Here is a 57,671-nt window from a genome sequence, read left to right as displayed (position 1 = left end):
GCGGGCGAGCGCGAGGCCCCGCCGAATGCCCGCCGCCGCGCACACCGCATTCCACGTGCGCGTCACGTTCAGCATCGGCGAGATGTTGCGAATCCCGTCCCCGAGCCCCTTTACCGGCACGGCGAGCGCGCCCGCCAGCGTCAGCTCGGCCGTCGGCACCTTCCGGGTCCCGAGCTTGTCCTTCAGCCGATTGACCTGGATCCCATTCATGCGCCCGTCCGGCCCGAACACCTCCACGTAAAACAGCGCGAGCCCGCGGCCGCCGGGCGGGTTTCCCTCCGGGCGGCCGAGCGTCAGCGCCATCTGCGACGTCGTCGCCGAGGTGAACCATTTCGTCCCATACAGCCGGAAATTCCCCTCCGCGTCCTTCCGCGCCTCCGTCTCGGAGAGCCCCACGTCGCTGCCGCCGGTCCGCTCGGTCATCCATTGCCCGCTCGTCCAGGCCTGCGCCGGATCACGGCTCGTCAGGCGCGCGAACGCTTTCGCCGCGAAATCGTTCGCGTCACGCACGTCGCGGTGCGTGAGCAGCGTCTTGGCGGCGCCGTCGGTCATCGCGAGCGGACAGGTGTACACGTCGGTCGAGGAATCGAAGAGGTACACCAGGGCAAACTGGTGCACGCGCGAAACCTCCCCGCTCCGCTTTTCGTACGCCGTCGCGACCACGCCTTTTTCGGCGGCGATCCGCGCGGCGCGTTTCCAGAGCTGCGTCACCTCGATCTGATCGACCCGATGGCCCCACGCGTCCCACTGCGTCAGCTTGGGCTCGTTCAGGCGGTCTTCGAGCTGGAGCCGGTAGAGCTCGCCGCCGGCGAGCTCGCCCATCTCGCGGAGGCTCGGCTCGGCCTCGCGGAGGACGTCGGACGGGAACACGCGCTTCAAGTACGAGCGGAGAACACGGTCGTCGTCGTACTGGTTGCCGATCTCGGGGGGAGCTTGGTAGAAGGCCATCGCGCGGGGAGTATACGCAAAATCAGCTTCCTGCGTGGCGCGGAATCGACTAGGGACGCCGGCCATGCACCAAGGCCGGTTCTCCCTCGCACTCGTCTTCTCGATCGCAGCGCTCGCCGCGGGTTGCGGCGCTTCCACGCCCCCGCCCGACGCTCCCGACACCACGAAGGCGACCCCGAAATCCGAAACGCCCGCGCCCGAGGGCGAAGCAGCGGCCGAGGCGCCTCCCTCCGAGGAGGGCGAAGGCGACGCCAAGCCCCCGGAGCCGAGCTTCGCGGAGCTGCGCAAGGCCGTGATGGCCTGCACCCCCGACGACAACGGCGTGATCGACGACTGCGAAGCCTTCCGGCAATGGCTCGACGCGGAGCAAGCGTTCGAGAATGGCAAGGCGAACCCCGAGCTCCTGAAGATGCTCGGAAGCCAGGATCCCAAGGAGCGACGCATCGCGGCCGAGAAGCTCGGCCAGACGCTGCACGAAGAGACCGCCAGCGCCGCGAACGTGGACGCCGTGCTCGACCTGGCCGAGAAGGAACGCGAGGAGACCCTCGGCGATCTGTTCGGGAGGTTCGTCGCCGGCCTCCCCCTCGTCAAGGTGGGCAAAATCGATCGGGCGATCGCGATCGCCAAGGCGCACCCGGTCACGGAATACACGGACGCGTTCCTGCGCACGGTGGGCTTTGGCTCCACGAATCGTGACGCCAAGGTCGTGGCCTACGCGATCGAGTCCAGCAAAGCGGCGTCCTCCTCGCGGCGCAGCCTCGCGCTGCATGCCCTCGGCGACCTCGCCCCGTACTTTCCCGACGACGCCTGCAAGGTCATCAACGCCCTTCGCGCCGACAAGGACGATTTCGTCAAGAGCCGCGCGGCGGAGAGGCTCGCCTCGATCGACAAGTGCGCGTCCTTCACGGACAAGCTCCTCGACGACCTCTCCAAGATCGACGTGAAGAAAACCATCAACTTCGAGATGGGAATCGCGCTGCAAAAGGTCTGCAAGCGGACGGACCTCACGCCCGCCCAGCGCAGCAAGGGGAGCAAGGCCGCCCGTCGCATCACGGACGCGCCCGCCGTCAACGCGAACACGCGGACGTACACGATGCAGGCCATCATTGGCTGCGATCCCAAGGACGGCCCGGCCTACGTCGCGAAGTACAAGAACGACAAGGACAAGACCATCGCCGGTCAGGCGGCCGCGCTCACCACGCCCAAATGAGCAATCGCCTCTAGCAGGCTGTCGAGAAGCGCCGCGAGCGCGTAGCGAGCTTATCGACAGCCTGCTAACGTCGGGGCGCCCACGCGGCGCCCTCGTACGTGAGCACCGAGAGCGGGTAAGAGGGCGCGCCGGCGGCGACCGCATTCAAGATCTCCCGGGCCTCCTCGCCGCGCAGGGGCAAACCGGCAAGCTCGTCGAGCTTCACCCACCGCGCGCCGAGCGAGTGCTCGTCGGGCTCGCTCTTCGGGGTCGGGTCACCCTCGGGCCTCGCCAGGAAAAACACACGGCAGCGCGCCGTCCCGCTCGGGTGTGGCGAGTGCTCGACGCGCAGGACGCCCTGAATCGCCGCGCGCACGCCGGCCTCCTCGAGCGTCTCGCGCACCGCAGCGTCGACGATCCGCTCGCCCGGCTCGACGCGCCCGCCGGGCAGGTACCACGTTTGCCCATGCCCGCGCTCGTGCACGAGCAGGTACTCGTCACCACGCCGCACGACGACCATCGCGAAGAACCAGGTAGGGATGGGCCTGCGGGACACCCGTACAGGATAGCCGGCGCTCGCCGGGAGGGGAAGGCTTCGATTTGGAAGGCCAAACACCCGGCCTGATGGTTGGGACGACAACCGAACGTCGCTCGCGATCCGGGGACCGGCCGTCCCGAACACGCGCGCGCCGTGTCGACACGAATTGTGATTTAAGGACAAACATCCCGAACCATTGCCCCAATTCGCGCGAGCCGCCGCAATACGAGCGGTCGCCGAACGCCCATCCCCGCGCTCGCCGAGCTCGACCCACCGCCGCCCCGTCCCCGGGGTGCGCCTCCCGCCGGTGGCCTCGGGTGTTCTTGACTTTTCCGATGCAACAACCTACACCCGTTGCTCGTGAAGCTGTCCAACAAGGGCCGCTACGGGGTGCGGGCGTTGTTCGACATCGCCTTCCACAACGATGGCCGCCCCACGCAGATCCGCGAGATCGCCGGCCGCGAGATGATCCCCGCGCGCTTCCTGGAGCAGATCTTTCAGGACCTGAAGAAGGCCGGCATCCTCGGCGCCAAGCGTGGGCCCCGCGGCGGCTACCACCTCGCGAGGCCCGCCTCCGAGATCACGATCGGCGACGTCTTCCGCGCCCTCGAAGGCCCGATCGTCGTCTGCCCCGCCGAGGACGAAGGCCCGCGCGGCGCCGAGCCGTGCGGCCCGGACGCGACCGCCGCCGCCTTCAAGGACCTCGCATCCGCCATCGAAAAGGCCTTCGACGACATCTCCATCGCCGACGTCGTCGAGCGCGGCGAGGCCCTCGGGCTCCGCCGCGGCGGCACCGACCGGGTGGACTACGTCATCTAGGAGCGTGATGCACGAGCCCGGACAAAAGCCTGCATTGCCCTCGCATCCGCGCGTGGTCGGCTCGGTGCTCGACCTCGTCGGCGACACGCCGCTCTTCGAGATCCGGCGGCTCGATCCGGAAGAACCGCGGGGTCGCGTCTTCGCGAAAGCCGAGCAGCAGAACCCGGGCGGCTCGGTGAAGGACCGCATCTGCCTCGCGATGATCGAGGCCGCCGAGGCGAGCGGCGCGCTCGGTCCGGGCGGCGTCGTCGTGGAGCCGACGAGCGGAAACACGGGGATCGGGCTCGCGCTCGTCTGCGCGGCGAAGGGCTACCGCTGCGTGCTCACGATGCCCGCGAGCATGAGCCTCGAGCGCAGGCAGCTCCTCGAAGCGTACGGCGCCGAGGTGATCCTGACCGAGGCCGAAGCGCAGATGGAAGGCGCCATCGTGAAGGCGCGCGAGATCGTCCAGACGACACCGGGCGCGTTCATGCCGGGACAGTTCGACAACCCCGAGAACCCGCGCGTCCACGGCGAGATGACGGCCCGCGAGATCCTGCAGGCGATGGCGAACGAGCCGATCCACGCGTTCGTCGCCGGCGTCGGCACCGGCGGTACCGTGAGCGGCGTCGGCGAGGTGCTGCGCCGGAGGAGCCCGCGCCCCCGCATCATCGCCGTCGAGCCCGAGGCCTGCGCCACGATCTCGCGCGGCGAGCGTGGACCGACGAAAATTCAGGGCCTCGCCCCGGGGTTCGTCCCGAAGAACTACCTCCCCGAGCACGTCGACGAGGTTCGCACGGTGAGTGATCGGGCGGCGTACGAGACGAAGGTCGCGCTCGCCCGCAAGGAGGGGCTGCTCGTGGGGATCAGCGCGGGCGCGGCCGTTCGGGTCGCGCTCGACGTCGCGCGCGAGCTCGGCCCCGGCGCCAACGTGGTCACGGTGCTCTGTGACACGGGCGAGCGGTATTTCAGCCTCGACGAGTACTTCAAATAGCAGCGAGACCCCAAGCACCCACGGAGAGATCCACATGCCTGTCGTTCGAATCCCCACTCCCCTGCGCACGCTGACCGGAAGCAAAGACGAGGTCGAGGCGACGGGCGCGACCGTCGGCGAGCTCATCGAGGACCTCGAGAAGCGCCACCCCGGCATCCGCGATCGTCTGCTCGACGAGAAGGGCGTCCGCCGCTTCGTGAACATCTTCGTCGGCGACGAGGACATCCGCTTCCTCGACGGCCTCTCGACCGAGCTCAAGGCGACGGATCATATCTCGATCGTGCCCGCCATCGCGGGCGGCAGCGGCGCCTAGGATGCGCTCCACGCTCGTGCGGTCGCGCCGCCTCGGCTCGGTGACCGAGGCCGTCGGGAACACGCCGCTCGTCCGCCTCGATCGCGTGGCCCGCGACGCGCCGAGCGTCGAGGTGTACGCGAAGCTCGAGTTCGCGAACCCCGGCGGCTCGGTGAAAGACCGGGCCGCGCTGCGGATGATGACGAAGGCGATCGAGGAGGGGAAGCTCGGCTCGGGCAAGATCCTCATCGACTCGACGAGCGGCAACACGGGCGTCGCGTACTCGATCTTCGGCGCCGCGCTCGGCGTGCCCGTGCGCCTCGTCATGCCCTCGAACGTGAGCAAGGCGCGCAAGGACATCGCGCGCGCCTTCGGCACGGAGATCATCTTCAGCGATCCGATGGAGGGCTCCGACGGCGCGATCCGATACGTGCGCGAGCTCGTGGCGAAGGATCCGGAAGCCTACTTCTACCCGGACCAGTACTCGAACCCGAACAACCCGCTCGCGCACTACCACGGCACGGCTGTCGAGATCCTCGACGCCCTCGGCGATCGCCTCACGCACTTCGTCGCGGGCATCGGCACGAGCGGGACGATCGTGGGCACGTCGCGCCGCTTGAAAGAGCACACGCGCCCGATCCGCTGCGTCGCCGTCGAGCCCACCGAGCCCTTGCACGGTCTCGAAGGGCTCAAGCACCTGCCGAGCTCGCTCGTGCCGGCGATCCACGACGGAAGCGCCTACGACGAGACGCTCCGCGTCACCACGGAAGACGGCTGGGACATGGCCGACCGGCTCGCGCGCGAGGAGGCTTTGCACGTCGGGCATTCGAGCGGGGCGAACGTGTTCGCGGCCGTGGAGATCGCCAAGAAGCTGCACGCGACGGTAGGCGGCGGGTGCGTGGTCGCGATCGTGTGTGACCGCGGTGATCGGTACTTCGCGCCGATGAAATGGGAGAAGCGTTATCTATGGTGACGGATCATCCGTGGACGCGCGGCCACCTCACGATCACGCGCGCCGCGCTCGCCGTCGTGGAGAAGGACGCTCTTCGGGGCTACGCGGCCGACGAGGAGGCGTGCGGGTATCTGCGGGGTCCCGCTTCGATCGCGCTCTTTTGCGACGAGGCCGTGCCCATGCAGAACGTCGCGAACAAGCTGCATGCGATCGATCCGGAGCGGTATTTCCGCACGGCGCGCACGTACTTCTCGTTCAACGAGAAGAAGTTCGACGACGCGGTCCGCGCCGCGGCCCAGGAAGGCCGGCCCGTGAAGATCCTCTATCACTCGCACCTCGACGCGGGCGCGTACTTCAGCCCCACGGACGCGGCCGTGATGAGCATGGGCGAGCCGCCCGCGCACGAGGGCGGCGAGATCACGATGGGCCCGGGCCCGGCCTGGCCGCTCGCGTTCCTCGTGACGAGCGTGCGCGGCGGCGCCATCGACGAGCACCGGCTCTTCGTGTGGGACGCGGAGGCGCGGGTCTTCGTGGCCCAAGCAATCACGATCGTCGATGGGTAACGCCTCGTGAGCGGCTTCGTCGTCTGGTTCACGGGCCTCTCCGGCGCCGGCAAGAGCACGCTCGGCGCGATGCTCGCGGCGGAGCTCCGCACGCGCGGCGTGCACGTCGAGGTCCTCGACGGCGACGAGGTGCGCACGCACCTCTCGAAGGGGCTCGGGTTTTCCCGGGAGGATCGCGACACCAACGTGCGCCGCATCGGCTTCGTGGCGAAGCTCGTCGCGCGGAGCGGGGCGTGCGCGATCACCGGCGCGATCAGCCCGTTCCGAGCGATCCGCGACGAGCAACGCGCGGCCATCGGGAGGTTCGTCGAGGTGTACTGCTGCGCCTCGATCGACGCGCTCGCCGATCGTGATCCGAAGGGCCTCTACCGCAAGGCGCTGGCGGGCGAGATCAAGGGTTTTACGGGCATCGACGACCCGTACGAGCCTCCCGCGTCGCCCGAGGTCACCGTGTACACGGATCGCGAGAGCAAGGAAGAGAGCCTCGCAAAGATCGTCGGCAAGCTCGAGGAGCTCGGGTACGTGCCCGCGGCGAAAGGCAACACTACGGCCGTTCGCGCGAAGCAAACCTCGACGCTGCTCGCGCGGCCGCACGGCGGCGAGCTCGTGCTCCGCGCCGCGGCCCCGGGCCTGCGGGAGATGCTCGCCGAGCGCGCGCGCTCGCGGACGGTGATCGACCTCGACGCCGAGGCCGAGGTCGACATCGATCTCCTCGCGACGGGCGCGCTCTCGCCGCTGAAGGGTTTCCTCGGCGAGAAAGATTTCCTCCGTGTCGCAAGGGAAATGCGCCTCGAAAACGGCCTGCCCTGGCCCGTGCCGATCACGCTCGCCGTGAGCGAGGAGGCGGCGCTTTTGCTGCAGATCGGCGCCGAGGCGGCGCTGCGGGCGCGCGACGGGCGCATCGTGGCGGTGATCGAGGTGAACGACCTCTACCGCCCGAAGGTCGCGCTCGCCGGGCGCACGCTCGCAGGTCCGCTCGGCGACGTGGATCCGGATCTCGCGCGGCACGAGGCGCGCGGGCCCGTGCTCGTGGGCGGCGAGGTGCACGTGATCGAGCCCGTACGACGCGCCGAGCCTTCGGTCCACGACCCGGCCACGACGCGGGCCATGCTGGCGACGCGTGGCTTCGTGACCGTCGCGGGCATACGCACACGGACGCTGCCGCGGCGGGCCGAGGAGCACCTCGCCAAGGTCGCGCTGGAGGTCACGGGTGGGCTGTGGATCCAGGCGATCGAGGCGCTCGAAGGCGAACGTGGCCCGGAGGCGGCGAGCCTGTCCACGCGCCTGCGTTGCCACGAGGTCCTCGTCGAGCGGTATTTCCCGGTGGAGCGGGTGGTCCTGTCAGCGGGCCTGCCGGCACGTTTCGGCGGGGGACGGCAGGCGGTGCTCGACGCGATCGTGTGCCAGAACCACGGCTGTTCCCACGCCATCCTGGTCGGATCGACATACGCAGGCGGCGTGAGCGGTGCAGAGCGGGCGTTCCGCGTCTATGCTCCCGGAGAGCTCGGGGTCGTGCCACTTTGCTTCGAGGACGCGTTTCACTCCACCCGGACGAACTCGATGGCGACCTCGCGGAGCGCCCCCGGGGACGCGTCCACGTGGATCACGGCCACGGAGGCGGAGATCCTCGCGATGATCACGCGCGGACAAGCGCCGCCGCCCGAGGTCCTGCGGCGCGAAGTCGCAGAGGTGCTCGCCGCGGAGCCGCGCTCGCGGCCCTGATCACGGGCGTCGTCTTCGCCGCACCCGACGCCAAGGCCGACCTCGCCGAAGACGCCGATCGCCTCGCGCAGACCTGGAAATCACGCGGCACCGAGCTCACGCGCCTTCCCCCGATCTTCCTCGAACACGGCCGGGACAAACGCGTCGCGATCTCGCAAGAGCGCCCCGAGGACGAGGTCCCCGGCTGCACGACGGTCGTCCTCCTCGGCGCGCCGAGTGCGGACTTCGCCGTTCTCACGGCCTCCGAGGCCGACGGCCCCACGTTCCCGCCGGGCCTGCTCCCGCAGGGCCATCCCACGATCGACGCCGAGGATCGCGGCACGAAGAGCTCGCTCGGCGCCGTGTCGCTCGTTCGATGTGGTCCGCGCCGCGCCGATCTCGATCGGCTCGTCGTCTCGATGCGCTCGCCCCGCGGCGCGATCGAGATCCTCGTGGCGCGCTCGCCCGCGCCGCTCGGGGATCATCGCGAGGCCCTGCCGGAGCGCGCCTTCGGCCTCGTCGCGCCGCGCGGCAACCCAGGAAGACCCATCGAGCCGGGGCCGCTCGCCGAGCGCACGGTCCGCGCCGAGGAGCGAGCGCACGCCGAGGGCGCGGAGCGGTTCACGCGTGTGCCCATGGTCGCCTCGACCGAGGGCGCGGGCGAGTACCAGCTCCGCCTCGGCGAAGGCTGCCACCGCGTCCAGATCATGGCCGCCGTGCCTCCGACGTTCCCGCACCGCGCGACCGACGTCGACGCCGAAGCGCGCGACGACGCGGGCCGCGTCCTCGCCCGCGATCGCAGCGAGACCGCGGACGCCCGGCTCGACTTCTGCCTCGGCGAAGCGACACGCGTCACCGTCCCGTACGCAGGCGCGGCGGGCATGGTGCCGATGATGGCGACCGACGCGGTCTGGCCCATCCCACGCGCCGTCCCGAACCACTGGGGCGCGCGCACGCGCGCCGGCTTCGCGTACGCGCTCCGCAGGCGGAACGCGCCCGAGCCCACGACGGCGCCCGTCTTCGAATCGCTCGGCGTCGCCGGACCGACCCTCGTGCCGATCACGCTGGAGCCGGGGCGGTGTTACCTCGCGGCCCTCGCCGTCGCGCGGGGCGAATCGCGGGGCCTAAGGCTCGCGGCGACCGTCGGCGACAGGTACGTGCGCGACGAGGTGGTCGATCGTCCCGAGGGCGCCGTGCTCGCGTTCTGCGCCGAGAGCGAGGAGTCGGCGCGGATCGACATCGAGGCGCGTGGATCGGGCGTCTGGTGGACGTTCGCGCTCTTCGCGCTCGGAGGGGGCGAACCTTGACGCGCCTGGCTGTTCGTATCGCCTCGCTCGCGCTCACCGCGCTCGCCGCGGGATGCGGCAGCGCGCCCGTGAAACCGGAAAAACCCGCGGCGACGCGCCCTGCGCCTCCGCGCGTGCTCCCGGGGAAGGCGGATGGATACGCGCTCCTCGCCGCGGACGCCGCGCGTGTGAAGGACGCGGGCGCGGGCGCGCTCGAGGTCGTCTCCTCCGAGTATCTGTCCGAGGGCGACAAAGTCGGCGCCTTCGTCGAGATCCCGCTCGACGCGTGCGCGCTCGTCATGGCGCGCGGATCCCCCTCGGTCGTCGACGTCGACCTCTTCGCGTACGAGGACGACGGCGCGAGCTTCGCCGTCGACGAGTCGACCGACGCGCGCCCGGCGATCCTCGTCTGCCCGCCGCACCCGAAGCGGCTCTGGCTTGCGGCGCGCGTCGTCTCGGGCTCGGGCCTCGTGGGCCTCGGCGTGCAGAGCGTGCCGACGTCCGCCGTCGCCGCGGTCGAACAAGCTGCCGGCGCGCGTGGCCGATCCGGCGGCGAGACCGGCCGGCTCGAAGCGTGGCCCGGGCTCGAAGCGAAGCTCATCGCGCATCGCGCCTGGCTCGGCGGCCGCTGGGAGGACGTGCGCCGCGCCGCCGTGCCCGTCGCGCCTCGCGCCGCCACGCGCCTCACGGTCGCCGTCGAGGCGGGCCGTTGCCTCGACGTCTTCGTCTCCCCGAGCGACGAGATCGGCTCGCTCGAAGCCGTCGCGGAGGACCCCTCGGGCCGCATCCTCGCGCGTGGCAAGGAACGCGGACGCGACCGCGCGATCGTCCTCTGCTCCGCCACCACGAACGAGGTCACGGTCGCGATCCGCCCGCGCGCCTCCACCGGCCTCGTCGCCGTCGTCGCGAGCCGCTCCGCGCCGGGCGCGGGCGCGGCCCTCGACGTGTCTGCCCGCGCGGAGCACGTCACCGAGACCCGCGAGCTCGACGCCGCCCGCGCGGCCCTCGCGAAGGACCTCACCGGCAAGGGCCTCGGCGCCCCGAAGACCGTGCTCGTCGGCTCGGCCAAGCTCGGCAGCCGCGCCGCCGCCTCGCTCGATTTGCCTGCCGGCTGCGCGCGTATCGACGTCATCGCTGGCAAGCCCCTCGCCGACGCTGCGGCCTCGCTCTGGAACGATCGTGGCGCCCTCCTCGCCGAGGGCCGCGGCGGCGCGGGCGTCACGCTCTTCGCTTGTGGCCCGAGCGGCCCGGCGCGCCTCGACGTCGAGGCCCTCGCGCGGCCCGGCCCCTTCGCCGTCGAGCTCCGCAAGGACGACGCCGCGCCCGCTGCGCTCGTCGCGCATCCCCTCGCCGCCGCGCGCCTGCTCGCCGTCCTCGACGCCGGCGGCGCGCGCATCTCGGCCGCGTCCGCCTCCTCGGCCCAGGTCGTCGCCCTCGACGCCGGCGCGCGCACCAGCTTGCCCTTCGACGTCCCTGCGCGCGGCTGCGTCGAGGTCACAGCGGCGCTCGATCGCGGCGGCACCGGCGTCGATCTCCGCCTCGCCGACGCCTCCACCGGCGAGAACACCGTCACCCGCGGCCGGTTCGTCCTGACCGACCGCCTCTGCGCGGGCGACGCCGGCGCCAAGGGCAACGCCGAGCTCCGCCTCCTCGCGGGCAAGGCCGACGCCCTCGTGCTCGTGCGCCCGCTCCCCCCTTAGAGACCCCCGAAAACGCCCGACCCCTCCTCCAGGGCCGTCCTGCGGCGGTATGCTGGGGCCGATGTCCCCCTCGTTCCGCTCCGGTCTCCTCGCATTCTCCCTCCTCGGGCTCGCCGCCTGCGCGGAGATCGAGGCTGCGCCTCCGCCCCTGCATCCTCGCGGGAGCGCCTCGCCCGACGCCACCGTCGCGGCTGCCGAGTCCACCCCGGCGAAGCCCGCGGCCCCTGCGGAGGGCGCCCGACAAGAAGCGCTCGCGCCGCGCGCCTCCGTCGAGGGCGTGACCGAGGGCCACCAGCCGCTCGCCGACGCCATCGTCTCGGCCTCGAAATCATCGATGGCCGAATGCCGCGCGAACAGCGGCGGCGGCACCGTCCGCATCCGCGTCACGGGCAACCACACCTCCGCCTCCTTCGCCGTCGATCCAGGCTCCACGGCCGACGACAAGATGCGCCATTGCGTGCTCGAAGCCCTCTCCACGATCGACGTCCCCGACACCCTCTCGCAATCGAGCCCCTCCTCGCGCCCCTCTGCGGGCTTCTCGTCGATCATCACCGTTCAGTGGTAAAGACCACGCGACATGCATTCGAGCGACCCCTCCGGAAAAACCCCGCTCCACGCCCCGCAGCGGGACGCCTCCTCCGGCCTCCTCACGGTCCGTGACTTCGAGAAGGCCGCGCGCGCCGCGCTCTCGGCCATGGCGTACGATTATTATCGCTCCGGCGCCGACGCCGAGCGCACGCTCCGGGAGAACCTGCGCGCTTATCGCCGCTGGCAGATCCATTCCCGCGTCCTCGTCGACGTCTCGCGCCTCACCCTCGAAACCGAGATCCTCGGCGCGCCCGTCTCGATGCCGATCCTCATCGCGCCGACGGCCTATCACAAGCTCGCGCACCCCGAGGGCGAGCTCGCGACCGCCCGCGCCGCCGCTGCCGCCGGCACGATCTACACCGTCTCCACCCTCGCCACGACCTCCCTCGAGGACATCGCGCGCGCCTCGAACGGCCCGCTCTGGTTCCAGCTCTACGTGCACAAGGACCGCGAGCTCACCCGCTCGCTCGTCGAGCGCGCCGAGGCCGCCGGGTATCGCGCCATCGTCCTCACCGTCGACACCCCCGTCCTCGGCCGCCGCCTCCGCGACGTGCGCAACGGGTTCGGCCTGCCGAACGGCCTCGTCATGGCGAACCTCGTCGACGCGAAGGTCGGCGCCGGCGCCTCCGGCTCGGCTCTCCAGCGGTACATCGCGTCACGGCACGACGCCTCGCTCTCCTGGCGCGACGTCGAGTGGCTGCGCGGCGTCACCCGTTTGCCCTTGATCCTCAAAGGAATCGTTCGTCCGGACGATACATTGCACGCGATCGACGCCGGGGCCGCCGGCATCATCGTCTCGAACCACGGCGGGCGCCAGCTCGACTCCGCACCGGCCACGCTCGAGGTCTTGCCGCGCGTCGTCGATGCCGCGGCTGGCCGCGTCCCCGTGCTCGTCGACGGCGGCGTGCGCTGGGGGACGGACGTGCTCAAGGCCCTCGCGCTCGGGGCGAACGCGGTCATGCTCGGCCGGCCGGTCCTCTGGGGCCTCGCGACGGCGGGCGAGGCGGGCGTCCAGAGGGTGCTCGACATCCTGCGCGACGAGCTCGCGACGGCCATGGCGCTCGCCGGTTGCCCCTCGCTCACGTCGCTCGACCGCTCCCTCCTCGAACGACGCCCGCGTTAGCGCGCCTTACTTGCACACCGAAATGCCCGCCACGGCGCCCGCCGACGAGCAGACCTCCGACAGCGCGCAATCCTGATTCACGTGACAAACCACCCGCGGCGCCACCGTCGTCCCGAGCCGCGGGTGCGTGAACGTCCCTGCACACTCGCCTTTCGGCACGCATACCGCCGCGATCGTCCGGTCGCCCGGGATCAGACAACACGCCTCCGCGCCGCAGTCCTCGGGCCCGTCGCACTCGAAGATCACGCCCTCCCCGTTCGCCGTCCGCGGGCACGATCTCCCGTCCTGCGTGCACGACGGCGGCTCGAACGTCGCGCAACACGCCGTATCACAAAGGTTTGTCCCGCAACGAATCTGCTTCTTCGCGAGCACCGGCCGCGGCCGCGGCGGCTCCCCTCCTCGCGTGGCCGTCTGCGCGGCGGCGGGCGCGACGCAGTCGCACGGCAGATACCGCGCCCCCTCGTCGTCGCAGACCTGCGTCCCTTGCGCGCCCGCTGGGCATGCGCACGCGACCTGCTGACCCGGCACGCACTCCTTCGACCGACAGCCGCCTGACACCGCGGTCCAGACGAGCAGCGCCCCGAGCGCGAGAACGCGAGGAACTCCGGCGGTACGACGATGTGCGGCGCGCATCACGCCGAAGCTTGCCATGGAGCCCTGCGGAAAGATCGTGATATGCTCGCAGGTGGCTTCATTTTGCCCGATCACGGTCGGGCTCACGAGAGGGGTGTCGGGGCGTGTCCATCGCAGAAGGCGCCATCATCGGCGGCAAGCTTCGGCTCGAACGACCTCTCGCCAAAGGCGGCATGGGCGCGGTGTGGGTCGCTCGCCATCAGCTCCTCGACACCGACGTCGCCGTGAAGTTCATGGAGGGCAGCATCGCCTCGAACGAGTCGCTCCGGCAGCGATTCGAGCGTGAGGCCAAGGCCGCGGCCCTCATCAAGAGCCCGCACGTCGTGCAGGTCCTCGACTACGGCGTCGAGGACGGCACGCCGTACATCGTGATGGAGCTGCTCGAAGGCGAGGACCTCGGCGCGCGCCTCGAACGCGGCGGCCGCCTCGAACTCACCGAGGCCTACCGCATCCTCGAACCTCTCGGAAAGGCGCTCCGCCGCGCCCACGACCTCGGCATCGTCCACCGCGACCTCAAGCCCGGAAACATCTTCCTCGCGCGGAGCGGCGACGACGAGATCGTCAAGGTCCTCGATTTCGGCATCGCCAAGGACGTCACGATCACGGGCCCTGCGACCTCCACGAGCTCCGGCATGATGCTCGGCTCCCCCTCGTACATGAGCCCCGAGCAGATCCGCGAAACCAAGCAGGTCGATCATCGCAGCGATCTCTGGTCGATCGGCGTCATCCTCTACGAGGCGATCACGGGCCGCCTCCCCTTCGACGAGGCCGAGAACATCGGCAAGCTCCTCGTCACCATCTGCACCGACAATGCCCCGCCGCCCTCATCGCTCGTCCCTTCGCTCGACCCGGCCGTCGATCGATTCTTCGAGCGAGCGCTCGCGCGCGACAAGGCCGCGCGTTTCCAGAGCATGGCCGAGCTCGTCGAGGCCTTCGGCCTGCTCGCCGGCATCCGCGCGCCCCTGCGATCGCGGCCGAGCATCGAGATCGTCCCGTCGAGCGGCAGGCCCGTCGACGCGCGCACGAACAAGCTCGGCACGGATGTCACCGTCGCCGCCCCGCTGACGCTCGACGGCGCCGATCGCCCCTCGTTGCCCCGCGCCTCCACGCCCGACCCGCGGAGCACGCTCTCGCCTGCGGAGAGCGGCGCGCGCGCCTCCTCGTCGCGCAGGTTCGTCCCCGTCGTGCTCGGCGCGGCCGTCGCGCTCGCCGTCGGCGCGGGCCTCATTCTCACGCGCGCCGGCTCGAAGACCGACGCAAACCTCTCCCCCGAGGCGCGCGGCGCCTCCGCGCCTCCCGCGGGAAACGCCTCGCAGACAGGCCCCGCCGTCGCTCCCGTCGAGGCCCTCCGCTCGGCGCGCCTCCTCGTGAACCCGCCCGACGCCCAGGTCGAGGTCAATGGCCGCGGCGCCCCCGTGGATCGCGACGGATACGTCACCATCTCCGGCGCGCTCGGCAGCACCCACGCCTTGCGGATCCACAAGGACGGCCGCGAGACCCGCGTCGAGGTCGCGATCACCGCAAACGGCGCTTTACCGGACAAACTCACGCTCGAAGGCGACGATTCGAAGCTCGCGCAGACGAGCGCCAAACCCAAGGCCGGGGCTCCGCCCGCGTCCGCCGCCCCCGCGGCGGGCCCTGCGACCACGACCGCGCCGGTCACGACGGCGGCCCACCCGATCCCGAAGCCCACGTCGACGACGCCCTCCAAGGATCCCCAGCCCGTGCGAACCTTCGAATGAAACGCTCTGCGGCCCTCCCCTCCCCGCTGTGCAAGGCCCTCGCCGCCCTGCTCGCCTCGACCTTCGTCACGGCCGCGATCGCTCAGAATGCGCCGGGCGGACAAACCACTTCCAAGCCGGCCGCCGGCGCGCAGCCCTCGTGGATGAAAAAAGGCGGCCCGCTCCCCCCGCCGCCTCCGCCGCCGCCCCCGCCTCCCGATCCCGCCGCCGAGGCCGAGGCCAAGGCCAAGGCCGACGCGCGCAAGCATTTCGAGCAGGGCCTCGCGCTCTTCGACGCCGGCTCCATGGAGGCCGCGCTTCCCGAGTTCCTCACCTCGCTCTCCATTTACCCGACCCGCGCCGCCAAGAAAAACGCCGCCCTCTGCCTTCGCCGGTTGAACCGCTTCGACGAAGCGTTCGACATGAACGAAGAGCTCCTCGCGTTCCCCGGCGTGACCGAGGAGGAAAAACAGGTCGCGCTCCGCGAGATCGCCGAACTCCGGCCCCTCGTCGGCGACCTCGTCATCGAAGGCGTCCCCGACGGTGCGACCATTTCGATCGACGGAAAACCCCGCGGAACGGCGCCGCTCGCGGGCGCCATTCACGTCCCCGTCGGCGAGCGCACGGTCCGCATCTTCAAGGCCGGCTTCGAGACGCTCGAAGCGCGATTGCAGGTCGTCGGAGGCAAAACGGCCAAGCTCCCGGCCGTCCTCGCGCGACTCGAGCTCGCCGGCTGGCTCCAGGTCGACGAGGCCTCCGGGTATTCGATGGAGGTCCTCATCGACGGCGCGGCCGTGGGCAAAACGCCCTGGCGTGGCCTCGTCGCGTCCGGCGACCACCTCGTCAGCTTGCGCGGCGAAAAACGCCTCGGCACGCAGCCGGCGCGCGTCGAGGTCCGCCCGAGCCTCATCACCCCGATCCTGCTCATCGCCGAGGAGCTGCCCTCGGTCCTGCGCGTCGAGGCCAAAACGAAGGACGCCGACATCTCCGTCGACGGCGTCCGCGTCGGCCGCGGCGCGTGGGAAGGCCCCGTAAGGGCCGGCTCCCATCGCATCGAAATCACCGCGAATGGGTTTGTCCGGGAAGAGCGACGTGTCGAGCTCGAAGCCGGCAAACGCGAGGCCGTCGCCGTCGCCCTCGAGCCCGTCCCTCCGCCCTCGGGGTTCTGGGCGGACAAACGCCTCTTCGGCGAGCTCGGCGCCACGTTCGCCATCGCGCCCACGTTCGGCGGCAGCCTCGACGCGAGCTGCACGGGCTCGTGTGCGGCCTCGCTCGGGCTCGGCGGCGGCGGCATGCTCCGCTTCGGCCTCGAAATCCAGCGCAAATGGGCCGTGGGCGTCGAGCTCGGCGGCACCTTCGCGCGCCGCACCTTCACGGATCGCCCCGACGAGGACGTGCACGTCTTCGGCAACATCGCGCCCAACAAAGGCCTCACCGACGACGTCATCTCCCTCCGCGGCGCGCAGGTCGGCGCCTCGGTCGCGCGCACCGTGGGCGAACGATTCCCGATCACGTTCCGCCTCGGCGTCGGCGGCTTTTTCGGCTCGGCCCAGGACGATCGCTCCGGCAATTACAATACGACCGCGCGCGACGTCCCCGACCCGACCAGCGCCACCGGCCTACGTCGCAAGGAGAGCGTGCCGTACGCTGTCGATCGGGTCACCGAAACCCAGGCTGCGCTGGGTGTCTACCTCGCGCCCGAAATCCGCGCCGGCATGCGCGTCTCGGAGAAGCTCGACGTCGCCCTCTCGGTCTCGGGCCTCGTGCTTTTCGTCCCGGAGCCTCCTGCCTGGGTGCCCGAGCAAGGGTATGTCCAGGCGAGCACGGACGGTCAGGGCAAATATGACTCCGACACGCTGACCGGCACCTCGATTTTCGCGGTATCGCCCGGTCTCGTGGCGACGTACCGATTCTGACTTCCATACCTTACGAGGGAGGCCCACCATGGGGACGAGATGGCGCACGGCGTGGACATTCGGTCTCGCAGCGGGTTTGTGTGGAGCTTGCTCGGCGGGCGATGATGCCCCGGGCGCGGGAGAATCACTCGCCGCGAAAGCGGCCACCTCGCCCTCGGACGCGCGAGTCGCGGTGGAGACCGCGGAGGCGATCCGTCTCCACCTCGGCCACGACCTCGCACCCATCGATGAAATGGCCTCGCCTCGGAGAGAGGCCCCGCGCGCGGACGTGCGTTTGCCCCTGCGCGCGAGCGGCGCTTTTCGGGTCGCGGACACGAGAAGCGCGCTCGCGGTGGAGGTCGCGCTTACGGGAGCGCGTGAGGTCGCGGGCGAGGCGGGGGCGGGGATCGTCGCGTATCCCGCAGGGTATCGCGGCGTCGCCGACATCGTGCACCACCCGACCGAGAGCGGCGCCGAGGATTACGTGTTTTTCCGGAACGCCCTCCCGGACGTCCCGGAGCTGAGGTACACGATCACGCTCGGCGAAAACGTGGCCGGGCTCCGCCTCGTGGGCCAAACGCTGGAGCTGCTCGACGCGGACGGCGTGCCGCGCCTCCGCATGGCGCCGCCCTGGGCCAAGGACGGCGACGGCAAAACCGTCTGGATGAACGTCGCCGTCGAGGGCTGCAAGATCAGCACGGATGCACGCTTGCCGATGGGCCGCCCGGTCGTCGATCCGGGCGCGCGGCAATGCGAGGTAAAACTCTCCTGGGAGGGCACGTCCGTGCGCGCGCCGCTGCTCGTGGATCCCGCGTGGACCACGACGGACGCCATGGCCCTCAAGCGCTTCCGCCACACGGCGAGCCTCTTGCCCGACGGCCGCGTCCTCGTCGCGGGCGGCGACAAGGGCGGCGAGGTCCCGCTGGAGTTCGCCGAGGTGTACGACCCGGCCCTCAAAATGTGGATTCAAGCGCCGTCGATGATGCAAAACCGGCTCGGGCACACGGCCACGACGCTCGAGGACGGCCGCGTGCTCGTCCTCGGCGGCAAGGCCGTTTTGCAGGGGACCCTCAGCGTGACGAACTCCGCCGAGATCTTCACGCCCGGAAACGACCAGCCCAACGCGCCGGGAACGTGGTCGCCCGCGAAACCCATGACCTTCCCGCGCGCGCTGCACACCGCGACGCTCTTGAGTGATGGGCGTGTCCTCGTCACGGGCGGAAAAACCGCCGTGCTGGTCAACACCACCGAGATTTACGATCCCGAGACCAATACGTGGGAGCCCGGCGGAGACCTGAAGCTGGGGCGTTACAATCACACGGCGACGTTGCTCGACGCGGATCGTATCCTCGTCGCGGGCGGCGAGATCGCCGGCCCCTCGCAATCCGCGGAGCTCTGGGATCCCGCGACCAAGACCTGGACGCAGACGAACGCCATGAGCCGCGTGCGCTCGGGCCACACGGCCACGCGACTCCCCTCGGGGCGCGTGCTCGTCGCCGGCGGCAGCACGATCGCGGCGCAATCCATCGAGCTCTTCGATCCCGCGTCGGAGGAATGGCAGCCGGGGCTCAACATGACGCGCCCGCGCAAGGACCACGCGGCGAGCGTGATGGCCGGCGGTCGAATCCTCGTCACGGGCGGCGGATTCGAGGAGATTCCGTACACCACCGAGATCTTCGACCCGGCCACGCAGAGCTGGACCGAGGCCGGATCCATGGGAAAACCCCGCTCGCTCCACACCTCCACGACGCTCCACAATGGCCGCGTCCTCGTCGCGGGTGGGACGGGACCGGCGGGGGTCCTCGTCGACGCGGAGATCTACACGCCGCTCGGCGCGCCGTGCGACCTCAAGACCCCGTGTGACGATTCGTTCTGCGTCGACGGCGTCTGCTGCAATACGCCCTGCGACGGCCAGTGCGAGGCCTGCGACGGCGCGCGCGTCGGCATCTGCGAGCCGGTCGCGGGCAAACCGCACGGGGCGCGCCCGGCGTGCAATGGCACGAGCGAGGCGTGCGCCACGTGTGATGGCGTGAACCCCTTCGAATGTTCCTACCCCTCGGGAAATAGCTGCGGCAAGGAATGCAAGGCGTCCACCCTCACGGTGTTCGCCTGCGACGGGAGCGGCAATTGCGCGGAGTCGACGAGCAACAACTGCGCGCCCTACAATTGCAATGCCGTCAATCTCTCCTGCGAGACGGAGTGCACGAGCAACACCTCGTGTGCCGTCGGCTCGACCTGCAACACCGAGGCGAAGACCTGCGTCACGTTGCCGACGAAGTGCCTCGACAGCGAGATCCTGCAGCTCCCGGACGGCAACACGCAGAGCTGCGCCCCGTACGCGTGCCGCAACGGCGCCTGCCTCGCGACGTGCGCGTCCGTGGACGATTGCTCCGGCGCCGAGGTCATCTGCGACGAGAAGACCTCGAACTGCATGAAATGGACGGCCTTCGAGGACGCGCAATCCGCCTCGACGTCCGGGACCTGCACCATGGCGGCCCCCGGCGCGCCCGCGCCTTCCCGCGCGGCCTGGCTCTTCGCCCTCGCCGCCGCCTCCCTCCTCGCGGCGCGCCGCCCTCGCCCGCGGCCGTGATTCAGGGCGCGAGGCTTCCTGCCGCCCGAAGAATCCCGGACATATCCCGTCCATCGGACGTATTCTGTCCGATCGCCCCCTTTTCCTGACCCTTTCCGTCTGCCATGCTCTCCCTCGCGCCTGTCGCCGCGCCCGCAGCGTGTCCCCTCCACACGTCGCGGGCGCGGCGCGGCGCTCGACGATGCGGGCGCGGCGCGGCCTCCGTCATGCGTGCCACTTGAACGTCAACACGCTGATCGTGAACGTCGCCGCCGCCCACATCGCCAGCATCCCGAGCCCTCCCGCGAGGCTCGAGAGGTCCGTGACGCCGTAGAGCAGCACCGCGCGCGAGAGCCGCACCATCTCCGTCGACGGCAGCCACGCGCCGACCGTGGACAGGAACCGCGGCAGCGATTCCAGCGGGAAAAACATCTCCGACAGGAAGACGATCGGCATGTTGATCGCGCTGATCACGTCGACGAGTAGCTCCGCGTTGTCGATCGCCGCCGCGAGCGCGAAGCCCGCGCCGAGGAACGCGATCACGCCGAGCATCGAGATCACGAGCAGCCAGCCGAACGAGACGAGCGTCAGGGGCAAGTCGAAGAAGAGCCGCGCCGCCCCGACCAGCAAGACGACCTGCACGAGCACGATCGACGACCGCGCCGCCACGTTCGCCGCGATGAACGTGCCCTTCGGCAAGGGCGTCGTGGCGAGCTTCTTCAAGAACAGGTTCTGCCGGAACAGGGCCATCGGATACCCCATCCCGAACAGGCCCGACGCGAGCACCGAGAACGCGAGGATGCCCGGGAAGAGGTAATGCACGTACCCCCACGCCGGCCCCTCGACGACGTCGAGGCGCGCCTGCGCCGGCAGCGCCGCCACGAGCCCGCCGCCGAAGATCCGATCACGCGTCCCCACGCGCAGAATCACGCCTTCGCCGTCCGGCGCGGCCGAGAGCACGGCGCTCGCCATGCGCGCGCGCAGCTTGCCGAGCGCCTCGGCCTCGGTCCGCTCGCGCCCCACGCGCACCTCCTCGAACGCCCCGAGCTCCGCCACGCACCGCTCGATCGCCGCGTTCGCGTCCGCAGAAACGACGGCCACGTAACGCCGCTCGAACGGGTGCCCGTTCATGAACACGAGCCCGAGCACCGCGAGCAGCACGACCGGGAAGATCAAGGTGAACCCGACCGAGCTCCGGTTCCGGAGCGTGTCGAGGAGCCGCATTCGTAGGAGCACCAAGAATGCGCTCACGTCGCCTCCCGCTGCATCGCGCGGCCCTCGCGGATCTCGATCGCGCAGAAATGGAAGAACGCGTCCTCGACCCCGAGCCCGCGCCGCGCGGCCTCGGGCACCGCTTGCACGAGCTCGTCCTTCGTCCCGCTCGCGCGCACGCGCCCGCCCACGAGGAACAGCAGCCGATCCGCGAGCGCGTCCGCTTCCCGCAGATCGTGCGTCGTCATCAGGAGCGTCCGCTCACGGGCGAGCTCGCGCAGCATCTCCCCCACGATCCGTTTGTTCTCGGGATCGAGGTGCGCCGTGGGTTCGTCCAGGAACACGAGCATCGGATCGTGCACCACGGCCGTCGCGATGAAGAGCCGCGCCGCCTCGCCGCCCGAGAGCCGCGTCACGGCCGTCCCCGCGCGGTGGTCGAGCCGCGCGCGCGCGAGGATCTGCGAAGACCCGCCGCGCACGCCGTAGATCGACGAGAACAGCTCCGCGTACTCGCGCGCCGTCACCCGCTCGATCTGCGCCTCCTTCTGCATCACCACGCCCACGCGCTTTCGCGGATACGGCCGCGGCTCCTTGCCGAAGAGCCGGTACGCGCCTCGTGTCGGCTCCGCGAGCCCCTCCAGGATGTCGAGCAGCGTCGTCTTGCCCGCGCCGTTCGGGCCGAGCACGGCGCAGAGCCCCGGCCCTTCCACCACGAAGCTCACGTCGTCGAGCGCCACGGTGTCGCCGAAGCGCTTCGTGAGCCCCGCGGCTCGGACGATCTCCTCGTTCATGCCGCCGCGAAGCCTATCCGATTCGCCCGGCACTTCGAGTATCCTCGAACCATCATGCAGGCCGAAGGGCGACTTCTCCACGAAACCACGAGCCTCTGCAAGGTGTGCAAGGACGCCCTCCCAGCCCGCGTCGTGGCCACGACGAACGGCGAGGCGTGGATGCAGAAGCGCTGTCCGACGCACGGCGAGCAGGAGGTGCGGCTCTCGACGAGCGCAGCCTGGTACGAGCGCACGCGCGCGATCGTGCCGAAAGAAGCGCGCCCCGCGAAGATCCGGCGCCCGATCGAGCATGGCTGTCCCTTCGACTGCGGCCCGTGCGAGAGCCACACGCAGAAGGTCCGCTTGCCCGTCGTCACGATCACGAGCGCGTGCGACCTCGACTGCCCGATCTGCTACGTCCACAACAAGAACGACGACGCATTCCACATGAGCCGGGAGGAGTTCGCCCGGGTCCTCGACCACCTCGTCGAGGATCACGGAGGCGACCTCGACATCGTCAACCTCACCGGCGGCGAGCCGCTCCTGCACCCGCACCTGCTCGAATTCGTCTCGATGGCCCGCGCGCGCGGCATCCACCGCGTCAGCGTGTGCTCGAACGGCGTGCGCCTCGCGCGCGACGAGGATTTCGTCAAGCGCCTCGCCGATCACGGGGCGCGTATCGCGCTCTCGTTCGACACCTTCGACAAACACGTCGATCGCGCCTTGCAAGGCGCGACGCTCGTCGATCTCAAAGCCCGCGTCCTTGAGCTCCTCGACAAACACCAGGTCGACACCACGCTCATCCCCGTGATGACGCGTGGCTACAACGACAAGGAGGTCGGCCGGATCATCCGCATGGGCCTCGAGCTCTCGTGCGTGCGCCACCTCGAAATCCACACGATCACGTACACCGGCCAGGGCGGCGTCTCCTTCGATCGCTCGGGCCGCATTTCGATGCTGGAGGTCCTCGAATCCATCGAGGAGACGACCGACGGCCTGCTCCGTGTCTCCGATTTCGTGCCCTCGCCGAGCGCGCACCCGCTCTGCTACCAGATCGCCTATCTCCTGCTCGACGACGAGGGCGGCCCCGCGCTCCCCTTCCTGCGTTTCCTCGATCGCGACACGATGTACGATTGCCTCGCCGATCACCTCTACCTCGAGCCGGGCACGCGCCTCGAACGCGCGCTGCAAGACGCGATCGACATGCTCTGGGCGCGCGGCGACGAGGGTGACGAACGGGGTTTGAAGCTCCTCGACCAGCTCGTCCGCAAGCTCTTCCCGAAGGACAAACGCCTCTCGCCGGCCGAGGCGCTGCGCATCTCGGAGCGCGCGGCCAAGGCCGTCTACGTGCACTCGCACATGGACGAGGAGACGTTCGACGTGGAGCGCACGTATCAATGCTGCGATTCGAACTGTTATGCGGACGGCTCGACGATCCCCGTCTGCAATTACAACATCCTCTACCGCGAGAAGGAGGCGCGCTTCATGGAGAAGCCGCGCGTCTGGGGCGAGCGCGCGGGGAGGCGCTCGCTCCCGCTCGTGCAAGGGGGAAGGTGACATGACGCGCCTCCTCGAAGGAAAACGTTGCATCGTCACGGGCGGCACACGCGGCCTCGGGCTCGCGATGTGCGTCGCGTTTGCGCGCCACGGCGCCCGCGTGGCGCTCACCTATCACAAGGACGACGCGAGCGCGGAGGACGCCAAACGCGCCATCGCCGCCGCCGCGGGGGACGAGCCGCTCGTCTTCAAGGGATCGGTCGCGGACGGCGCGCACGTCAAATCCACGGTCGCGGCCGTCGTCTCGGCGTTCGGCGGCGTCGACGTGCTCGTGAACAATGCGGCGATCACGCAGGTCCTGCCCATCTCGCTCCTCGAAGAGTCGGACTGGGACGAATTGATGGACGTCAACGTGAAGGGCGTCTACCTCTACAGCCGCGCGGTCCTGCGCCACATGATCCGCGCGAAGCGGGGCAGCATCCTCAACATCGGCAATTTCTCCTCCGAGCGCATCATCGAGTCGCCGATCCATTACGCCGCCTCGAAATCGGCGCTGCGCGGGCTCACGGAGGCGCTCGCGCGCGAGGTCGGCCGGTATTCGATCCGGGTGAACCTGCTCGCGCCCGGGCTCGCCGAGGTCGGCATGGCGCAGGGTTTGCCGCAGCACCGGCAAAAAGAGTACCTCGACAAATGTCCCCTCGGCCGCCTCGCGCGGCCGGACGAGATCGCCGAAATGGCCGCGTTCCTCGTCTCCGATTCGAACTCCTTCATGACGGGCGCCAAGGTGGTGCTCGACGGAGGGCTCTAGTGGATTCGTACGACGACATCCTGCGGCGCGGATTCGACGAGTACCGCGAATTCGTGAATCCCCTCATCGCGCAGCGCGCCGCGCTCGCCGGCGAGCCCATCAAGCTCGTCCGCGCCGAGGGCGGCATCCTGTACGACGAAGAGGGCCACGCCGTCGAGGATTTCCACGGCACGCAGGCCTTCGGCCATCGCAATCCGTACATCGCCGACGCGATCCGCCGGTATCTCGACTCCGACGCGCCCTCCTGGTACCCGGCCCGCGTCAATCCGTTCGCCGGCCGCCTCGCGAAAAGGCTCTGCGAGCGCGCCGGCCATTACGACAATGCCTTCTTCGCCTGCACCGGCAGCGACGCGGTCGAGGCCGCCTTGAAGCTCGCCCGCGCGCTCACGAAGCGCCCGCGCCTCCTCGGCCTCGAAGGCGCTTATCACGGCTGCACCTTCGGCAGCGTCTCGCTCATGACGAAGGGGTACCTCCGCGACCCGTTCGCCCCGTTCGTCGAGGGCGCCGAGCACGTGCCCTTCGGCGACGTGGACGCGCTCGCCAAGGCCCTCGCGCCCGGCGACGTCGCGGCCATCGTCGTCGAGCCCATCCAGGGCGAAGGCGGCGTGCGCGAATTGCCGGCCCCGTTCGTAGAGGCGCTCTGCGAGCTCACGGAAAAACACGGCACCCTGCTCGTCGCCGACGAGGTCCAGACCGCGCTCGGCCGCACGGGCCGGGGTTTTCTCGCCACCGCGAGCTGGCCACGCCGCCCGGACGTGGTTCTCCTCGCCAAACACCTCGGCGGCGGCATCACGCCGATCTCGGCGATGCTCACGAGACGGGAAACCTTCCTCCGCGCGTACGGCGACCATTTCGCCTCGGGCGAGAGCCACAACACGACGATGGGCTTCAACGCCCTCTCCTGCGTCGCCGCCCTCGCCGCGCTGGACCTGCTCACCGACGAGCGCATCGAGCGCGTCGGACGGCTCGGCGCGAAACTCAAGAAAGGTTTGTCCGATACGCTCGCGCGTTCGCCGCTCTTCCGCGAGGCGCGGGGCGCGGGGTTCATGCAGGGCGTCGCATTGAACAGCCCCGATCACCCCTGGCTCTCGTTCGAGCATTTCGGCTTCGAGGACCTCGGCCAGAGATCGATCATCTCCCCGCTCGTCTGCCACAGGCTCTACCGCCGCGGTTTTTTCTGCTTCACTTGCGGCCACGACTGGAGCCTCTTCCGGCTCCAGCCGCGCTTCGACATCCCCGAGGAAAAACTCGACGCGTTCGTCGTGGCCGTGGGCGAGGAGCTCGAATACATCGAGGGGCTCGGATGAACGAATCGAAACGAAGAGCGCTCGTGCTCGGCGGCACGGGCGCGGTCGGGAGCGCGGTCCTCGCGGAGCTCGCGCGCGCCGGCGTCCCGTCCGCATTCACGTACCATCACGCGGAGGCCCGCGCTCGCGCGCTCGAAGGTGAGCTCTCCGCGCGCGCTCTTCGGCTCGACCTCGCCGATCCCGCGGCGATCGGCCGCCTCGCGGCCTCGCTCGAAGCGGAGGGCGCGCTCCCCGACGTCGTGATTCATTGCGCCGCCGTCGTCCGCGCAGCGCGGGTCTTCGAGGCGACGGACGACGACTGGGAGGCCACGATGGCCATCAATGCCCGCTCGGTCTTTCAGGTTTGTCGCGAATTCGGTCGGCGGCTCGAAGGCCGCGGCGGCGACCTCGTCTTCGTCTCTGCGCTCGACCGCACGCAATCCTTGCCCGTGCCCGCGCTCTTCGCCGCGTCGCAGGGGACGACGTCCGCGCTCGTGATGGCGGCCGCGAAGGATCTCGGGCCGCGCGGGGTGCGCGCGAACGTCGTGGCCCTCGGCCTGCTCGACGCCGGAATCGGAAAAGAGCTCGATCCGAAGCTCGCCGAGGAATACCGGAGCTTCAGCGCGCTCCGGCGTCTCGGGACCCCCGAGGAGGCGGCGAAAACGATCACCTGGTTCGCGCTCCACAACACCTACGCGAACGGCAAAGTCATCAGCGCGAACGGCGGGATCTGATTCGCCGTCAAGCGGAGACACGAGCCAGCTCGTGGCGCAGCAAAGGGAGGTGCACGCGGAACGTCGTGCCCTCGCCGCGCCGGCTCTCCACATCGACGCGGCCGCCGTGGGCCTCGACGATCTTTCGCGCGACCGAGAGCCCGAGCCCGACCCCGTGCGCCACCTTTCGCGTGGAGGCCGCGCGATGAAAAGGCTCGAAGATCCGCTCGATCTCCTCCGGCTCGATCCCGACCCCCTGGTCGGAGACGGCCACGATCGCCTCCTCGCCGTCGCGAATCGCCACGATCCGGATCTCGCCGCCCGTGGGTGAATACTTGATCGCATTGCCGATCAGGTTGTCGAGGACCTGCTCGACCCGCGCCTCGTCGATCTCGCATACCAGCGTTCCCTCGGGGATCGCGAGCGAGATGCGGTGGTTCGGCGACGTCGAGGCATAAAGCTCGACGGAGTCGTTCAGAATGCGGCAAAGATCCAAGGGCCTCTTCGAGAGCTCGAGCTGACCGGCCTGGATGCGCGCGGCTTGCAGGAGGTCGTCCGTCATCCGGGCGAGGCGATCGATTTGCCGATCCACGATCGTCAGCGTCCGGAGCACGCGCGGCTCCGTGGGAAGAGCGCCGCGCGCGAGGACGGTGGTGGACAACTTGATCGCCGCGAGCGGATTGCGGATGTCGTGCGCGACGGCCGCGAGCACGGCGATCTGCTCCTCGCGTTTTCGCGCGATCGACGCGGCCATCTCGTTGAACACCGCCGCGAGCTCCCGGATCTCGATGGGCCCGACATCGGGCGCGCGTGTATGGTCGTCCCCGCGCGCGAAACGCTCGATGGCGCCCCGGAGCGACGATAGCGGGACGTAGATCTGGGAGCGCGCGCCTTGCACGAGCGCGAGGACGAGCAGGAGCAGCCCGCTGATCACGACCACGCTGAGCGTATCCAGCGCGTCGTCCCAGAAGGCCGCGCTCTTCCGCGCTTGCGCCGCGTCCGCCAGGTTGATCGTCACGAGCTCGCCTGCCTTCGCCAGCGCGTCGTCGAAATCGATCTGCGTCTGCTGCAGCGCCTGGCCGAGCGGCACGCCGGCCTTTTCCATTCGATCCCGCGCCGTGAAATAGGTCTCCGTTCGCTTCGAAAGCTCGCCGAGGACCTGCCTTTCCATGTCGCTGCCGACGTGCGCCTCGGTCTCGACCAGCCGGGCCCGGACGACTTGGTGGACGGCCCTTCGCTGGTCGTCCGCCTCCACCCCGTCTCGCGCGACGGCGTGCTCGACGAGACGCCCGTAATGCAGGAGCTCGAGCTCCACGTCCCGCGCGAGGCCGGCCCCCGTCATGGCCATGTCGAGCCGCTCGGTATTGCGATGGAGGACCGCGGTCGCGAGAAACAGCGACATCGCCGAGAGGATGACCAGGAACGAAAGCGCGGCGATCGCCAGAGAGAGGAGCCGGCTCAGCCGCAGCGGGCGTCCCCAATGCCATCGTGTATTAGGCGCTCGATCCATACGCCAAACATGACCCGAGAATGGCGAAGCTGAAAGGCAATCCCGCAGCCGGCCCGGCTCCGCCGCGCCGGCCTTCGTCGTTGCCCTCGATCACGTCGAGCAGCGCGCCGAGCTCGTCCGGCGAGCCCGCCATTGGAAGCGCATGGACAGCGCTCCGCCTCCCAGGATAGTCTCGCGGGACGTCTTGGGATTACGACGGAGGTCTCCCGTGTCGAAGCTGAGCAGGCGTTCCTTTCTTCACATGAGCGGCATTGCCGCGGGTGGTTGGGTTTTTCCGGGCTGCATCGAGAAGGCGGTCGAGATTCCGGCCCACACGGCGACACGTTCGATCATGGACGTCGAGCACGTGGTCATCCTCATCCAGGAGAACCGCTCGTTCGACCATTATTTCGGCACGATGCGCGGCGTGCGTGGCTTCGGCGACCGGTTCACGGTTCCCCTCGCGGAGGAGACCAGCGTCTTTCGGCAGCGCAGCGGCGCCGAGGTGATCCTGCCCTATCACCTCGATTCGACGGCCGGCAACGCCCAGCGCGTCGCCGGGACGCCGCACAGCTTCGTCGACGCACACGAGGCCTGGGATCACGGCCGGTATGGCAGGTGGCCCGAATGGAAAGAGCCGCAGTCGATGGGGTATTACAAGCGCGCCGAGCTCGAGTTCCAGTTCGCGCTCGCCGAGGCCTTCACGCTCTGTGACGCGTACTTCTGCAGCGGCCACACGAGCACGAACCCGAACCGCCTCTACGCGTTCACCGGCACCATCGACAGCCTCGGTCAGAACGGCGGCCCTGCCATCGACAATTCGCACGACTTCCTCGGCGCCATCGAGTCGGGGTACACCTGGAAGACGTACGCCGAGCGGCTCGAAGAAGCGGGGATCTCGTGGCTCGTGTACCAGGATTATACCGACAACTTCTCCGACAACCCGCTCATCGGTTTCCGATCGTTCCGGAAGGCGTTCTTCGAGGACCAGGAGTCGCCGCTCTTCAAGAAGGGCATCGAGTCGAGGCTCTCGAACAAAACCCTCGACGGATTTCGGGAGGACGTGCTCGCGGGACGGCTGCCCCAGGTCTCCTGGATCATCGGGCCGGCCGATTACTCCGAGCACCCGGGCCCGTCGAGCCCGGTGCAGGGCGCCTGGTACGTGCAGCAGGTGCTGGAGGCGCTCACCGAGAATCCCGAGGTCTTCGCGAGGACCGTCCTTTTCGTGACGTTCGACGAAAACGACGGATTCTTCGACCACGTACCGCCGCCCTGCGCTCCCTCGCGGCGGGACGACGGCGTCCTCATGGGCGCGAGCACGGTGGACGATACGGGAGAACGTTATGACGAGACGCTCACCGAGCCGCTCGGAGGCCACCCGCACGGCCCCGGCGTGCGGGTCCCCATGTGGGTCGTCTCGCCGTGGAGCCGCGGGGGATTCGTCTGCTCCGAGAGCTTCGATCACACGTCGATCCTGCGCTTTCTCGAAGCGCGATTCGGCGTGAAGGAGACGAACATCAGCCCCTATCGGCGTGCCATGTGCGGTGATCTCCTCTCGGCGTTCGATTTCGTGACACCGAACGACGAAGACCTGCCCACGCTCCCGAGCCTCTCGCAGGACGAGGCCGACGCCATTCGCGCGGAGCAGGAGCAGCTCGCGCAGGTGACGGTGCCGACGGGGGAGAATGGCGCTCTGCCGCAGCAGGAGACGGGAACCCGGCCGTCACGCGCATTGCCGTACGAGCTCGAGGTCCGGTGCGTGGTCGAGGGGGACGAGGCCGTGCTTTCGTTCGTGAACACCGGCAAAGCAGGCGCGGTCTTCCACGTGTACGACCGGCTCGCGCTCACGGAGATCCCGCGACGTTACGCCGTGGAGGCAGGCAAATCCCTCGAAGGGCGGTGGTCGGCGGCGGGAAACCAGTATTCGCTCTTCGTGCTCGGGCCGAATGGCTTCCATCGCGATTTCGTGGATGCCGGATCGCAAGGCGGGATCGAAATCGAGACGATGTACGACGTGGAAGGGTCACGGCTCGGGATTCGCTGCAAGAATGCGGGCGGATCCGTGCAGCGTTTCCTCGTGACGCCACGCGCGTACACGGAGAAGGGCGCGACGCTCGACGTCGACCCCGGGAAAACAGCGGACGCGTGGTTCGACGTATCGGAGAGCGGGCGCTGGTACGACTTCGCCGTGACCGTGGAGGGAGAGACGGGCTTCAGCCGTCGTGTCGCGGGGCGCATTGAAAACGGAGAGCCGTCGATCACCGATCCGGCGATGGGCATGCCCGCATAAAGACATCGAGGGAAACGCGCTACCCTCGCCCCTGCGGCGGATGAAGGAAAGGGGCGAGGTACGTGCGCGCCTGGGCCTCCGTCTGAAAAAAAGCGAGCTCGAATGGGAAGGCGGCGGGGGCGAGCGTGCGTCCCGCCTTGACCACCATCATCGCCATGATCGCGAACGTGAAGCTCGCGCCATGAAGGGCGACTGCGCGATATGGATACGGGCGATCGACCCGGGAGAGCCTCGACCGCGCCTGGGGCGCAATGCCTCGAAGGTCGCGCATGTCTGCGAGGAGCGAGAACGTGCCGTGACGATCAGCGAGATCGAAGACGAGGCGCAGGTACGCCTCGACCGCCGCGACATCGAAGGTGCCGTGTAGCTCCATGCACAGGAGGTCCGACGCCTCCATCCACAATCGTTGCTGCCCGCACATCCACTCGCGAGGAGGGCTCATCCTGCCCTTCTACGTCAAACGAAGCGCCCGGCCTACGGCATTTTCGTTCTCATTGGCCGCGCCGGCCCGGTCGGCATTGCTGCCCGCTCTACTCGTCAGCCCCCCCCACGCGGCGGCAAGCCCAATCGTCCTCACATGGACCTCGACATTCTCGAGAAAGCTCCGCCGCAGCTCGGGCTCCGCGATTCGCTCCGCGCTCCGCAAGATCTCCGCCCGGGCCTTTTCAATCGCCGCCCGCGCTTCCTCTTTCGCCCCCGCCGCCCACAGGACCTCGGCGTGGACCAATCGCACGAGCTTGTCGAGCGTCTCGCGCTTGCCGCTCTCCACGATCGCATTCGCGCGCCGCGCCTCCACGAGCGCCTCCTCCACGCGCCCGAGCGCCACGAGCGCGCGCGCCCGCGAGGCCATCGCCCCCGCGCAGAGCGGCGGCACGTTCGAGAGCGTCGCCTCCGCCTTGCGCGCGAGCACCTCGGCCTCCACGTAATCGCCCCTGCGATACGCTATGCCCGATCGATGCACCTCCGCCGCGCCCGCAATACGATGCCCGCCGTGCGCGCGTCCCTGCTCCTCCGCGCGCGCGGCCGCGAGCGAAGCCTCCGCGAGCCGCCCCCGCTCCGAGAGCACGCGCGCCAGATTCAAATGGCACGCAGCCTGCACGGTCCCGAGCCGCATCCGTTGCGCCGCCGAGAGGCACGTCGAAAGCACCTCCTCGGCTCGGTCGAGATCCCCGAGCTCGGCGCAGACGTGCCCCAGGTTGATCCGCTCGACGCACGCTTGCCGCACGTGCCCGGCGCTCTCGAACAGCGCCATCGAGCGCACGTAGCCGCGCCGCGCCCCCGAGAGGTCTCCCTCGTGCAGCGCGCGGAACGCGCGGAGCTGCCCGATACGCCCCACGGCATAAGGTTCGAGGTCCCGGACCCCGCTCGCGAGCGCCTGCGCCCGCTCGGCCACCCGCGCCGCCCGCTCGGTCCGGCCTGCCTGCAAGAGCAATGTCGCGCCTGGACAAACGCACGCGATCTGCGCGCTCCGCGCCTCGCGTGAGGCTTCCATGGCGAGCGCCTCGTCGAGCCAGCGCTCCACCTCGTCCCACGCCCCGCGCCGGCCCGCCGAGGACACGATCTCCCCGATCGCGCGGAAATACGCGGACGAACCACGCGGCAAGAGCGAGACCGCCTCCCTTGCCCACGACGAACCCCGCTGCGCGTCCCCGCTCCACCGGCTCGCCTCGGCCTGCACGAGCCGCAAGGCCCCGAGCACCTCGCCCTCCGCGCGCCGCGCCCCGAGCTCCGCCCGTTCGATCGCCGCGTCGAAATCGTTGCCCACGAGCGCCTGCTCGGCCGCGCGCACCCACCAGCGGATCGCGAGCTCCGGCTCGTTGCCTCGCTCGAAATGCGTCGCCACGAGCGCCGCGTCCGTCTCTCCCGACGTGCCCAGATACTCGGCCGCGAGCTTGTGCCCGCGCGTGAGATCCTCCGGCGACAGCATCGCATATGCCGCCTCGCGTACGAGCGCGTGCCTGAACGCGAGGTCGTCGCGTGACGCCCGCACCGGATCCGGCCGGCGAATCAGCACCTCCCGCTCGACGAGCTCGTCGAGCGCATCCGAGACGAGCGCCTCGTCGCCCCCGCAAAGCGCGCACACGCCCGCCGGGGAGAACCGCTCGCCGAAGATACTTGCAGCTCGAAGGACCCGCTTCGACGCGCCCCCGAGCGCGTCGAGGCGCGCCTGCACGAGCCCCAGCACCGAATCGGGCAGCCCCTCTTTGCCCTCGGCTGCGGCCCGGATCATCTCCTCCAGGTAAAACGCGTTGCCGCCCGCGCGCGCCGAAACGAGCCGCACCACGGCCGGATCCGCGCCCGCGCCGAGCACCGCGCGCGCGAGCCTTTCGCAGGCCTCCGGCCGCAGCGCTTCGAGACGCATCACCGTCGCGCGCTCCTCCTTCGCGAGCGACGGGAAAAGCACGTGCACCTCGGGCCGCGCGAGCGCGAGCACGCAAAGCGGCATGTCACGCGCGACCGCGACGACGGAGGTCACGAGCTTGACCGTCGGCAGATCCCCCCAGTGCAGATCTTCGAGCAGAATGATCACCGGCGCGCGCGCGCATTCGGCCGTGATCCAGTCCTCGAAGGCCATTCGTGTCGCGTCGCCCATCAGCGCCGGATCCGAGCGCGCGGCCCGCAGCGCGGCGCTCGCGGCGCCCGGCGCGGCCGGCACTTGCGCGAGCTCGCCCAGGAAATCGACCAGCCGACCCACGTCGACCGGGCTCACGAGCGGCGTGATCCGCGCCTCGATCTTGCGACGTTGCGCCTCTGGCGGCTCGCCTTCGACGATCCCCGCGGCGCGGCGCACGAGGTCGGCCATCATCGCGTGCGGCGAACCCGCGCGCAGCGACTCGCCCCGACCGAGCAGGATCGTCGGCGCCTCGGCGCGCCTCGCGAGCCGCGTCGACATCTCCCATCGCAATCGCGATTTCCCCACGCCCGCGGGCCCCGTCACGAGCGCGAGCCGCGCGGCCCGCTCCGCGACGCACGACGTGTACATCGCTTCGAGCAGGGCGAGCTCCCGATCGCGCCCCACCGTCGGCGTCGTGCGACCGAGCAAGCGCGGATGAGCGGGCACGTCCGCGCCGATCTCGCCACGCAAAAGGAATCCGCTGTCTATTTCGTCGACGGCGAGCTGCGCGCCCACGAGCCGCGCCGTCGGCGCATCGAGCACGATCGCCTCCCCGGCCCCGGACGGCCGCAGCCCCGATCCGCGCTCGATCACGTCCGCCGAAAGCCCCATCTCGCCCACGCGCGCGCGCGACGTCGCCACGACGATCCGCACGCCCGGCACGCGCGCCCGCACCGAGAGCGCGAGCCGCGCGCCCCGCAGCGCCTCGTCCCCGGCCGACGCGGCGCTGCCGAAGACGACGATCACCTGATGGCCGAGCGTACCGTGACAAACCCCGCCGAGCTCCGACGCGGACAGCTCCAGAGCGAGCCGCCCCGCGGTCCTGTCCGCGGCGGCCGAGAGATCCGCGAAGACCGCGGTGATCACGCGTTGCTCGCCGCGCCCCGAGAGAAGCTCGCTCGCCGGCCTCGCAGGAAGGCTCGCCAGGGGCACGGGCTCGATTCCGGAGGCGGGCCGCGACGGATCGGCCCGCACCGTGGCCCACGACGGCGGCGGCACCGATCCACGCGCGCGCCGGGCCATCTCGATCGATACACGTTCGAGCGCGCGGGCCATTTCCAGCGCCGAGCCGAACCGCTCGGCGGGGTGTTTCGCGAGCGCCCGCGCCACGAGGGCCGAGAGCTCCGCAGGTACGTCGGGACGCACCACGTCGAGCGGCGGCGGCTCGTGGAGCACGATCTTCGCCAGCACGATGAGCGTCCGGTCCCCGGGAAACGGCCGTTTTCCCGTGGCGAGCTCGTACAGCACGATCCCCAGCGAAAACAGATCCGAGGCCGCGGTCACGTCCTCCTCGCCGCGCGCCTGCTCGGGCGACATGTAGACCGGCGTCCCGAGCCGGCTCCCCCGCTCCGTCAGGGCCCGTTCGCCCGAGGCGCGCGCGATGCCGAGATCGATGAGCTTCACCGGCGGCGACGCGACCTCCGCGAGCCGCCCGGCATCACAAGCGATGAAAAAATTCGCCGGTTTGACGTCACGATGCACGATGCCCTGCTCGTGCAACGCGTAAAGGCCGAGCGCTGCGCGCCGCGCGACCTCGACGGCGACCTCGACCGGAAGTGGCCCGCGCCTCTGCACGTGCGCGAGGTCCGTGCCCTCCAGCCATTCGAGGGCAATGCACGGTTTGCCCTGCCTGTCCATCCCCTCGGCCACGAAACGGACGACGTGCGGGCTCTGGATGCACGACAGATAACGCGCCTCGCGGTGAAAACGCTCGCGCAGATCGGCGCTCGCGTCCTCGTCGAACAGCCGCTTGATGGCCACGAGGCCGCCGGTCGCGTGATCACGGGCGCGGAGCACCTCCCCGAACGAGCCTTTGCCGACGCGCTCGAGGATCTCGAACCGTCCGCCGATCACGCGCTCGGGCGCCCCCATGAAAATCGCGTCTCCCCTCCAACGAAAAATACCGGAGGATCGATCGGCGGTAAAGCGCGGCCTTGCTACGATGGCAGTAGGTCTCCCGCCCCATGAACGAAATCTCCCGTTTCCGCGCCGATCCCGCGCTCGCGAGCGCGCCTTCGCTCGGCCTATGGTTCGCCTACCGCGGCGACGATCTCCTCGTTCGCCTCGTCGACGGCGACCCGACCGCGCCGTTCCCCCACGACATCCCGCTCCTCGAAAGCCTCGGCGCGCTCGGCCTCGAGCCCGTCCGCGTCCAGCCGCTCGGCTGGCTCGACGCCGTCCCGTGTCGATCGGCCGAGCTTTCGCCCGATGCGCCCGTCCCGCCCGGATTCGCTTATGTCTCGCTCCGCCGCTTGCACGGCCGCATCGATCCGGACCTCGAAGTCGCCGCGGGAACGGCGTACCAGGTGCAGCACTGGGACCGGACGCACCAGTTCTGCGGGATATGCGGCGCGCGGCTCGACCTCGAAATCGGGCACCGCTCGAAGCGCTGCACCGGATGCGCGCACCAGCATTTTCCGCACGTCACCCCGGCGATCATCGTGCTCATCGAGGACGGACCGCGCATCTTGATGACGCGGCAGCCGCGTTTTCCTCCGGGCATGTATGGCCTCGTCGCGGGGTTCGTCGAGCCGGGCGAGTCGCTCGAGGCCTGCGTCCGGCGCGAGACGCGCGAGGAGACCGGCATCGAGATCGACGACATCCGCTATTTCGACAGCCAGCCCTGGCCTTTCCCGCACCAGATCATGATCGGTTTTTTCGCGCGCCGCTCGGGCGGCGAGCTCGTCGTCGATCACAACGAGCTCGAAGACGCCGCGTGGTTCGACCGGGGCTCCTTGCCCAAGCTCCCGTCGCCGATGAGCATTGCGCGCAAGCTCATCGACGAATGGCTCGCACGGCGGGCATGACGCACGAGCATACCGATGTGCATCGGCATGCTCGCCCGGTTCTCCATAATGCACTGCATTCGTACGATTGCTTTCTGGTCGCTGTCCTGACCACCGAAACATGCCACGTCCTTTCGGTTTTTCCGCCCGTCGCGAGGGTTGATGGGCGAGCGGCGTGGTTGTAGAAATGTTCGTGTGGCCGCGCGCGGCCGATCGTCCGGCCCGCGCATTCCAAGGTTCGCGATTCGCGGAGGCACCATGCGATCCAGTCATCTCTTCGGACTCTTGCTTTCGAGCTTGTCGCTCGTGGCCGTCGGCTCGATGGGAACGGGGTGCAGCGACGACCCCGGGGGCACGGCGGGCAGCGGCGCGGGCGGAAACGGCGGCACCGGCGCGCAGGGCGGCGCCGGCGGCACCGGCGCGCAGGGCGGCGGCGGGCCGGACACCGACGGAAATAGCGGCTGCGACACCGCGGAGATCATCGACCTGTCGGGGATGGACGTCCCGTCGAAGCTCGACCCGGTCGCGTCCGACAGGGATTATTACAAGGTCGATCTCAAGAAAGGCCAGGCGATCTATCTCGGCGCGACGAGCAAGCCCGACAACGATCCGTACGGTGATTCGTATCCGGACACGGTCGTCACGCTCTGGTCCGCCGACGGCAAGACACAGATCGCGCAAAACGACGATATGTCGGGCAGCAACAACAGCGAGCTTCTCTACCTCGTGCCCGAGGACGGCACGTATTGCCTGGAGGTCTCCGAGTGCGGCGTCGTCTTCGGCCCCGATTTCTGCGCGCCGGCCGAGGGCATCACGAACGTCGATTACAACGTGAGCTCGTTCGAGCTCAACCCGACGGGCTCGCTCATCACGGTCGACAAGGAGCCGAACGAGACGCCCGCGAATGCGACGCTCGTCAAGAAGGTCTCGTTCCCCGAGGGCGGCCCCGTCGAGGGGTATCAATCGATTGGCTGGGGCGCGTTCTCCGCGGTCACGGACAAGGACGTCTACACATTCAAGGTGGAAGCCGACGTCGCGGTCGACATGAACAGCCGCGCGCTCTGCATCTTCGATTTCTGGGCCCCCGCCGGCCCCGAGGGCAGCGGCTCCACGGCGACGAACGGCGTCCTCGTGCGCGTGGCCGCGGCGAGCGCGCCCGACGTGACGCTCGCCCAGACCGACATGAGCGTCCTCGACCTGACGTTCGGTTATCCCGAGCTCCCGAGCCTCACGGTGCCCTGCGACAAGGGGAAGGATTACCTCGTGTTCCTGTCGCGGCCCGACGGCATCACCGCGGGCTCGAACGACTTCTATTTCTTCTCGCACGTCCAGGCGGGCTCGAACCCCGTGGAGAAGGAGCCGAACGACAATACGGCCCAGGGCCTCGAGCTCGCGCCGACGGAGGACGGGACGGGCCGCGTCACGGCCGTCACGGGCAACCTGACGGCGGGCGACAGCGACGTCTTCACGGTCCCGGTCCCCGCGGGCATGGGCCTCGCGAGCGCCTACTGCACGGCGGAGCGGAGCGGCTCGGGCCTCCGGGGCCTGCAGGTCTCGCTGCTCGACGGCAATGATCAGTTCCTCAAGAACGGCTCGGGCGCCGAGGGCTCGGACCACGCCCTCTGGATCGACGGCGCGTTGATCCCGACGGGCGCGACCAATGTCAAGATGCAGGTAAAGGCCGATTCGCAGGATCCGGCCGTCACGGGGACCTATTATTACTGCTCGCTGATCCTGAACCCGCAGTGACGCACGGGTGATAAAAATCACCTCGGCGTAGCCTGTATCCATCATCCCCAATGATGCCCACCCGCAGGGCATCACGTCGGCCCTCGACGAAACATTCCACGAATTCGAGGGCCATTTCGCCGCCCATCGCCCATTTCGTCCACGTGCCGTTCGGGGCATCGGTGTACCCTCGCCGACCGAGGAGGAACAATGATGCCTCGTTCGATAACCTCTCATCGGCCGCGCCCGAGGAGGCGCGGATGGCCCCTTGCCCCGCTCGTGCTCGCCGCGGTGCTCGCACCGGCGGCGATTGGCTGCTCCGGGGACGCCGGAACGTCCGCGACGGATCCCGGGCGCGTCACCATGCACCGGCTCAATCGGGTCGAGTACAACAATACGGTCCGCGACCTGCTCGGCACGGCGCGGAGCCCCGCGGACGATTTCCCCGCCGACGATCGCGGCTATGGCTTCGACAACATCGCGGACGTCTTATCGATCTCGCCGCTCCAGGCCGAACTTTATGCCCGCGCGGCCGAGGATCTCGCCCGCGAGGCAATGAATCTCCCATCACCTTCCACGACGCTGCGCGTCGAGGCGGAGACGCTCACGGGCCAGGTCGGCGCGGCCGGCGGCGAGGATTGGAACCTGTGGAGCGGCGGCGAGCTGCCGGTCACGCACGAATTCCCCTCGACCGGAAAATATCGCATCGCGGCGCGGGTCTGGGGCGATCAGGCGGGCGCGGACCCCGTGAAAATGAACCTGCTCGTCGGCGGCGCCATCGCGGGCAGCTTCGACGTCAGCCAGACGAGCGCGGATCCCGTGGTCGTCGAGGCCGAGGCCGACGCGAACGCGGGCACGCAGGTCGTCTCCGTCGAATTCACGAACGACTATTACGACGAGGCCGCGGGCGCCGACCGGAACTTGCACGTCGACTGGATCGAGATCGAGGGCCCGCTCGGGGTCGTCGGGGAAAACCCGATCCGCGAGCGCATCGTCGTCTGCGATCCGACGGGCGGCGCCACGTGCGTCCGGGAGATCCTGCAAAAATTCGCCGAGCGCGCGTTCCGCAGGCCGGTCACGGCGGCCGAGCTCGATCGGCTCGCGGGCGTGGTCGCGCTCGCGGAGCAGCAAGGACAAACCGTCGACGTGGGTATCGAGATCGCGCTCCGCGCCATCCTCACGTCGCCGCATTTCCTGTTCCGCCCGGAGCTCGATCCGAACCCGAACGCGGATACGCCGGCGCACCCGCTCAATGATTTCGAGCTCGCCTCGCGGCTCTCGTATTTCCTCTGGAGCAGCATGCCGGACGAGGAGCTCTTCGCGGCCGCGCGCGAGGGCAAATTGCAGGATCCGGCCGAGATCGAGGCGCAGGTCGAGCGCATGCTCGCCGATCCGAGGGCCGCGGCGCTCACCGACAACTTCGCCGGGCAGTGGCTCTTCACCCGAGCCCTCGACGATCACCAGCCCGATTATTACGCGTTCCCGACCTGGGACGAGACGCTACGCGAATCGATGCGAGAGGAGACCCGCCTCTTCTTCCGCGAGTTCCTGCAGAACGATCTGCCGATCCCCGAGATGCTCACGGCCGATTTCACGTACATCGACGAGCGGCTCGCGACGCATTACGAGATGCCCTCGCCCGGTGCGGAAGGGTTCGTCAAGGTCACGATCGAGGATCCCAATCGAAAGGGTCTGCTCGCGCAGGGTTCGATCCTCACGGTCACGTCCTATCCGACGCGCACCTCGCCGGTGAAGCGCGGCAAATGGGTGATGACACAGATGCTCTGCACCGAGCCGGATGCGCCGCCCCCGGGGGTCGAGGGGCTCGTCACCGAGGAGGTGCCCACGGGCTCGATCCGGCAGCGGCTCGAAATGCACCGCGCGAATCCGATCTGCGCCGGCTGCCACGAGGAAATGGACAATCTCGGCTTCGGCTTCGAGAACTTCGACGGTATCGGCTCGTTCCGCACGGAGGACCTCGGCTTCGCCGTCGATTCGAGCGGCGTCCTGCCGGGCGGCAAGACGTTCAGCGGCCTGACGGAGCTCAGCGCCATCCTCGCCGAGGATCCGCGCTTCATGCATTGCGTCTCCGAAAAGATGCTCACCTACGCGCTCGGTCGCGGCCACGAGCCGGCCGACGCGGACGACCTCGAGCACCTGACGAAGGAGCTCAATGAGCGCGGGCAGAGGTTCGTCGATCTGATCAAGCTCGTCGCGACGAGCGAGCCGTTCCGGATGCGGCGCGGAGAGGCGCCGGGAGGTGCAAAATGAAACGTTTCAAGCTGTCGCGACGCGCGTTCCTCGGCGGAGCGGGCGCGATCCTCGCCCTGCCGGCCCTGGAGATGTTCTCCCCGAAAAACGCGAAGGCCGAGCCGAACGACCTCAAGCGCATCCTCGCGTTTTACGTGCCGAACGGCATCCACATGCCGGCCTGGACGCCGACGACCGAGGGCGACCAATACGCGCTCCCCACGATCCTCGAGCCGCTCGGCGCGCTCCGTGAAAAAGTCCTCGTCCTTTCCGGCCTCGCGAACACACCCGCGCGGCCCGACGGGCCCGGGGATCACGCCGCGGGCACGGCGGGCTTCTTGACGTGCCGCCACGTCGTGAAGACCGAGGGGGCGAACATCAAGAACGGCATCTCCATGGACCAGGTCGCCGCGGCGCACCTCGGCCAGTTCACGCGGATCCCCTCGCTCCAGCTCGGCATCGACGGCGGCTCGAGCGCGGGCGATTGCGACTCGGGGTATAGCTGCGCCTATGCGCGGAACATCTCCTGGGCCTCGGAGACGCAGCCGCTGCCGAAGGCGGTGAATCCCCAGGTCGTGTGGGACATCCTGTTCGGCGGCTTCGACCCCAAGGCCACGGCCGAGGAGCAGGCGCGGCAGAAGATCTATCGCACGAGCGTCCTCGATTACGTGCTCGAAGAGGCGAACTCGCTGAACGGCAAGCTCGGCACCACCGATCGGCGCAAGCTCGACGAGTACATGACGGGGATCAACGAGCTCGAAAAGAAGATCCAGAAGACGGACAGCGGCCCGCAATGCACGCCGATGAACCGTCCGCCCGGCGACCTGCCCTATCCCGAGCACGTGAGGATGATGCTCGACCTCATCGCGCTCTCCGTGCAATGCGACGCGACGCGGGTCGTGAGCTTCATGCTGGGCAACGCGGGCAGCGGCCGGAGTTATCCGTTCCTGCTCGTGAACGAGGGGCATCACGAGATCTCGCACCACCAGAACCTGGATGCGAACTACGAGAAGCTCACGATCATCGACCGGTGGGAGGTGGAGCAATTCGCCTACCTGCTCGGCAAGCTCCAGGCGATCGACGAGGGCAACGGCGTGAGCGCGCTCGACTCCTCGGCCGTGTTCTTCTCCAGCGAGATCGAGGACGGCAACGCCCACAGGCACACGAACCTGCCGGTCCTCGTCGGCGGCAGCCTCGGCGGGGTCTTCAAGCCCGGAAGGCACGTGGTGTATCCGGACGAGACGCCGCTCGCGAACCTGTTCCTTTCGATGCTGCAGGGCGCGGGCGTCCCCGTCACCACGTTCGGCGACAACGGCACGGGCCCCCTTTCGAACCTCTGATTCGTGCCGCGCGGGCGACGATTCCCCCGTCGCCCGCGCTTCGCTCGCTTCAGGGCACTTCTGCGAGCACCCGCATCGCATTGCCTCGAAGAATCTTCCCGATCGCCTCGGGCCGCATCCCCGCTTCGAGGAGCGCGTCCGTGAGCAGCGGCAATCGCGCGGCGTCGCAGAGATCACGCGTCGGCACGATGAAGCCGTCCCAGTCCGATCCGAGCGCGGGCGTGTCCTCGCCGCAGACGTCGATGATGTGTTTCAGGTGCTTCACCACGGGCGCGAGCCCGTCCCCGCCGAGAAACTGCGGGCAAAAGATGACGCCCACGACGCCGCCCTTGTCGGCAATGGCGCGGAGCTGGTCGTCGTCCACGTTGCGCCAGTGCTGGAACGCGCCGACGACCCCGGTGTGGCTGACGATCGGCGGGCGTTTGGCCATCTCGCACGCTTCGAGGAAGCCCGTGCGATTGATGTGCGCGAGGTCCACGACGACGCCGAGCGCCTCGCACGCCGCGACGACCTCGCGGCCAAACGGCGTGAGGCCCGCGTCGTCCTTGCGCCCGCGGCCATACGCCGGATAACAGAGCTCATTCCGACTGAAATGGCAGAGGCCGAGGTACCGCACGCCGCGCCGCGCGAAATGCGCGAGTTTGTCGAGGGAACCTTCGAGCGCGTGCCCGCCCTCGATGCCGAGCAGCGCGCCGACTTGCCCGCGGGCCCGCGCCGCCTCGATCTCGGCCGCCGTGCGCACCTTGGCGAGGCGGTGCGGCGCGCGCGAGATCTGCCCTTCGAGCGCGTCGATCTGCTCGTCGATGACCCGCGCGAGCCCGTGCCGCTGGCCGATGGGCAGCGAGACGAGCCCGAAGAACTGCGCCCCCATGCCGCCCTCTTTCATGCGCGGCACGTCGACGTGCCCGCCGAGCGCAGCGAGCGGGAGCGGCGGATCGTGGCGGGCGTGCAGGTCGTAGCCCACCCAGCGCGACCACATCAAGCTGTCGGCATGCAAATCGATCGCGGGGTAAAGGTCGTGGAGCGCGCGCGCTTCGGGGGAGCCGTGCATGGCGCGCCGAGGATAGCAGAAAACCCTACCGCCGAGACCAACCCCCGAGCGTGAATCCGGGGCGCGACTGCAAAAACTTCACGACGGCGACGGGCGGGGTCGACCAGGCCGCGAATCGCTCGGGCATCCATTCGCTCGGCACGACGACGCTGCGCGTGTACCCGCTCCAGAGGCCGTCGCTGCACGCATAACAATCGGCGCGCGCGAACTGCGCGTCGACGCGGAGCCCGCCGCGCTCGCCATACACGGGGAAGATTTGCACGAGCTCGGGTGGATCCTCTTCTTTTCGTGCCTCCTCCGGATCCATGTCGCCCTCGTCGAGCAAGGGCTCGGCGCGCCGCGCGAGCGCCTCCTTGTTCGGCATGTGGTGCATGAGATCGATCTCCTTGCCCGCCTCCGCGTCCCACAGCTTGAAGCTCGCCGAGGTGTTCCCATGCGCGCCGCACGCGAAGACGTACACGGTCTCGTGCACGAAGAGGTACGGCCCGACGCTGCCGAGGAGCTCGACACGATGCGAGAGCTCGGCGGCGCCGTCGGCCTCTTCGTCGTCGCCCGGATCCACGACGACTTGCCGCGCCTGATCGTCGCGCGGCGCGAGCCACGCATGCATCACGGTCCCGAGCAGGGAGTTTTCCGTGGGCGTATCGCCCTCGCAGCCACCGAGCTTGATCTCCGCCTCGCGCTCGCGCCAGACGAGCTCGCCGCGGCTCGTCGCAATCACGACCCCCGGCTCCTCGCCGAGCACGCGCCCGTCGTCCACCACGCGATACGTCATCGGCCGCTCGTCGGCTTTCCTGCCCCAGACGAGGACCTCGCCGTCGGATTCCGCCTCGGGAGGCGCGGCGCGAGGCCCCGCGGCGAGATCGACGGCAGGCGCCGCGGCCGGGCGATTTCCGCCGCAACCCGAGGCCAGCACGATCGACGCCGCGAGGAAGGCGAACGGGCGAGCCGACGAGGACATCAGGCGCCTTCGACGACGACGCGGTTCATCCGGACGGGGGTGATGGGCCGGTCGTCGCGATCGGTGCGGGTCTTCTCGATCTGGCGCACGACGTCCATACCCTCGATGACGCGGCCGAAGACGGGGTGCTTCGAGGGGCCGGGCGTGAAGAAGTCGAGGAAATCGTTGTGCACGGTGTTGATGAAGAACTGGCACGAGCCGCTGTTGGGGTCGCCGGTGTTCGCCATCGAGAGCGTGCCGGGCTCGTTCGAGATCTTGGCGTTCGCCGGATGCTCGTCCTTGATCGTCCCGTCCGGCCCGTCGCCCGTGCCCGCGCGCGGGCTCTTCGGGTCGCGGCTGTGCGGACAGCCGAACTGGATCATGAAGTTGTTGATGACCCGATGGAAATGCAGGCCGTCGTAAAAGCCGCTCTTCGCGAGCTTGATGAAGTTATTGGCCGTGATCGGCATCTTGTCGACGAAGAGCTCGACCTTGATGTTGCCGAGAGAGGTCTCGAGGAGCGCAGTCGGATTTGCCATGGGCGCGGAGCGTAGGCCCTCCGGGGCGAGCTCGGCAAGGGGCACGGGAAACAACCTTCGACGCTCGGGGGTCACGCTCGGACAAGCCGAGCGTCGCCACCAAACCCCCTTGCGCGAAGGGCTGCACGAGCGTACGCCCCGGACCGACGACATGCGAACCGAGCGGAAGAGCCGGGGCGAGGTGATGCGCTTCTTCGCGACGGCGGCGAAGGGCACGGAGGGCGCGCTGCGCGACGAGCTGCGCGAGGCGCGCTTCCGCGAGGTGCGCGCGGATCGAGGCGGCGTGCACTTCGAGGGCCCCATCGAGGAGGGCATGCGCGCGTGCCTGGAGCTGCGCATCGCGGTGCGCGTGCTCGCGCTGCTCGCCGAGTTCGAGGCGGCGACGGGCGAGGCGCTCTACGAGGGCGTTTCACGCGTGGATTTCAGCCCGTACGTGGACCCCAAGCGCACGCTCGCGGTGCGCGCGGCGTGCAAGGACAGCCGCCTCACGCACACGCAGTTCATCGCGCAGAAGACGAAGGACGCGATCGTCGATCAGGAGCGCAAGCAGCTCGGCGCGCGATCGAGCGTGGACCTCGACGACCCGGACCTCGGCGTGTTCGTGCACGTGGTGCGGGATCGGGCGAGCCTGTACGTGGATCTTTCGGGCGAATCGCTGCACCGGCGGGGCTACCGCAAGCGCATCGAGGAGGCGCCGCTCAAGGAGACGCTGGCCGCGGCGATCCTGCGACTTTCGGGCTGGGACCTGCAAAGCCCGCTCGTGGACCCGATGTGCGGCTCGGGGACGATCCCGATCGAGGCTGTGCTCTGGGCGCGCGACGTGGCGCCGGGGCTCCTGCGCGAGCGGCACGGCTTCGAGCGGTGGCCGAGCCACGACGAGACACGGAAGAGGCAAATCGCGCAGATGCGCGAGGCCGCGCGGGCGCGGGTGAAGAGCGAGGGGCCGTTCGTCGCGGGGAGCGACGTGTCGCCGCAGGCGATCGAGACGGCGAAGCAAAACGCGAAAGCCGCGGGCGTGCGGCTGCATTTCTCGCGCGCGGACGTGCGGGACGTGGAGCCGCTGGAGCCGCCGGGGTTCATCGTGACGAACCCGCCGTACGGGGAGCGTCTGTCCGGAGGAGAGGAGCTCTACCGCGGGATGGCGGAGGCGTTTCGGCGCTTGTCCGGGCACACGGTGGTGCTGCTCGCGGGGACGCCGGAGATCTCGCGGGCGATGCGGATCCGGCCGGACAAGGAGATCACGGTCTGGAATGGCCCGATCGAGTGCCGGTTGTTCTCGTATTCGATACGGTGATAAAGAGGCGCCATGCGAACCGCCGAGGAGATTGCCCGACTCGAAGAAGCCCGCCAGGTGCAGGGCTTCGCATCCATCGCGCCCGAATCCATCCGCGTCGCGGGCGGTATTGCTTGCTTCGCCGGGCCGGGATCCTGGTGCAATGTGGTCATGGGAATCGGCCTCGCGGGGCCGGTCAAGGCCGAGGAGCTCGACCAGATCGAGGCGTTTTACGCGGGCCGCGGCGTGCCGATCCGGATGGAGCTCTCGCCGTACGTCGATGCGGGGCTCCTGCCCATGCTCGCCGCGCGGAAGTTCGTGCTCACACGATTCGAGAATCTCCTCGCGCGGGAGCTCGCCGCGGACGAGGATCCCCTGGCCGGCGCGGCGCTGCCTCAAGGAATCGTGGTGCGGAAGGTGCTCCCGGACGAGGAAGAGCGGTTCATCGAGGTGTCGAGCAGCGGCTTCCGGCCCGAGGGCGAGCCCATGTCGGACGCGGATCGGGAGGTGAGCCTGCGCATGATGAAAAACCCGCGCTCGATCTGCGTGATGGCGTGGGCCGGCGACGAGGCCGTGGGCGCGGGGAGCGCGGAGGTGCGCGGCGAGGTGGCGGCGCTGTTCGGGACGAGCGTGCTGCCGGCGTGGCGGCGGCGCGGCATTCAGCAGGCGCTCATCCGCGCGCGGCTCGCGGAGGCGCGGGCGCGTGGCGCGACGGTGGCGACGATTGGCTCGATGCCCGGCGAGCCCACCGAGCGGAACGTGCAGCGGGTGGGCTTCCGGGTCGTTTGCACGCGCGTGCACCTCGAACGGGCGTGACGCGCGCGCCGGACGGCCGCTTCAGAATCGCAGCACGATCTTTCCGAAATGCCCGCCGCTCTCCATGTAGGTGAGCGCCTCGCGCGCCTCGCCGAAGGAGAACGTCTTCTCGTCGATCGCCGGCCGGAGCCCGCCCGCCTCGATCGCGCGGTTCATCGCCTCGAACATCGCGCGCGAGCCGACCATGATGCCCTGGAGCCGGAGGTGCTTCATCAGGATCGGCAGCACGCTCATCTCCTGCGCCCCGCCGGAGAGCACGCCGATCACGCTCACCGTGCCCGAGATCCGCGTGGCGCGCATCGAGCGCGCGAGCGTGCCGGCGCCGCCGACCTCGATCACGTGGTCGACGCCCACGCCGCCCGTGAGCTCGAGGGCCTTCTTGTCCCAGTCGGGCGTGGTCTTGTAGTTGATGGTCGCCCACGCGCCGAGCGATTTGGCGCGCTCGAGCTTCGCGTCGCTGCTCGACGTCACGATCACGCGTGCGCCGGCGAGGCGGGCGAATTGCAGCGCGAACATCGAAACGCCGCCCGTGCCTTGCACGAGCACCGTATCGCCCGGAGAAACCCTGCCGGAAAAGAAAAGCGCATTGTACGCCGTCACGCCCGCGCAAGGGAGGGTCGCCGCTTCCTCGTCCGAGAGGTGGGCGGGCACCTTCACGACGCCGGACTCGCCGGTCACGAAGAGCTCGGAGAGGACGCCGGGCAGGGGGCCGCCGAGCGTGGTCTTGAGCTTCTCGGCGTCGAGCTCGCCGTCCTGCCAGGCTTGCGTGAAGATGGGGCAGACGCGGTCGCCTTTTTTCAGCCGCGTCACGGAGGGGCCCACCTCGACGACCTCGCCGACGCCGTCCGAGAGCGGCACGAGCGGGAGCGGCTGGCGGGGGTTGTATTGGCCCCGGACGGTCATGAGGTCGCGATAGTTGAGCGACGCCGCGCGCATGCGAATCACGACCTCGGCGGGGCCGGGGGTGGGATCGGGCAGCGTGACCTCGGCGAGCGAGCCGAGCCCGAACGATCCCTGAATGACGATTGCCTTCACGAAAACCTCCTGCGCCCGCCGTTCCCATGGTCTCGGGGCGGCGTCAACCCTCGGATCGAAAACGACCGATCGCACGGCCCCGAGGGGACCGATCGGACATTTTGCGACATATCAATGCCGCAGCGCTTCCGACGCATGGGACATATTGCGTCCGCGCATGTTTCGCAGAAGCCGTCTTGGATGCGGAAGCTGGACACATGATCGCGGACTTCTCGTGTTCACGTGGGACATTCTTCGTCGCATCGACCCCCATCGAGGGGCAGCATTCGAATCACGTTCGTGATAAATACAAAATCGTGATGTCGGCCTCGGGGGGGTCGACGTCCGAAGCGGTGCCGCACGGGAGGATCCCCATGGAGAAGGTCTCGCTGACGTACTTCGTCGACTTCGTGCTGAGATCCGGGACACCCAAGCTGACTGGCGTCCGCGAATACAAGGAACGCAAGGACGAGCTGAGCACGGATTTTTATCGTCCGATCCGCGAAGGCATCGTGGCCATGCACCGGCGGGGCGAGTGCGAATCCGTCCTCGACACGGTCATCGCGGCGCAGACCGACGAAAAGAGGCGCCGTATCTATCCCCACGTCGTCGCCGGATACCGGAAGTTCCTGGCCTCGGGCGACAAGCGCTGGTTCGAGCCCCCGCACGGCGCAATGAAGCTCGGCGACCTCGAGATCAACCTGAACCCCGAGGTCGGCTTCGTGATCGACAGAAAGCCCCACCTCGTCAAGCTGTATTTCCGCCAGGAGCCGCTCGTCGCGAAGCGCAGCGCCGTGGCCCTCGCGCTGCTCACGAGTGGCCTCTCGCGCCTCTATCCGAATCACGTGATCACGATGCTCGACGTGCCGCGCGCGAAGCTCCACACCGCGAAGGACCTTCCGAATCCGCGCCTCGAAGTGCTCCTGCGCGGCGAAGCAGCCGCGTTCTCCACGATTTACGAAGCACTTTGACGCGAACGACCTTTCGCGGGGGTGGTCGCTCGACTTTCCGGAGAACGTCGATTTCCTCGCTGGATCGTGTTGACCTGGACGAATCTGCCTCGCTGTAGGGGTCCGCACGGACATTTTTCGTCAGGGGAAATCTGCCATGGCCCGTCGGCGCGGGGGGATCCGTGGTATGGATGCGTGTGCCGTTACGCACGGCAGCTTGGCGTTAAGAATGTGGCGGAGGGATCATGGATAGAATCTCGTTGACGGGATTCGTCGACTTCGTGCTCGAAGCTGGCGCGGGAGGGGACGCGGATCCGCTGAAGGAGCGCAAGGGAGATTCGGCCCCCGATTATTATCATCCGCTTCGCGACGCGATCGTGACGATGCACCGCGAGGATCTCCTGCCCGTGACGCTCGACGCCGTGGTCGCGCGCGAGTCGAGCGAGAAGAAGCGCCGCGTGTTCGCGCGCGTCGTCGAGGGGTACCGGCGCTTCCTCGATACGGGGACGATGAAATGGTTCGATCCGCCGCGGACCAGCTATCGCATGGGCGCCCACGAGGTCGACGTGAACCCGGAGCTCGGGCTCGCGATCGACGAGACGCCCCACGTGATCAAGATGTACTTCCGCGGCGAGCCGCTGACGCCGCGCCGCACGAGCGTGATGCTGAGCCTGCTCGCAGGCCGCCTCGGCCGCATCTGCCCGGGGCACGTATTCGCGGTGCTCGACGTCCGCCACGGCAAGCTGCACGCCGTGAGCACGCCCGAAGACCGCTTCGGCATCCTGCGCGCCTCGAACGAAGGGCGCTGACGGCAGGCCCGCGGGCCGCGCCCCTGCGACGGATCTTCCCGCGTCGTGGTACGTCTGTAGAGGTCCCGCGCGCGCCCCCTCCTCCCCGCGCCGCGCCGGAGCGAGGTCACCCGATGAAGGTCCAAAGCGTCGCCCTCCTGAGCGCCCTCGGCATGCTGGTGTCCGGTTCGTCCGTGTACCTCCTCGCCCCCGCGTCCTCGGGCGCCACGACGCTCGGCGCAGCCCCGGAGGCGCAGAGCGGCGATGTCGCGTCAAAGGTGACGGCGCCGGAGGCCGCCGCGACGTTCAGCACGGGCACGACGCTCCGGATGGAGGGCCGGCTCGGGCACGGGCGGCTCGAAAAAGGCGGGACGCGGACGACGTACGTGATGGTCGAGGTGAACGCCGACGGCGCCGAGGACGGGAAACGTGTCGCCGAGAATCACCTGGCGATCGTGATCGACCGCTCGGGCTCGATGAAGGGCGATAGGCTCCCGCGGGCGCTCGCCGCCGCGAATGCCGCCGTGGATCACCTGGAAGACGGCGACCGGGTCAGCGTGATCTCGTTCGACACGCGCCCCACGACCGACGTCGCGATGACCACGGTCGACACGTCGACCCGCCAGGTGATCCGGTCCAGGATCCAGAACATCTCGCTCGGCGGCGACACGTGCATCTCGTGCGGGATCCAGGCCGGCGTGGACGAGCTTCGCAAGAGCGAAAGCGCCGCCGATCGGATGATCGTGCTCAGCGACGGCGACGCGACGACCGGCGTGCGCGACGTGCCGGGCTTCGAGTCGATCGCTCGGTCGGCGCGGGACGCGGGGATCGGGGTGAGCACGATCGGCGTGGGCACGTCTTACAACCAGAAGATCATGGGCGCGATCGCGCTGCACTCGGGCGGTCGCCACCATTTCATCGAGGACGCCGCCTCGCTCGAGCGTGTCTTCCTCGCCGAGGCCGACAAGCTGCGCAAGACCGTCGCGGTCTCGGCCGCCGTCACGGTCGATCTCGCCGAGGGCGTCACGCTTTCGCGCGTGTTCGATCGCTCGTTTTCGCGGAATGGGCAGCGCCTCACGGTCCCGTTCGGAAACTTCTCCGCGGGCGACACGAAGACGCTCTTGCTCGAGCTACGCGTGCCGGCCGACGCCGAAGGGATCACGCCCGTGGCCGACGTGCGGCTCCGGTTCGACGATCGGAGAGCGGGCGGGGAAGGCTCGTGCAGCGGCAAGCTCGACGTGCGCATCGGCGCGGACGGGGAGGCGGGATCGGAGCTCGATCCGATCATCGCGACGCGGATCGAGCGGACCCGGACGGCCGACACGCTCGACGCGGTGAACGAGCTCCTCGAGCAAGGTCGCACCGAGGAGGCGGAGGCGAAGCTCGCGGCGCAGGAGAAGGCGCTGCGCGAGGTGACCGCGCGGGCGAGGAGCGCAGGGGGAGGGACCAAAGGCGAGGCGCTCGCCCTGGATCTGGAGGCGCAGGCGAGCACGATCTCCGGCGCGAAGAAGGACGTCGCGGCGAAGCCCACGGGGATCGACAAGGCCCGCGCGCAGCGGAAGTACGTGGAAGCGGCGAATCCGTACCGGGAGTGAGGGGATTCGAGCTCAGCCGCGCATCGCGGCTTCGACCTCGGACGCGTCCTTCGGGACGAGCGAGGTGAGCACTTCGGGCTCGCCGTTCGTGCAGAGAACGTCGTCCTCGATGCGGATGCCGCGGACGTCGGCGTAACGCGCGAGCACGTCGCGGCGGAGATCGTCGCCGACCGCGCCGACGTACCGCGCGTCGCGGAGGATCGCCGGGACCTGGTAAAACCCGGGCTCGATGGTCACGGCCATGCCGGGCTCGAGGTCGCGATCGAGCCGCAGGTAGCAGTCGCCGAAGTTCTTCGAGCGCGTACGGCCGGGCGCGTAGCCGGCGCGATCGCCGAGGTCTTCCATGTCGTGCACGTCGAGCCCGATGAGGTGGCCGATGCCGTGCGGGAAGAAGATCGCGGCCGCGCCGCGCTCGAGCAGGCCGCTCGGATCGCCGCGGAAGATGCCGAGGTGGCAGAGGCCTTCCACGATGATGCGCTTCGCGGTCTCGTGGACCTCGCGGTAGCGCACGCCCGGACGAACCTTGGCCACGGCGGCGCGCTGGGCGGCGAGCACGACGTCGTAGATCGCGCGCTGCGTGGGGGAAAACGTGCCCGAGACGGGCCAGGTGCGGGTGATGTCGCCGGCGAAGCCCTCGGGCGTCTCGCCGCCGACGTCGGCGAGCAGGAGGTCGCCCGCGGCGAGCGCGCCGTGGTGGTGTTCGTTGTGCAGGACCTCGCCGTGGACCGTGACGATCGGGCCGTAGGCGTCCTCGAAACCCTCGCGGCGCAGGGAGCCGATCATCACGCCGCAGACCTCGGCCTCGGTGCCGCCGGGGCGCGTCGCGCGCATGCCCGCGAGGTGCGCGCGCGCGCTCGCTTGCCCCGCGGCGCGGAGCTGCGCGACGGCGGCCTCGTCGTGGCGCAGGCGCAGTCCGATCATCGCCTCGGCGAGCGCGGCGTCGGGGCTGCCCTCGTCGAGTTTGTCTCCGCCCGAAGCCGTGATCCCGCGGCCGAGCATGGCCGAGAGCCAAGCGGCGCTCCGCGCGTCCTCGGTCGGCAGCGTGGCCACGGGCGCGCCGAGATCCCGCAGGACCGCGTCCAGGTCGGCGAGCGCGCGGACCTCGTCGACGGCGTGCGCCGCGCGAAGCTCCTCGAACGACGGCCGTGGCCCGTGCCAGAGCGCATCGCCGTCGGCCTCGGGCTCGGCGAACAGGATCTGCCGCTCCCGCGTGACGAGCAGGGCCGCGCCGGGGATGTGCTCGCCGACGAGGTACAGGAAGTGGCTCTTGGCGCGGAACGGGTAGGTGTTCGCGCGGTACTGGCGCGCCGGAGGCAGGCCGGCGGCGAGGAGCACGGGGTTCGGCGAGCGCTCGGCGAGGGCGCGGCGACGGGCGACGAAGACCGAGGATGGGGTACGCGGCGAGAGCATGGATCCGAGTATAACCCCGCCTTGAAGCGGCCGGGGAAAACGGCTAGACACGCGCCGCCATCATGAAATTCCTGGCTTCCCTCGCCCTCTTCGCTTCGGCCCTCGCCCTCGGCTGCGCCTCGACGCAGCCCCCCACCGACGGCGCGGCCCCCACGGCCACGGTCCCCGTCGAGCCGGCGCCCACGGCGTCCGCGGCCGAGGCCCCGCCTCCCGCGGACAAGCCCACGGACACGGAGGCGCCCCCGCCCGCGGAAAAACCCGCGGGCCGGCTCGCGTTCCAGTCGTGCTCGGAGGAGTCGCGCAAGGCGGCGGGGTGTACCAAGGACCTGCGGCCCGTCTGCGGCGAGGTGGATAACGGCATCCGCTGCATCAAGGCGCCCTGCCCCTCGACCACGCCGCGCACGTTCTCGAACGCGTGCATGGCCTGCGTCGAGCCGAAGGTGACCGGGTACTGGCCGATGTCCTGCGAGGACATGAACAAGCCCACGGCGCCGTGAACCAGGGCAACGAAGGAGGGGAGATCGTGCGTAAAACACGGTGGTTCTTCACCGCGGCGCTCGCGGGGCTCGGCATGACGCTCGCCTCGATTGGCGGGGGCTGCCAGAGCGACACGGCGTCGTATTGCGAGTCGCGCTGCGATTGTCAGGGTTGCAGCCAGCGCGAAACCGAGGACTGCACGGACGACGTGGAGGACGCCGAGCGCCTCGCGGAGCACGACGGCTGCGCGGCCGAGTATTCGAATTACATCACCTGTTACGTGGATGAAGGAACGTGCGACAATGGCGCCTTCATCACGTCGAGCTGCGCGGCCGCGGCGGACGCGCTCCGGGCTTGCTCGATCCGGTCTTCGGCATTCATCAAGACGGCCTGCCAGGAGGAACGCGCGAAGCGCGAGTCCTGCGGGCTCAGCGGGGGCGGCGCCTCGCCGTGCGCGGGCGGCGACGAGTGCGCGGCGTACTGCGCGCTCTCGGCGAGCTGCGACGATCTCTCGAACCCCCAGCCGGATACACCCTACGTCAATTGCGTGATCGCTTGCTCGAGCTCGGGATCGAGCTCCGGCGGTGGTTCGAGCTCCGGTGGTGGTTCGACTCCCGGCGGTGGTTCGAGCTCCGGCGGTGGGGCGTGAGGGGGAGGAGGACACCGATGGAAACGAAGAATCGACGGGGGCTCGCGAGGTTCGGCGCGTGGCTCGCCATCGGCATGGGGTTCGCGTCGTTCGCCGGATCGGCGGGCGGCTGCAGCCCCGGGGCCTCGGACATCTGCGACATCAAATGCGCGTGCGAGGGTTGCACCGAGGCCGAGCGTGACGATTGCCTCGGCGACATCGAGAGCACGATGACGCTGGCGGAGAGCAAGGGCTGTTCGTCGCAATACGAGGCGTGGCTCGGTTGCGTCGAGACCGAGGCCGAGTGCCGGGACGGCGATACGTTCACGTTCGACGGCTGCGACATCGAAGAGGACGCGCTCGCGGAGTGCGGCGGCGGCAACCAGTGCACGGCCGCGGCGAAGAAGCTCTGCGACGAATGCAACTTCGTCTGCTCGGATCCGGACCCGGACAAATGCACGGGGCAATACGCGTGTGAATCGGCGTGCATCGTGAACGCGACGTGCACGGAGATTGCGAGCCCGACGCCGGGCGGCACGTTCGAGAAGTGCATGCAGGGGTGCTGAGGGGCGGGAAAGCTCCTTCGCTCGATTTCACGCCGCCCGGGTGGGGAGCACCCAATGCGGCATTCTCAGCAAGCAGCAGCCATCCGTGCCGAATTCGAGGGCGCCCTGTGGTGGCCTTGCACGTGAGAAACCGCCTCTGATAGGTTTCTCACGTGACTGGCCCGAACTGGATGGTTGCCCGGATCGTTCGGGCAGCGGTTCGAAGATCGACCATGGTCGTCGCGGCTTGTGCTCTCGTGGGCTGCACGTTCGGAGACGTGCCGGAGGGAGCACTGCCCAGCGTCGGGCCCTGGTTCGATGACGACTGCGTCCCCGTGGAGTGCTTGTTCGAATGCTGCGACGGGTGGAACTACTCTCAGAAACCGCTACTCCGTGGAGGAGCTGTTTCTGGGCCCGAGTGCGACACGGTCAAACAGAAAAACTCTGCCTACGCGGAGTATGTTGCTCTGATGAAGTCGGAGCTAAATTTGTGCCCCAGTGACTTCGCAACTTTAGAATCTGGGTATTGCCATGTCGTCCAGCCTCCAGACGTCGTCAAAGAGTTCAGCTCTGATGGCCAGCCCATATACGCGGGGTTGAGCTTCTTGGTCTGCCCGCCGAGGGGGCAACCTGCGGCGCACCCTCTGGAGGATGTGGGGTTCGTCTACCCGGAGTGAAGATGGACGCGCGCCTTGTCGCGATGGCTCTCATCGGCTCCGCGTCCGTTTTCGCGTCGGAGGTCTTTGCCGAGGAAGGCCGCTGCGCGGCACCGGTGCCCTTCCATGGGTTCTGGGGTGGCGGGCAGGTCCAGGTGAGAGAACGGGTGGCGGGGGTTCCGGTTGTCGCCACGACACGCTTTTCGTACAGGCAGATGCGATATTCACTTTGCGCCGGCGGCGTGCCCGTGCTCCCCCCCGGGATCGGCGAAGCGAGCATCAGCGTGGGTGTGCCTCTCTTCGATAATCGGCGCGGCGGCTGGCTCCTGCAGGTGGCTACCCAGGGCCAGGGCTCGCAGAGGGCGAGCGAGCCCGTGAGCGGTTTCGTCACCGGCGCGCCTGCCATGGCCGGCCATCTCAATCTCTGGGAGACACCGTTGCCGTTGATCCAGTTCACGGGGGCGGCGTCCGCGGCCATCCTGCCGCAACTCCCGGACGTTCCCCTGTCGATCGCGTATCTCGGCGGTGTACGCGTCTACGCTCTTTACACGAAGCACGCGCAAGCGAACTTGGGGGTCACGATCGGCGGCAGCAATGCCTTCGTCAACGTCGTGCCCTCGCTCGCGTTCCGATGCAGCGATCTGGCGTTATGGGGTTACAGGATGGCCATCGGCTTCGAGGTTCGCTCCCCCATCGAGCTCTCGGATGGTCCGGTACCCTTTCGATGGCGGCTCTGGGGCGCCTTGACCTTCGCGCTCGACAAGGTCGACGAAGGCAGGAGCGACCGCGCGCACGACGCGCAAACGCGCTCCCCCATCGACCTGGCTCGTTCATCCCCGGAGGCCGCCCCGCCTGCCCAAACGGCCTGGGAGACGACGTTGTGATCGCGTCCGCTCATTCAGGGGGCATCGCCCAGACTCGACGGCAATCGCGGCGTATTCCATCCATCCATCCGGTCACATTTTCCTTTGTCCAACTTTCGTAGCTGAATTTTGACATCCAAACACGATTCTTTTCACTTTGCGTCAACCCGTCCTCGTCCAGATGGGCGGGAAATTCATAGAACTCGGCGCACTTCTCGACGCTGTTGAGCATGTATGCCGCAAGCCATGGAGGGGCTGCGCACGACATGCCGTGGGCCAAGGTAGAATACATGTTGATATGGCCATCGATGGTCTCGCATACGTAGGCGTTCTGCAAGGTCTCTCGCCCCCTGCATTCCTGGACCTCTCGCCGTAGAGCCTCGACCTTTGCGACCTCCTCCGGCGCGGCGTCTTGCGTCATGACGACGGGCGGGGCGATCTGCTCCTTCGCGAGCTGTCGCAATTCCTTTCGACAGGCCGCGATCTCTCGCTTCACCTCCTCGCCAGTGACGCGCTCCTTGCTCTGCGACCTGGCCGGCGGCCTTCGCTCCCGGGTCGCCCAGCCGACCAGCACGCCGCCGCCGAAGACGAGGCCGACCACGGTCAGCGCGACGAGGAGACGAACGACGAGGCCAGCACGCTCGGGCCGCTCGCTCATAGGGGCGCCTCCTCGCGCTTGCGCTGCTTCGACCGATCCACCCCCGGCGGGTACTTCGGGGGCGTCTCGGTGCACGTGAAGACGAACTCTTTCAGGCGGCGGAGTAGCTCGTCCTCCGTGAGCGTCCGATGGATCCGGACCGCCTCCGCGACGAGGCTCGATTGCTCCTTCGTGAGCTCGTCCGCGCGATGGTCGGGTGGAACATCTGCGAACGCGGCGCAGCGCTCGAAATTCTCCTCGACGAGATCCGCGGCCCGCGACTTGGGCCCGCACATCAAGCCATCCTTGGGCAAGGCCAGGAGCGCGTGGAACTGACGAGCCGCGGCGACGCAGACCTCCGCGCTGGTCAAGAGCTCGCGCCTCTTGCATTGCGAGAGCTCCCCCTCCAGCGTCGCGACGGTGGCTGGCCTCTCGGCCGCGTCACGGCTCGCTTCCTCGGGAGGAGCCGCGGCGTCCGAGGGGATCGCTCCTCCTTGCGAACGTGCCGCCAGTTTTTTCTGACACGCCGAAAGCTCTGCCTGTGTCGCGCGATCCGCAGGCCGTTCCGCTGGCTTCTCCCCGTCAGCCGATGGGGTTCGTTCCGGAATCGACCTGCCAGCGAAAATGCCAGCACCGAAGACAGGAACCAACAGAGCCGCCGCTGCAATGAGAGGGACGGGATGACGCGGTTTCTTGGCAGCTTCCGTCATGCGTCGACCTCTACCGTCGGGTGCAGCCGTGACCCGGGTCGCGCGCAGCGCGGCCCAGGTGCACCGTGAGCACCAGCCGCGGGTTCGGCGGCATTGAGCGACGTGTTCACACGTAGATGTCCTGGTTCTTGCGTACGCCCCGAAGGACTCTGCGGTACACCCGTCGTTCTGGATCCACGACGCCCGCGCATCGCGAAGGATTCATGAACGAACGTGCCGGCTGTGCCGACGCCTGCCATTCGCTCGAAACGCCTGGACGCTCCTCTTCGCGCCGTTGGTAATAGAGCGTGTGGTCAAAGAACGCGGTCGGGTGTGCTTGTCCATCGTGAACATGGATCGTGGGGAAGAAGAGCCGCGCTGGATCGGCGCGCGGGAATGCGAATGCCATCGGATGGATGGTCTTCTTCCCAGGCTTGAGCTTGAACACGGCAAAGCCGAAATCTTCCTGACCTGCCTGCTGATCCCACACGCCCTCCGGCAAGCGAAAGCGAGGATCGAGGCGATCGAAGTCCGCGATCGTGGGCACATAGGACGCTTCGAAGCTACCCACATCGACCACGGCGAGGGGCGCGCGCGCCTTGGCCGCGAGACCACGCGCGGCGCCCCTTGTCCGCGGGCCGAAGCCCTGATCGAGTGCGACGAAGAACCCCGGGTCGTGTGAAAGGTCGATGAAGCGGACCGCCGTCTCGTCGCTCCGCGGGCGGACAGGAAGAGCGAGCACCATGGCCAGCTCCTCGTCGGTCGAGAGCGTCATGGCGTAGACCAGGACCTGCTTCTCGTCACCCGCGTCTCGCGCAAATATCTTGGTCTTCGACACGGACCGCACCGGACGGGTGAATCGACACATTGTTCCGTCTCCTTCGAACTGTCGCATGGCGCGGTGCGACGTCGGCAGCAGCGGGAGTTCGACGGCAGGTCCTCGCGCTGGGTCTGCGAGAAACATGTCGCCACCTACGGACGCTCCCTGAGACAATCGACCACTTCAGAGCACGTTTTCCGTTGGGCGCACGACAAGTCAAACTTCCGCTTCCCACTCTGGCACTCTATGCCGGGATCCCCCTGCGTCGATGGATCCACCTTGAGTAGACAGACACTCAGGCGCGCGCAGCTTTCTATCCTATCGTGGGGATCTGGTAGATTGGATTCTGGATCGCTGGGGTCAAAGAAACTGAAGCCTCGACCGTTGCCTTGATAAGTGGGATTCGGTCCGCAGCCAGATTGGGGGGTGGCGGAGGGCACGAGCTTCTTGTATGTCGCCGCCAGTTCCGCGCACGTATCTCCGTCGCACTGAGCGACCAACACATCGTGCCCAGAGTCGTAGTCGTAGACCTTGAAGAACAGCTCCCCGGGTGCTCTCGATGTCTTGGGCAGGACACGAAACTCGGGGCTCGCCAACAGGACTTGGCGCATCCACGCCCACGACCAATCTCGTCTCGCAGTCCCGACGACGACATGAGCATCCTTGCACTGCGACAGCCCGGAGCGAGAGCTTTGGAAGCTTGGCGCCTCTCGCAGAGGTGCGGGATCGGGGCGGTTGCTGCGCACCACGACGGCGACCACCCCTGTCATCAGCAGTAGGAATGCGCCTACAGCATACTTTGCGACAGTAATGAGGTCGTCCCGCGGCACGACGACCTTACCCTGAAAGAAATTTTCGTAGACCGGCAGGTTCCCCCGTACTCGTCGAGAAATTTCTGCGCCTTCAAAGTACGACGGTCGCACGCGTGCCTTGAACTCTGAGACGACCTTCTCGCCGGCAGTGTTCCAATCAATATCCTTGAATCTCGAGTAGGACTTGATGACGTTCGCTGCGTCTTTTGCCAGTCCGGCGGCCGTCCAATCTTTGGGCCACGTGTTGATGAAACTTGCGGCTGGATCTGTGAGTCCACCCGGGCACCAGAGTTCATAAGAGATTGTACGGACGACGGGATCCATATCGAGGATCGAGGCGTCGCAATAGCTGTTCAGCGCCAGCTTGAGGAGCTCCTTGCGAAGCGCGGTTGCGTCGAACCGCTCTTTGTAGTTCTTACACTGGACGACTTGCACCACCTTGCCAGAGGCGGAATAGACAACGACATCCATGCCGCGATCTCCACCACCTTGCGTGCGCCTGACCTTATGACCGTTCGCAACGAACTCAGCGCTCTTCAGTTGATGAACGAGGTTCTCGAACCGCTCGGCGTCAAGGTGGCTGAAAGGCAGTGAGTCTCCGCCGGTGTCGCTCGGCGGCGGCTTCCCATTGGAAGCCGGGGATCGAGGTTCACTTGCATCGTTCTTATTAGCTCGAGCGAACATCGGCGCATCCCCCGGACTGGGTTAGGCTACAACAAAGGTGCACACAGCCGCAACTCGCCGCACCAAGCCCTTGTTGGGCAGCTGCTCGGCTCGATCGCTGCGTCACGAGAGCGCCTTTCGGATGGCGTCCATCTGCACCTGGTTGTAGAGCGCTCGAAGAGTCCGCCTTTTTGTAGGCGTCGGGGTGTGGCACACCCGATCACCGGCCTGC

Annotated in this window: 49 protein-coding genes (1 of these 49 running past the window's edge); 31 read left to right on the top strand and 18 right to left on the bottom strand. The window is 68.8% G+C overall.

The window, feature by feature from the left end; all coding sequences use genetic code 11:
* On the bottom strand, positions 1 to 948 hold the 5' portion of the coding sequence (locus QHF84_RS08835; protein ID WP_281312758.1) for an acyl-CoA dehydrogenase family protein. It extends 747 nt beyond the left edge of the window; the window shows 948 of its 1,695 coding nt (coding positions 1–948); its start codon is at positions 946 to 948; the stop codon falls past the left edge of the window.
* Positions 949 to 1,012: 64 nt separating this feature from the next.
* Between QHF84_RS08835 and QHF84_RS08830 the strand changes: the two genes are divergently transcribed.
* On the top strand, positions 1,013 to 2,158 hold the full coding sequence (locus QHF84_RS08830) for a hypothetical protein (RefSeq protein WP_281312757.1): 1,146 nt from the start codon (positions 1,013 to 1,015) through the stop codon (positions 2,156 to 2,158).
* 64 nt (positions 2,159 to 2,222) lie between these two features.
* On the opposite strand, the gene QHF84_RS08825 is transcribed toward QHF84_RS08830, so the two are convergent.
* The gene (locus QHF84_RS08825) at positions 2,223 to 2,693 is read right to left on the bottom strand and encodes an NUDIX hydrolase (protein ID WP_281312756.1); all 471 of its coding nucleotides are present in this window, start codon (positions 2,691 to 2,693) and stop codon (positions 2,223 to 2,225) included.
* Positions 2,694 to 3,035: 342 nt separating this feature from the next.
* Between QHF84_RS08825 and QHF84_RS08820 the strand changes: the two genes are divergently transcribed.
* The 9 genes from QHF84_RS08820 to QHF84_RS08780 all read left to right on the top strand — a co-directional run bounded on the left by QHF84_RS08820 (position 3,036) and on the right by QHF84_RS08780 (position 12,672).
* Positions 3,036 to 3,494, top strand: a complete 459-nt coding sequence (locus QHF84_RS08820) for an Rrf2 family transcriptional regulator (RefSeq protein WP_281312755.1) — start codon at positions 3,036 to 3,038, stop codon at positions 3,492 to 3,494.
* 7 nt (positions 3,495 to 3,501) lie between these two features.
* Positions 3,502 to 4,467, top strand: a complete 966-nt coding sequence (cysK, locus tag QHF84_RS08815) for a cysteine synthase A (protein WP_281312754.1) — start codon at positions 3,502 to 3,504, stop codon at positions 4,465 to 4,467.
* Positions 4,468 to 4,501: 34 nt separating this feature from the next.
* Positions 4,502 to 4,780 carry a MoaD/ThiS family protein gene (locus QHF84_RS08810; RefSeq protein ID WP_281312753.1) on the top strand — a complete coding sequence of 93 codons (279 nt, stop codon included), beginning with the start codon at positions 4,502 to 4,504 and terminating at the stop codon, positions 4,778 to 4,780.
* A 1-nt stretch (position 4,781) separates the two neighbouring features.
* Positions 4,782 to 5,732, top strand: a complete 951-nt coding sequence (locus tag QHF84_RS08805; protein ID WP_281312752.1) for a cysteine synthase family protein — start codon at positions 4,782 to 4,784, stop codon at positions 5,730 to 5,732.
* The gene (locus tag QHF84_RS08800) at positions 5,726 to 6,274 is read left to right on the top strand and encodes a Mov34/MPN/PAD-1 family protein (protein ID WP_281312751.1); all 549 of its coding nucleotides are present in this window, start codon (positions 5,726 to 5,728) and stop codon (positions 6,272 to 6,274) included. Before QHF84_RS08805 ends, QHF84_RS08800 begins: the two co-directional genes overlap by 7 nt.
* Before the next feature lie 6 nt (positions 6,275 to 6,280).
* On the top strand, positions 6,281 to 7,996 hold the full coding sequence (gene cysC / locus QHF84_RS08795; RefSeq protein WP_281312750.1) for an adenylyl-sulfate kinase: 1,716 nt from the start codon (positions 6,281 to 6,283) through the stop codon (positions 7,994 to 7,996).
* Positions 7,997 to 9,278: 1,282 nt separating this feature from the next.
* Positions 9,279 to 10,961 (top strand): hypothetical protein, encoded by a 1,683-nt coding sequence (locus QHF84_RS08790; protein WP_281312749.1) that lies wholly within the window; start codon positions 9,279 to 9,281, stop codon positions 10,959 to 10,961.
* Between the two features lie 61 nt (positions 10,962 to 11,022).
* Positions 11,023 to 11,526, top strand: a complete 504-nt coding sequence (locus tag QHF84_RS08785) for a hypothetical protein (protein WP_281312748.1) — start codon at positions 11,023 to 11,025, stop codon at positions 11,524 to 11,526.
* Between the two features lie 12 nt (positions 11,527 to 11,538).
* Entirely contained in the window at positions 11,539 to 12,672 is a 1,134-nt protein-coding gene (locus QHF84_RS08780; RefSeq protein WP_281312747.1) for an alpha-hydroxy acid oxidase, read from the top strand.
* Positions 12,673 to 12,678: 6 nt separating this feature from the next.
* Here QHF84_RS08780 and QHF84_RS08775 read toward each other — a convergent pair whose 3' ends face one another.
* Positions 12,679 to 13,392 carry a hypothetical protein gene (locus QHF84_RS08775; RefSeq protein WP_281312746.1) on the bottom strand — a complete coding sequence of 238 codons (714 nt, stop codon included), beginning with the start codon at positions 13,390 to 13,392 and terminating at the stop codon, positions 12,679 to 12,681.
* Between the two features lie 17 nt (positions 13,393 to 13,409).
* On the opposite strand from QHF84_RS08775, the gene QHF84_RS08770 reads away from it, so the two are divergent.
* Genes QHF84_RS08770 through QHF84_RS08760 form a run of 3 tightly spaced genes read left to right on the top strand, consistent with a single transcriptional unit; the run spans position 13,410 to position 19,511 of the window.
* Positions 13,410 to 15,047, top strand: coding sequence for a serine/threonine-protein kinase (locus QHF84_RS08770; RefSeq protein ID WP_281312745.1), 1,638 nt, complete (start codon positions 13,410 to 13,412; stop codon positions 15,045 to 15,047).
* Positions 15,044 to 16,942: a PEGA domain-containing protein gene (locus tag QHF84_RS08765; protein WP_281312744.1), complete on the top strand. Its 1,899-nt coding sequence runs from the start codon at positions 15,044 to 15,046 to the stop codon at positions 16,940 to 16,942. Before QHF84_RS08770 ends, QHF84_RS08765 begins: the two co-directional genes overlap by 4 nt.
* A gap of 28 nt (positions 16,943 to 16,970) precedes the next feature.
* Positions 16,971 to 19,511, top strand: coding sequence for a kelch repeat-containing protein (locus QHF84_RS08760; RefSeq protein WP_281312743.1), 2,541 nt, complete (start codon positions 16,971 to 16,973; stop codon positions 19,509 to 19,511).
* A gap of 204 nt (positions 19,512 to 19,715) precedes the next feature.
* On the opposite strand, the gene QHF84_RS08755 is transcribed toward QHF84_RS08760, so the two are convergent.
* Together QHF84_RS08755 and QHF84_RS08750 are read right to left on the bottom strand one after the other, a co-directional pair.
* On the bottom strand, positions 19,716 to 20,741 hold the full coding sequence (locus tag QHF84_RS08755; protein ID WP_281312742.1) for an ABC transporter permease: 1,026 nt from the start codon (positions 20,739 to 20,741) through the stop codon (positions 19,716 to 19,718).
* On the bottom strand, positions 20,738 to 21,493 hold the full coding sequence (locus QHF84_RS08750) for an ABC transporter ATP-binding protein (RefSeq protein ID WP_281312741.1): 756 nt from the start codon (positions 21,491 to 21,493) through the stop codon (positions 20,738 to 20,740). Before QHF84_RS08750 ends, QHF84_RS08755 begins: the two co-directional genes overlap by 4 nt.
* Before the next feature lie 54 nt (positions 21,494 to 21,547).
* Here QHF84_RS08750 and QHF84_RS08745 point away from each other — a divergent pair, with 54 nt between their 5' ends.
* The 4 genes from QHF84_RS08745 to QHF84_RS08730 are packed head-to-tail and all read left to right on the top strand — an operon-like array spanning position 21,548 to position 25,797.
* On the top strand, positions 21,548 to 23,029 hold the full coding sequence (locus tag QHF84_RS08745; protein ID WP_281312740.1) for a radical SAM protein: 1,482 nt from the start codon (positions 21,548 to 21,550) through the stop codon (positions 23,027 to 23,029).
* Between the two features lies 1 nt (position 23,030).
* Positions 23,031 to 23,777 (top strand): SDR family oxidoreductase, encoded by a 747-nt coding sequence (locus tag QHF84_RS08740; RefSeq protein ID WP_281312739.1) that lies wholly within the window; start codon positions 23,031 to 23,033, stop codon positions 23,775 to 23,777.
* Positions 23,777 to 25,084 (top strand): aspartate aminotransferase family protein, encoded by a 1,308-nt coding sequence (locus tag QHF84_RS08735; protein WP_281312738.1) that lies wholly within the window; start codon positions 23,777 to 23,779, stop codon positions 25,082 to 25,084. Before QHF84_RS08740 ends, QHF84_RS08735 begins: the two co-directional genes overlap by 1 nt.
* Positions 25,081 to 25,797, top strand: a complete 717-nt coding sequence (locus tag QHF84_RS08730; RefSeq protein WP_281312737.1) for an SDR family oxidoreductase — start codon at positions 25,081 to 25,083, stop codon at positions 25,795 to 25,797. Before QHF84_RS08735 ends, QHF84_RS08730 begins: the two co-directional genes overlap by 4 nt.
* A gap of 7 nt (positions 25,798 to 25,804) precedes the next feature.
* On the opposite strand, the gene QHF84_RS08725 is transcribed toward QHF84_RS08730, so the two are convergent.
* Together QHF84_RS08725 and QHF84_RS08720 are read right to left on the bottom strand one after the other, a co-directional pair.
* Positions 25,805 to 27,286, bottom strand: a complete 1,482-nt coding sequence (locus QHF84_RS08725; protein WP_281312736.1) for a HAMP domain-containing sensor histidine kinase — start codon at positions 27,284 to 27,286, stop codon at positions 25,805 to 25,807.
* Positions 27,270 to 27,419, bottom strand: a complete 150-nt coding sequence (locus QHF84_RS08720) for a hypothetical protein (RefSeq protein ID WP_281312735.1) — start codon at positions 27,417 to 27,419, stop codon at positions 27,270 to 27,272. The genes QHF84_RS08725 and QHF84_RS08720 overlap by 17 nt, the downstream gene beginning before the upstream one ends.
* A 75-nt stretch (positions 27,420 to 27,494) precedes the next feature.
* Here QHF84_RS08720 and QHF84_RS08715 point away from each other — a divergent pair, with 75 nt between their 5' ends.
* A complete protein-coding gene (locus QHF84_RS08715; RefSeq protein ID WP_281312734.1) occupies positions 27,495 to 29,555 on the top strand; it encodes a phospholipase C, phosphocholine-specific in 2,061 nt (686 codons plus the stop codon).
* A gap of 19 nt (positions 29,556 to 29,574) precedes the next feature.
* On the opposite strand, the gene QHF84_RS08710 is transcribed toward QHF84_RS08715, so the two are convergent.
* Both QHF84_RS08710 and QHF84_RS08705 read right to left on the bottom strand, forming a co-directional pair.
* Complete coding sequence (locus QHF84_RS08710) at positions 29,575 to 29,997, bottom strand: STAS/SEC14 domain-containing protein (protein ID WP_281312733.1); 423 nt, start codon at positions 29,995 to 29,997, stop codon at positions 29,575 to 29,577.
* A gap of 9 nt (positions 29,998 to 30,006) precedes the next feature.
* Positions 30,007 to 34,041, bottom strand: coding sequence for a serine/threonine-protein kinase (locus QHF84_RS08705; RefSeq protein ID WP_281312732.1), 4,035 nt, complete (start codon positions 34,039 to 34,041; stop codon positions 30,007 to 30,009).
* 92 nt (positions 34,042 to 34,133) lie between these two features.
* On the opposite strand from QHF84_RS08705, the gene nudC reads away from it, so the two are divergent.
* From nudC to QHF84_RS08685, 4 genes are all read left to right on the top strand, one after another.
* Positions 34,134 to 34,976, top strand: a complete 843-nt coding sequence (nudC, locus tag QHF84_RS08700; RefSeq protein WP_281312731.1) for an NAD(+) diphosphatase — start codon at positions 34,134 to 34,136, stop codon at positions 34,974 to 34,976.
* A 237-nt stretch (positions 34,977 to 35,213) separates the two neighbouring features.
* Complete coding sequence (locus tag QHF84_RS08695) at positions 35,214 to 36,704, top strand: hypothetical protein (RefSeq protein ID WP_281312730.1); 1,491 nt, start codon at positions 35,214 to 35,216, stop codon at positions 36,702 to 36,704.
* A 342-nt stretch (positions 36,705 to 37,046) separates the two neighbouring features.
* Entirely contained in the window at positions 37,047 to 38,954 is a 1,908-nt protein-coding gene (locus QHF84_RS08690; RefSeq protein ID WP_281312729.1) for a DUF1592 domain-containing protein, read from the top strand.
* Complete coding sequence (locus tag QHF84_RS08685) at positions 38,951 to 40,273, top strand: DUF1552 domain-containing protein (protein WP_281312728.1); 1,323 nt, start codon at positions 38,951 to 38,953, stop codon at positions 40,271 to 40,273. The genes QHF84_RS08690 and QHF84_RS08685 overlap by 4 nt, the downstream gene beginning before the upstream one ends.
* 49 nt (positions 40,274 to 40,322) lie before the next feature.
* On the opposite strand, the gene QHF84_RS08680 is transcribed toward QHF84_RS08685, so the two are convergent.
* The 3 genes from QHF84_RS08680 to QHF84_RS08670 are packed head-to-tail and all read right to left on the bottom strand — an operon-like array spanning position 40,323 to position 42,803.
* Positions 40,323 to 41,324, bottom strand: a complete 1,002-nt coding sequence (locus tag QHF84_RS08680) for a dipeptidase (protein ID WP_281312727.1) — start codon at positions 41,322 to 41,324, stop codon at positions 40,323 to 40,325.
* A 25-nt stretch (positions 41,325 to 41,349) separates the two neighbouring features.
* Positions 41,350 to 42,285: a hypothetical protein gene (locus tag QHF84_RS08675; protein WP_281312726.1), complete on the bottom strand. Its 936-nt coding sequence runs from the start codon at positions 42,283 to 42,285 to the stop codon at positions 41,350 to 41,352.
* Positions 42,285 to 42,803, bottom strand: coding sequence for a peptidylprolyl isomerase (locus tag QHF84_RS08670; RefSeq protein WP_281312725.1), 519 nt, complete (start codon positions 42,801 to 42,803; stop codon positions 42,285 to 42,287). Before QHF84_RS08670 ends, QHF84_RS08675 begins: the two co-directional genes overlap by 1 nt.
* A 151-nt stretch (positions 42,804 to 42,954) precedes the next feature.
* Here QHF84_RS08670 and QHF84_RS08665 point away from each other — a divergent pair, with 151 nt between their 5' ends.
* Both QHF84_RS08665 and QHF84_RS08660 read left to right on the top strand, forming a co-directional pair.
* Positions 42,955 to 44,097, top strand: coding sequence for a THUMP domain-containing protein (locus QHF84_RS08665; RefSeq protein ID WP_281312724.1), 1,143 nt, complete (start codon positions 42,955 to 42,957; stop codon positions 44,095 to 44,097).
* Positions 44,098 to 44,109: 12 nt separating this feature from the next.
* Positions 44,110 to 44,892 carry a GNAT family N-acetyltransferase gene (locus tag QHF84_RS08660; protein ID WP_281312723.1) on the top strand — a complete coding sequence of 261 codons (783 nt, stop codon included), beginning with the start codon at positions 44,110 to 44,112 and terminating at the stop codon, positions 44,890 to 44,892.
* A 21-nt stretch (positions 44,893 to 44,913) separates the two neighbouring features.
* Here the strand turns inward: QHF84_RS08660 and QHF84_RS08655 are convergent, their stop codons facing one another.
* On the bottom strand, positions 44,914 to 45,927 hold the full coding sequence (locus QHF84_RS08655; RefSeq protein WP_281312722.1) for an NAD(P)-dependent alcohol dehydrogenase: 1,014 nt from the start codon (positions 45,925 to 45,927) through the stop codon (positions 44,914 to 44,916).
* Between the two features lie 353 nt (positions 45,928 to 46,280).
* Between QHF84_RS08655 and QHF84_RS08650 the strand changes: the two genes are divergently transcribed.
* The 3 genes from QHF84_RS08650 to QHF84_RS08640 all read left to right on the top strand — a co-directional run bounded on the left by QHF84_RS08650 (position 46,281) and on the right by QHF84_RS08640 (position 49,239).
* A complete protein-coding gene (locus QHF84_RS08650) occupies positions 46,281 to 46,877 on the top strand; it encodes a hypothetical protein (RefSeq protein WP_281312721.1) in 597 nt (198 codons plus the stop codon).
* Positions 46,878 to 47,101: 224 nt separating this feature from the next.
* The gene (locus QHF84_RS08645) at positions 47,102 to 47,665 is read left to right on the top strand and encodes a hypothetical protein (RefSeq protein WP_281312720.1); all 564 of its coding nucleotides are present in this window, start codon (positions 47,102 to 47,104) and stop codon (positions 47,663 to 47,665) included.
* Between the two features lie 113 nt (positions 47,666 to 47,778).
* Positions 47,779 to 49,239 (top strand): VWA domain-containing protein, encoded by a 1,461-nt coding sequence (locus QHF84_RS08640; protein WP_281312719.1) that lies wholly within the window; start codon positions 47,779 to 47,781, stop codon positions 49,237 to 49,239.
* A 12-nt stretch (positions 49,240 to 49,251) separates the two neighbouring features.
* Here QHF84_RS08640 and QHF84_RS08635 read toward each other — a convergent pair whose 3' ends face one another.
* Complete coding sequence (locus QHF84_RS08635; RefSeq protein WP_281312718.1) at positions 49,252 to 50,649, bottom strand: aminopeptidase P family protein; 1,398 nt, start codon at positions 50,647 to 50,649, stop codon at positions 49,252 to 49,254.
* Positions 50,650 to 50,711: 62 nt separating this feature from the next.
* Between QHF84_RS08635 and QHF84_RS08630 the strand changes: the two genes are divergently transcribed.
* From QHF84_RS08630 to QHF84_RS08615, 4 genes are all read left to right on the top strand, one after another.
* Positions 50,712 to 51,146, top strand: coding sequence for a hypothetical protein (locus QHF84_RS08630; protein WP_281312717.1), 435 nt, complete (start codon positions 50,712 to 50,714; stop codon positions 51,144 to 51,146).
* Between the two features lie 26 nt (positions 51,147 to 51,172).
* On the top strand, positions 51,173 to 51,775 hold the full coding sequence (locus tag QHF84_RS08625; protein WP_281312716.1) for a hypothetical protein: 603 nt from the start codon (positions 51,173 to 51,175) through the stop codon (positions 51,773 to 51,775).
* A gap of 17 nt (positions 51,776 to 51,792) precedes the next feature.
* Complete coding sequence (locus QHF84_RS08620) at positions 51,793 to 52,320, top strand: hypothetical protein (RefSeq protein ID WP_281312715.1); 528 nt, start codon at positions 51,793 to 51,795, stop codon at positions 52,318 to 52,320.
* 652 nt (positions 52,321 to 52,972) lie between these two features.
* Positions 52,973 to 53,839 (top strand): hypothetical protein, encoded by an 867-nt coding sequence (locus QHF84_RS08615; RefSeq protein WP_281312714.1) that lies wholly within the window; start codon positions 52,973 to 52,975, stop codon positions 53,837 to 53,839.
* Positions 53,840 to 53,849: 10 nt separating this feature from the next.
* Here QHF84_RS08615 and QHF84_RS08610 read toward each other — a convergent pair whose 3' ends face one another.
* The 4 genes from QHF84_RS08610 to QHF84_RS08595 form a co-directional block, all read right to left on the bottom strand.
* A complete protein-coding gene (locus QHF84_RS08610; RefSeq protein ID WP_281312713.1) occupies positions 53,850 to 54,476 on the bottom strand; it encodes a hypothetical protein in 627 nt (208 codons plus the stop codon).
* Positions 54,473 to 54,826 (bottom strand): hypothetical protein, encoded by a 354-nt coding sequence (locus QHF84_RS08605; RefSeq protein WP_281312712.1) that lies wholly within the window; start codon positions 54,824 to 54,826, stop codon positions 54,473 to 54,475. The genes QHF84_RS08610 and QHF84_RS08605 overlap by 4 nt, the downstream gene beginning before the upstream one ends.
* Before the next feature lie 445 nt (positions 54,827 to 55,271).
* Entirely contained in the window at positions 55,272 to 55,982 is a 711-nt protein-coding gene (locus QHF84_RS08600) for a hypothetical protein (RefSeq protein ID WP_281312711.1), read from the bottom strand.
* A 134-nt stretch (positions 55,983 to 56,116) separates the two neighbouring features.
* Positions 56,117 to 57,460: a restriction endonuclease gene (locus QHF84_RS08595; protein ID WP_281312710.1), complete on the bottom strand. Its 1,344-nt coding sequence runs from the start codon at positions 57,458 to 57,460 to the stop codon at positions 56,117 to 56,119.
* Positions 57,461 to 57,671: the final 211 nt, after the last annotated feature.

This window comes from Polyangium sp. y55x31 (assembly GCF_029946505.1).
Taxonomy (GTDB): domain Bacteria; phylum Myxococcota_A; class Polyangia; order Polyangiales; family Polyangiaceae; genus Polyangium.
The sequence above is the reverse complement of the archived record's forward strand: the minus strand, read 5'-3'. Positions and strand labels throughout refer to the sequence as shown.

Coding starts and splice junctions, on each gene's coding strand:
- QHF84_RS08830 (WP_281312757.1), top strand. CDS start 1,013: ATGCACCAAGGCCGGTTCTCCCTCGCACTCGTCTTCTCGATCGCAGCG.
- cysK (WP_281312754.1), top strand. CDS start 3,502: ATGCACGAGCCCGGACAAAAGCCTGCATTGCCCTCGCATCCGCGCGTG.
- QHF84_RS08810 (WP_281312753.1), top strand. CDS start 4,502: ATGCCTGTCGTTCGAATCCCCACTCCCCTGCGCACGCTGACCGGAAGC.
- QHF84_RS08805 (WP_281312752.1), top strand. CDS start 4,782: ATGCGCTCCACGCTCGTGCGGTCGCGCCGCCTCGGCTCGGTGACCGAG.
- QHF84_RS08800 (WP_281312751.1), top strand. CDS start 5,726: ATGGTGACGGATCATCCGTGGACGCGCGGCCACCTCACGATCACGCGC.
- QHF84_RS08785 (WP_281312748.1), top strand. CDS start 11,023: ATGTCCCCCTCGTTCCGCTCCGGTCTCCTCGCATTCTCCCTCCTCGGG.
- QHF84_RS08780 (WP_281312747.1), top strand. CDS start 11,539: ATGCATTCGAGCGACCCCTCCGGAAAAACCCCGCTCCACGCCCCGCAG.
- QHF84_RS08765 (WP_281312744.1), top strand. CDS start 15,044: ATGAAACGCTCTGCGGCCCTCCCCTCCCCGCTGTGCAAGGCCCTCGCC.
- QHF84_RS08760 (WP_281312743.1), top strand. CDS start 16,971: ATGGGGACGAGATGGCGCACGGCGTGGACATTCGGTCTCGCAGCGGGT.
- QHF84_RS08750 (WP_281312741.1), bottom strand. CDS start 21,493: ATGAACGAGGAGATCGTCCGAGCCGCGGGGCTCACGAAGCGCTTCGGC.
- QHF84_RS08745 (WP_281312740.1), top strand. CDS start 21,548: ATGCAGGCCGAAGGGCGACTTCTCCACGAAACCACGAGCCTCTGCAAG.
- QHF84_RS08740 (WP_281312739.1), top strand. CDS start 23,031: ATGACGCGCCTCCTCGAAGGAAAACGTTGCATCGTCACGGGCGGCACA.
- QHF84_RS08730 (WP_281312737.1), top strand. CDS start 25,081: ATGAACGAATCGAAACGAAGAGCGCTCGTGCTCGGCGGCACGGGCGCG.
- QHF84_RS08725 (WP_281312736.1), bottom strand. CDS start 27,286: ATGGATCGAGCGCCTAATACACGATGGCATTGGGGACGCCCGCTGCGG.
- QHF84_RS08720 (WP_281312735.1), bottom strand. CDS start 27,419: ATGGCGGGCTCGCCGGACGAGCTCGGCGCGCTGCTCGACGTGATCGAG.
- QHF84_RS08710 (WP_281312733.1), bottom strand. CDS start 29,997: ATGAGCCCTCCTCGCGAGTGGATGTGCGGGCAGCAACGATTGTGGATG.
- QHF84_RS08705 (WP_281312732.1), bottom strand. CDS start 34,041: ATGGGGGCGCCCGAGCGCGTGATCGGCGGACGGTTCGAGATCCTCGAG.
- nudC (WP_281312731.1), top strand. CDS start 34,134: ATGAACGAAATCTCCCGTTTCCGCGCCGATCCCGCGCTCGCGAGCGCG.
- QHF84_RS08695 (WP_281312730.1), top strand. CDS start 35,214: ATGCGATCCAGTCATCTCTTCGGACTCTTGCTTTCGAGCTTGTCGCTC.
- QHF84_RS08690 (WP_281312729.1), top strand. CDS start 37,047: ATGCACCGGCTCAATCGGGTCGAGTACAACAATACGGTCCGCGACCTG.
- QHF84_RS08685 (WP_281312728.1), top strand. CDS start 38,951: ATGAAACGTTTCAAGCTGTCGCGACGCGCGTTCCTCGGCGGAGCGGGC.
- QHF84_RS08680 (WP_281312727.1), bottom strand. CDS start 41,324: ATGCACGGCTCCCCCGAAGCGCGCGCGCTCCACGACCTTTACCCCGCG.
- QHF84_RS08675 (WP_281312726.1), bottom strand. CDS start 42,285: ATGTCCTCGTCGGCTCGCCCGTTCGCCTTCCTCGCGGCGTCGATCGTG.
- QHF84_RS08670 (WP_281312725.1), bottom strand. CDS start 42,803: ATGGCAAATCCGACTGCGCTCCTCGAGACCTCTCTCGGCAACATCAAG.
- QHF84_RS08665 (WP_281312724.1), top strand. CDS start 42,955: ATGCGAACCGAGCGGAAGAGCCGGGGCGAGGTGATGCGCTTCTTCGCG.
- QHF84_RS08660 (WP_281312723.1), top strand. CDS start 44,110: ATGCGAACCGCCGAGGAGATTGCCCGACTCGAAGAAGCCCGCCAGGTG.
- QHF84_RS08650 (WP_281312721.1), top strand. CDS start 46,281: ATGGAGAAGGTCTCGCTGACGTACTTCGTCGACTTCGTGCTGAGATCC.
- QHF84_RS08645 (WP_281312720.1), top strand. CDS start 47,102: ATGGATAGAATCTCGTTGACGGGATTCGTCGACTTCGTGCTCGAAGCT.
- QHF84_RS08640 (WP_281312719.1), top strand. CDS start 47,779: ATGAAGGTCCAAAGCGTCGCCCTCCTGAGCGCCCTCGGCATGCTGGTG.
- QHF84_RS08635 (WP_281312718.1), bottom strand. CDS start 50,649: ATGCTCTCGCCGCGTACCCCATCCTCGGTCTTCGTCGCCCGTCGCCGC.
- QHF84_RS08630 (WP_281312717.1), top strand. CDS start 50,712: ATGAAATTCCTGGCTTCCCTCGCCCTCTTCGCTTCGGCCCTCGCCCTC.
- QHF84_RS08620 (WP_281312715.1), top strand. CDS start 51,793: ATGGAAACGAAGAATCGACGGGGGCTCGCGAGGTTCGGCGCGTGGCTC.
- QHF84_RS08610 (WP_281312713.1), bottom strand. CDS start 54,476: ATGAGCGAGCGGCCCGAGCGTGCTGGCCTCGTCGTTCGTCTCCTCGTC.
- QHF84_RS08595 (WP_281312710.1), bottom strand. CDS start 57,460: ATGTTCGCTCGAGCTAATAAGAACGATGCAAGTGAACCTCGATCCCCG.